Origin of the sequence: Oryzibacillus soli (genome assembly GCF_051594765.1) — a bacterium.
GTDB lineage: Bacteria > Bacillota > Bacilli > Paenibacillales > NBRC-103111 > Paenibacillus_AR.
This window is the reverse complement of sequence record NZ_JBPPGJ010000011.1, coordinates 171,529-222,426: the sequence shown is the minus strand read 5'-3', so window position 1 is coordinate 222,426 and position 50,898 is coordinate 171,529. Positions and strand designations below refer to the sequence as shown.

Annotated in this window: 43 protein-coding genes and 1 riboswitch (1 of these 44 only partly in view); of the genes, 25 read left to right on the top strand and 18 right to left on the bottom strand. The window is 60.9% G+C overall.

Annotation, left to right across the window (positions count from 1 at the left end):
* Positions 1–372 precede the first annotated feature (372 nt).
* The 7 genes from ACSEXW_RS16840 to ACSEXW_RS16810 all read left to right on the top strand — a co-directional run bounded on the left by ACSEXW_RS16840 (position 373) and on the right by ACSEXW_RS16810 (position 8,272).
* Positions 373–1,269, top strand: coding sequence for a pectinesterase family protein (locus ACSEXW_RS16840; RefSeq protein WP_438447333.1), 897 nt, complete (start codon positions 373–375; stop codon positions 1,267–1,269).
* Positions 1,270–1,317: 48 nt separating this feature from the next.
* Positions 1,318–2,364, top strand: coding sequence for an alpha/beta hydrolase family protein (locus ACSEXW_RS16835; protein ID WP_438447332.1), 1,047 nt, complete (start codon positions 1,318–1,320; stop codon positions 2,362–2,364).
* 244 nt (positions 2,365–2,608) lie between these two features.
* The gene (locus ACSEXW_RS16830) at positions 2,609–3,673 is read left to right on the top strand and encodes a LacI family DNA-binding transcriptional regulator (RefSeq protein WP_438447331.1); all 1,065 of its coding nucleotides are present in this window, start codon (positions 2,609–2,611) and stop codon (positions 3,671–3,673) included.
* A gap of 40 nt (positions 3,674–3,713) precedes the next feature.
* Complete coding sequence (locus ACSEXW_RS16825) at positions 3,714–5,171, top strand: extracellular solute-binding protein (RefSeq protein ID WP_438447330.1); 1,458 nt, start codon at positions 3,714–3,716, stop codon at positions 5,169–5,171.
* A 52-nt stretch (positions 5,172–5,223) separates the two neighbouring features.
* Entirely contained in the window at positions 5,224–6,096 is an 873-nt protein-coding gene (locus ACSEXW_RS16820) for an ABC transporter permease subunit (RefSeq protein WP_438447329.1), read from the top strand.
* 4 nt (positions 6,097–6,100) lie between these two features.
* Complete coding sequence (locus tag ACSEXW_RS16815; RefSeq protein ID WP_438447328.1) at positions 6,101–6,997, top strand: carbohydrate ABC transporter permease; 897 nt, start codon at positions 6,101–6,103, stop codon at positions 6,995–6,997.
* A gap of 12 nt (positions 6,998–7,009) precedes the next feature.
* Positions 7,010–8,272: a CehA/McbA family metallohydrolase gene (locus ACSEXW_RS16810; RefSeq protein ID WP_438447327.1), complete on the top strand. Its 1,263-nt coding sequence runs from the start codon at positions 7,010–7,012 to the stop codon at positions 8,270–8,272.
* A 73-nt stretch (positions 8,273–8,345) separates the two neighbouring features.
* Here the strand turns inward: ACSEXW_RS16810 and ACSEXW_RS16805 are convergent, their stop codons facing one another.
* Positions 8,346–10,757: a helix-turn-helix domain-containing protein gene (locus tag ACSEXW_RS16805; protein ID WP_438447326.1), complete on the bottom strand. Its 2,412-nt coding sequence runs from the start codon at positions 10,755–10,757 to the stop codon at positions 8,346–8,348.
* Between the two features lie 91 nt (positions 10,758–10,848).
* Between ACSEXW_RS16805 and ACSEXW_RS16800 the strand changes: the two genes are divergently transcribed.
* Positions 10,849–11,007 (top strand): hypothetical protein, encoded by a 159-nt coding sequence (locus ACSEXW_RS16800; RefSeq protein WP_438447325.1) that lies wholly within the window; start codon positions 10,849–10,851, stop codon positions 11,005–11,007.
* Between the two features lie 58 nt (positions 11,008–11,065).
* Here the strand turns inward: ACSEXW_RS16800 and ACSEXW_RS16795 are convergent, their stop codons facing one another.
* Complete coding sequence (locus ACSEXW_RS16795; protein ID WP_438447324.1) at positions 11,066–11,812, bottom strand: CGNR zinc finger domain-containing protein; 747 nt, start codon at positions 11,810–11,812, stop codon at positions 11,066–11,068.
* 82 nt (positions 11,813–11,894) lie between these two features.
* Between ACSEXW_RS16795 and ACSEXW_RS16790 the strand changes: the two genes are divergently transcribed.
* Together ACSEXW_RS16790 and ACSEXW_RS16785 are read left to right on the top strand one after the other, a co-directional pair.
* Entirely contained in the window at positions 11,895–12,368 is a 474-nt protein-coding gene (locus tag ACSEXW_RS16790; protein WP_438447323.1) for a DinB family protein, read from the top strand.
* Between the two features lie 131 nt (positions 12,369–12,499).
* Positions 12,500–12,628, top strand: coding sequence for a DUF6254 family protein (locus ACSEXW_RS16785; protein WP_438447322.1), 129 nt, complete (start codon positions 12,500–12,502; stop codon positions 12,626–12,628).
* Between the two features lie 193 nt (positions 12,629–12,821).
* Here the strand turns inward: ACSEXW_RS16785 and ACSEXW_RS16780 are convergent, their stop codons facing one another.
* Positions 12,822–13,322: a DinB family protein gene (locus tag ACSEXW_RS16780; protein WP_438447321.1), complete on the bottom strand. Its 501-nt coding sequence runs from the start codon at positions 13,320–13,322 to the stop codon at positions 12,822–12,824.
* A 161-nt stretch (positions 13,323–13,483) separates the two neighbouring features.
* Positions 13,484–13,948 (bottom strand): CcdC protein domain-containing protein, encoded by a 465-nt coding sequence (locus ACSEXW_RS16775; RefSeq protein ID WP_438447320.1) that lies wholly within the window; start codon positions 13,946–13,948, stop codon positions 13,484–13,486.
* 220 nt (positions 13,949–14,168) lie between these two features.
* On the opposite strand from ACSEXW_RS16775, the gene ACSEXW_RS16770 reads away from it, so the two are divergent.
* Together ACSEXW_RS16770 and ACSEXW_RS16765 are read left to right on the top strand one after the other, a co-directional pair.
* Positions 14,169–14,333: an aspartyl-phosphate phosphatase Spo0E family protein gene (locus ACSEXW_RS16770; protein WP_438447319.1), complete on the top strand. Its 165-nt coding sequence runs from the start codon at positions 14,169–14,171 to the stop codon at positions 14,331–14,333.
* 231 nt (positions 14,334–14,564) lie between these two features.
* A complete protein-coding gene (locus ACSEXW_RS16765) occupies positions 14,565–15,512 on the top strand; it encodes a radical SAM protein (RefSeq protein WP_438447318.1) in 948 nt (315 codons plus the stop codon).
* A gap of 23 nt (positions 15,513–15,535) precedes the next feature.
* Here ACSEXW_RS16765 and ACSEXW_RS16760 read toward each other — a convergent pair whose 3' ends face one another.
* Together ACSEXW_RS16760 and ACSEXW_RS16755 are read right to left on the bottom strand one after the other, a co-directional pair.
* On the bottom strand, positions 15,536–16,384 hold the full coding sequence (locus ACSEXW_RS16760) for a coiled-coil domain-containing protein (RefSeq protein ID WP_438447317.1): 849 nt from the start codon (positions 16,382–16,384) through the stop codon (positions 15,536–15,538).
* Positions 16,385–16,537: 153 nt separating this feature from the next.
* Complete coding sequence (locus ACSEXW_RS16755; RefSeq protein WP_438447316.1) at positions 16,538–20,239, bottom strand: glycoside hydrolase family 44 protein; 3,702 nt, start codon at positions 20,237–20,239, stop codon at positions 16,538–16,540.
* Positions 20,240–20,530: 291 nt separating this feature from the next.
* Between ACSEXW_RS16755 and ACSEXW_RS16750 the strand changes: the two genes are divergently transcribed.
* The 3 genes from ACSEXW_RS16750 (at position 20,531) to ACSEXW_RS16740 (ending at position 24,531) form a co-directional block, all read left to right on the top strand.
* Positions 20,531–21,115: a hypothetical protein gene (locus ACSEXW_RS16750; protein WP_438447315.1), complete on the top strand. Its 585-nt coding sequence runs from the start codon at positions 20,531–20,533 to the stop codon at positions 21,113–21,115.
* A 74-nt stretch (positions 21,116–21,189) separates the two neighbouring features.
* Entirely contained in the window at positions 21,190–23,181 is a 1,992-nt protein-coding gene (locus ACSEXW_RS16745; protein ID WP_438447314.1) for an MASE4 domain-containing protein, read from the top strand.
* 141 nt (positions 23,182–23,322) lie between these two features.
* Complete coding sequence (locus ACSEXW_RS16740; RefSeq protein ID WP_438447313.1) at positions 23,323–24,531, top strand: MFS transporter; 1,209 nt, start codon at positions 23,323–23,325, stop codon at positions 24,529–24,531.
* Positions 24,532–24,544: 13 nt separating this feature from the next.
* On the opposite strand, the gene ACSEXW_RS16735 is transcribed toward ACSEXW_RS16740, so the two are convergent.
* The 3 genes from ACSEXW_RS16735 to ACSEXW_RS16725 form a co-directional block, all read right to left on the bottom strand.
* Positions 24,545–25,300, bottom strand: coding sequence for a hypothetical protein (locus ACSEXW_RS16735; RefSeq protein WP_438447312.1), 756 nt, complete (start codon positions 25,298–25,300; stop codon positions 24,545–24,547).
* A gap of 14 nt (positions 25,301–25,314) precedes the next feature.
* Positions 25,315–25,767: a DUF2269 family protein gene (locus tag ACSEXW_RS16730; RefSeq protein ID WP_438447311.1), complete on the bottom strand. Its 453-nt coding sequence runs from the start codon at positions 25,765–25,767 to the stop codon at positions 25,315–25,317.
* 182 nt (positions 25,768–25,949) lie between these two features.
* Positions 25,950–28,019 carry a helix-turn-helix domain-containing protein gene (locus tag ACSEXW_RS16725; RefSeq protein ID WP_438447310.1) on the bottom strand — a complete coding sequence of 690 codons (2,070 nt, stop codon included), beginning with the start codon at positions 28,017–28,019 and terminating at the stop codon, positions 25,950–25,952.
* A gap of 225 nt (positions 28,020–28,244) precedes the next feature.
* Here ACSEXW_RS16725 and ACSEXW_RS16720 point away from each other — a divergent pair, with 225 nt between their 5' ends.
* A complete protein-coding gene (locus ACSEXW_RS16720; protein WP_438447309.1) occupies positions 28,245–28,685 on the top strand; it encodes an NUDIX hydrolase in 441 nt (146 codons plus the stop codon).
* A gap of 3 nt (positions 28,686–28,688) precedes the next feature.
* Here ACSEXW_RS16720 and ACSEXW_RS16715 read toward each other — a convergent pair whose 3' ends face one another.
* Positions 28,689–29,948: an MDR family MFS transporter gene (locus ACSEXW_RS16715; RefSeq protein WP_438447308.1), complete on the bottom strand. Its 1,260-nt coding sequence runs from the start codon at positions 29,946–29,948 to the stop codon at positions 28,689–28,691.
* Between the two features lie 156 nt (positions 29,949–30,104).
* On the opposite strand from ACSEXW_RS16715, the gene ACSEXW_RS16710 reads away from it, so the two are divergent.
* From ACSEXW_RS16710 to ACSEXW_RS16700, 3 genes are all read left to right on the top strand, one after another.
* Positions 30,105–30,692 (top strand): GNAT family N-acetyltransferase, encoded by a 588-nt coding sequence (locus tag ACSEXW_RS16710; RefSeq protein WP_438447307.1) that lies wholly within the window; start codon positions 30,105–30,107, stop codon positions 30,690–30,692.
* A gap of 90 nt (positions 30,693–30,782) precedes the next feature.
* A complete protein-coding gene (locus tag ACSEXW_RS16705) occupies positions 30,783–31,334 on the top strand; it encodes a GNAT family N-acetyltransferase (protein WP_438447306.1) in 552 nt (183 codons plus the stop codon).
* A 332-nt stretch (positions 31,335–31,666) separates the two neighbouring features.
* On the top strand, positions 31,667–32,194 hold the full coding sequence (locus ACSEXW_RS16700; protein ID WP_438447305.1) for a YfiT family bacillithiol transferase: 528 nt from the start codon (positions 31,667–31,669) through the stop codon (positions 32,192–32,194).
* An 81-nt stretch (positions 32,195–32,275) separates the two neighbouring features.
* On the opposite strand, the gene ACSEXW_RS16695 is transcribed toward ACSEXW_RS16700, so the two are convergent.
* The 5 genes from ACSEXW_RS16695 to ACSEXW_RS16675 all read right to left on the bottom strand — a co-directional run bounded on the left by ACSEXW_RS16695 (position 32,276) and on the right by ACSEXW_RS16675 (position 39,767).
* The gene (locus ACSEXW_RS16695) at positions 32,276–33,637 is read right to left on the bottom strand and encodes a hypothetical protein (RefSeq protein WP_438447304.1); all 1,362 of its coding nucleotides are present in this window, start codon (positions 33,635–33,637) and stop codon (positions 32,276–32,278) included.
* Between the two features lie 21 nt (positions 33,638–33,658).
* Entirely contained in the window at positions 33,659–34,537 is an 879-nt protein-coding gene (locus tag ACSEXW_RS16690; protein ID WP_438447303.1) for a carbohydrate ABC transporter permease, read from the bottom strand.
* A gap of 16 nt (positions 34,538–34,553) precedes the next feature.
* Positions 34,554–35,483 carry an ABC transporter permease gene (locus ACSEXW_RS16685; protein ID WP_438447302.1) on the bottom strand — a complete coding sequence of 310 codons (930 nt, stop codon included), beginning with the start codon at positions 35,481–35,483 and terminating at the stop codon, positions 34,554–34,556.
* A gap of 97 nt (positions 35,484–35,580) precedes the next feature.
* A complete protein-coding gene (locus tag ACSEXW_RS16680; RefSeq protein WP_438447301.1) occupies positions 35,581–37,221 on the bottom strand; it encodes a type 2 periplasmic-binding domain-containing protein in 1,641 nt (546 codons plus the stop codon).
* Positions 37,222–37,400: 179 nt separating this feature from the next.
* Positions 37,401–39,767, bottom strand: a complete 2,367-nt coding sequence (locus ACSEXW_RS16675) for an AraC family transcriptional regulator (protein WP_438447300.1) — start codon at positions 39,765–39,767, stop codon at positions 37,401–37,403.
* 246 nt (positions 39,768–40,013) lie between these two features.
* Between ACSEXW_RS16675 and ACSEXW_RS16670 the strand changes: the two genes are divergently transcribed.
* The gene (locus ACSEXW_RS16670; protein ID WP_438447299.1) at positions 40,014–40,463 is read left to right on the top strand and encodes an SRPBCC family protein; all 450 of its coding nucleotides are present in this window, start codon (positions 40,014–40,016) and stop codon (positions 40,461–40,463) included.
* 629 nt (positions 40,464–41,092) lie between these two features.
* On the opposite strand, the gene ACSEXW_RS16665 is transcribed toward ACSEXW_RS16670, so the two are convergent.
* On the bottom strand, positions 41,093–41,770 hold the full coding sequence (locus ACSEXW_RS16665; protein WP_438447298.1) for a hypothetical protein: 678 nt from the start codon (positions 41,768–41,770) through the stop codon (positions 41,093–41,095).
* Positions 41,771–42,070: 300 nt separating this feature from the next.
* Positions 42,071–42,154: riboswitch (cyclic di-GMP riboswitch) on the top strand.
* A 24-nt stretch (positions 42,155–42,178) separates the two neighbouring features.
* Between ACSEXW_RS16665 and ACSEXW_RS16660 the strand changes: the two genes are divergently transcribed.
* On the top strand, positions 42,179–43,645 hold the full coding sequence (locus ACSEXW_RS16660) for a hypothetical protein (RefSeq protein ID WP_438447297.1): 1,467 nt from the start codon (positions 42,179–42,181) through the stop codon (positions 43,643–43,645).
* Between the two features lie 80 nt (positions 43,646–43,725).
* Here the strand turns inward: ACSEXW_RS16660 and ACSEXW_RS16655 are convergent, their stop codons facing one another.
* Positions 43,726–45,078, bottom strand: coding sequence for a DUF4179 domain-containing protein (locus ACSEXW_RS16655; protein ID WP_438447296.1), 1,353 nt, complete (start codon positions 45,076–45,078; stop codon positions 43,726–43,728).
* Positions 45,071–45,589 carry a sigma-70 family RNA polymerase sigma factor gene (locus ACSEXW_RS16650; protein ID WP_438447295.1) on the bottom strand — a complete coding sequence of 173 codons (519 nt, stop codon included), beginning with the start codon at positions 45,587–45,589 and terminating at the stop codon, positions 45,071–45,073. The genes ACSEXW_RS16655 and ACSEXW_RS16650 overlap by 8 nt, the downstream gene beginning before the upstream one ends.
* A gap of 190 nt (positions 45,590–45,779) precedes the next feature.
* Between ACSEXW_RS16650 and ACSEXW_RS16645 the strand changes: the two genes are divergently transcribed.
* The 4 genes from ACSEXW_RS16645 to ACSEXW_RS16630 form a co-directional block, all read left to right on the top strand.
* Positions 45,780–48,122: a helix-turn-helix domain-containing protein gene (locus ACSEXW_RS16645; RefSeq protein WP_438447294.1), complete on the top strand. Its 2,343-nt coding sequence runs from the start codon at positions 45,780–45,782 to the stop codon at positions 48,120–48,122.
* A gap of 133 nt (positions 48,123–48,255) precedes the next feature.
* The gene (locus ACSEXW_RS16640) at positions 48,256–49,272 is read left to right on the top strand and encodes a tripartite tricarboxylate transporter substrate binding protein (protein ID WP_438447293.1); all 1,017 of its coding nucleotides are present in this window, start codon (positions 48,256–48,258) and stop codon (positions 49,270–49,272) included.
* 166 nt (positions 49,273–49,438) lie between these two features.
* Complete coding sequence (gene kdgT, locus ACSEXW_RS16635) at positions 49,439–50,437, top strand: 2-keto-3-deoxygluconate transporter (RefSeq protein ID WP_438447292.1); 999 nt, start codon at positions 49,439–49,441, stop codon at positions 50,435–50,437.
* A 69-nt stretch (positions 50,438–50,506) separates the two neighbouring features.
* Positions 50,507–50,898: the 5' portion of a sugar kinase gene (locus ACSEXW_RS16630; RefSeq protein WP_438447291.1), read on the top strand. Its footprint extends 547 nt past the window's final position; only the first 392 of its 939 coding nucleotides appear in the window; the start codon lies at positions 50,507–50,509; its stop codon lies off the right edge, out of view.

The following is a 50,898-nucleotide window of genomic DNA, read 5'->3' as shown; positions in this document are numbered from 1 at the left end:
CTGGTGGAGGGAAGGCCGAGTGGGCGGGCGCGCGTGGGGGCAATCGGCGGCAGAATTGCCGCTGGCTGTTCCGGCGCCCAGTCGTGGGCGCGAACGAGCGGCAAAGATGCCGCTGGGGGACGGCGAGGCCGAGTGGTCGGCCGCTGGTAGGGCAATCTGCTGCATAATTGCCGCTTGCTGTCCTTGCGCTTGGCCGGAGGCGCGAACGAGCGGCAAATATGCCGCTGGTGGACGGCGAGGCCGAGTGGGCGGGCGCGAGGAGGGCAATCGGCGGCAGAATTGCCGCTGGCTGTCCCGGCGCCCAGCCGTAGGCGCAAACGAGCGGCAAATATGCCGCTGGAGTTACAAAAGAGAGCAGGAGGAGCATTCAATATGAAACAATGGATTATTGCCGTGGACGGCAGCGGGGATTATAGTTCCGTCCAAGCGGCTATAGATGCGCTGCCCGAGGGGCGGACGGAGCGAGTGGAGCTTCTAGTGCGCAAGGGCGTGTATCGGGAGAAGATCATCATCCCGAAGGGTAAGCCCCCGATCCGGATGATCGGCGAGGGTGCAGAGGAGACGGTGCTCTCCTGGGGCGACTATGCCCGGATGCCGGGGCCGGACGGTCGGGAGCTGGGAACGGGCCGGACGGCCACGTTACAGATTTTGTCCGATGACTTCACGATGGAGCATATGACGGTGGAGAATACGGCAGGTCATGGCCGGCCGGTCGGGCAGGCGGTGGCTCTGTATGTGCTGGGAGACCGGCAGGTGTTCCGGCACGTCCGGCTGTTGGCCAACCAAGACACTCTCTACACCGGCAGCGGCCGACACCTGTACGAGGAGTGCTACATCGAAGGGCACGTGGACTACATCTTCGGAGCGGCGACGTGTGTGTTCGACCGATGTGAGATATGCTCCCTGCGGGGCGGCTATATTACGGCGGCCTCCACCCCGGAGGGCCAGGAATACGGATACGTCTTCCTGGATTGCCGCCTGACGGCCAAGGAGGACGAGGAGATCGTCTATCTGGGCCGGCCTTGGCGACCCTTCGCCCGCACCTTGTTCATCCGGTGCTGGATGGGGCTCCATATCAAGCGCGAGGGCTGGGACAACTGGGGCAAGAAGGACGCCGAACAAACGACCCGTTACGGCGAATACGGCAGCTACGGCCCGGGCATGCAGCATGCGGACCGCGTCGGCTGGGCCGTCTCCGTGACGGAGGAGGAGGCGCAGAGCCTGACGGTGGAGCGCATCCTAAGCGGTACGGACGGCTGGAGGCCGTAACATCTGTACGGGAAAGCAACATAACACGAAATGAAGGAGCCGAATCTGATGAGCATGTGGAGCCCGGATGTATTTATGAACAAGCTGTACCGTGATACGGTGGAGAAGAGCTATGACCGTACGGCGGGCGGAGGCACGGCCCTGGTGGCCAAGCAGGAGGAGCTTCGCCGGAGGCTGTCTGCCGCACTGGGCACGTTCCCGGAGCAGCCGGCCCCGTTGGAGCCGGAGCTGCTGGAGACGTTCCGGCATGAGGGGCTGATCGTGGAGAAGCTGGCCTACTCCACCTTCGAGGGACTTCGGGTGCCGGTCTATGCCCTCTACCCGGAGGTCCGATCCGGCCGTCTCCCGGCTGTATTGGCCTGCCATGGCCACGGTATCGGACAGCGGGCCGCCCTCGGGATGAATCCGGACGGCACCTTCGCCCAGGATCCGGGCATCCACAACCGGTTCGCCGTGCAGCTGGCCCAGCGGGGTATGTTCGTCCTCGTGCCGGAGATCCTCGGCTTTGGAGACCGGCGCCTGCGGGAGGCCGTGGAAGCCGATCCGGAGGCCAAGACCTCCAGCTGCGCGCCCATCTCCAACCTGCTGATGCTGTGCGGGATGACCATCGCCGGCTTCCGGGTCTATGAGGCCAGGCGCGCCTTGGACTATTTGGCCTCCCGGCAGGAGGCGGACCCGCAGCGGATCGGGGCGCTAGGCTTCTCCGGCGGCGGGTTGGTGGCCTCCATGGCGGCAGCGCTGGACCCGAGGATCCGGGCGACCATCATCTGCGGCTACACCAATACCTTCGAGGGCAGCATTCTGGACCGCCCCCACTGCATCGACAATTATGTGCCCGGCATTCTGCACCTGGCCGAGCAGCCGGAGCTGATGGGGCTGATGGCGCCCCGTCCGCTGTTCGTCGAATCGGGCTTGGACGACAAGGTATTCCCGGTGGAGTCCACCCGGGAAGCCATCGGCCGGCTCCAGGCCCTATACCGGAGCTTCGGCGCGGAGGAGCGGTTGCAGTCGGACCTGTTCCCGGGCAAGCACGAGATCTCGGGACGCCATTCCTTCGACTGGCTGCGGGAGCAGCTTGAGGAGACAATCGCATAGAGGATTAACGGGGAGCCACGCGGCGAGTGGGCTCCCTTTTTTTTGTGGCATAGCGGCCTTCATTCACGAGGACCCGCGTGTTGGGCAGCCTTCATCCCTACCCTGATATCATCGAACCGGTTTGATTCTAAAGAACGTGTAAATGGGCCGCGGTTTACAATTTCTTTAGCCCCAGTTGAAGCTTGGATAATAAAACCGGTTTACCATTAGGGACGTAGCATACACGGCAGGGGGCAGAGACGCATTGGCAACGATTCAGGATGTCGCGAAGGCTGCAGGAGTGTCGAAGAGCACCGTATCCAACGTGTTCTCGAAGAAAAGGCCGATCAGCAAGGAGGTGGCCGACCGCGTGCTGGATGCGGCGAGGGAGCTGAACTACAAGCCCAACTACTGGGCGCGTACCCTGGCCAGCAAGGAAACCCGCATCGTGGGGCTCAGCATGGAGGGAGAACGGGTCCGGTTCAGCGCCTTCCACATGACGCTGTTGAACGGAGTCCTGAAGGAGTGCTGCAGCCGGGGTTACCGCCTGCTGGTAAATACGCTGCCCAAGGACTTCTCCAGCCAGCCCGAAAATTGGTCCTCCGATCCCATCGACGGAGAAATTCTGCTGGACCCGGTAGTGAAGGATCCCCGGCTCCGGGAGAGGCTCGCAGGCCCCATTCCGGTGGTCGTCGTCGGAAGGCCGCCCGGAGAGTATGAAGCCAAGGTGTCCTACGTGGATAACGATAACGTAGGAGCCGGCTTCTGCGCAACGGAGTATCTGCTGCAGCTGGGACACCGGCACATTCTGTTCCTGAATGCGCCCAGGAACCGGACGGTCTCCCAGGACCGGGAGGCCGGGTGCCGCATGGCGATGGAGGCCGTGAGCCTCCAGACGGACCCGCGGCGGATGGTCTATAAGCCGAGCCGGGGGAACTCCGTGGAGTACGGCTATCGTATGGCGCTTCAGCATCTCACGGCACAGCCCCGGGTCACGGCCATCCTGACGGATACGGACAAAGTGGCGCTGGGCGTCTACCAGGCTGCAGCGGAGCTCCGGCTGTGCATCCCCGGCGATCTGTCCGTGCTCTCCTTCAGCGTGGAGCCCGATCACGGAGCCGAATTCACGCCGACGCTCAGCTGCGTTCGCTTGAACGGCGAGCTCCTGGGCAGCGAAGCAGCCAAGCTCCTGATCGACGGCTGCACCGCACCATCCCGCGTCATCAAGCGGGTGACGATTCCATCGGAGCTTCTGCTTCGGGAGTCCTGCAGCCCGCCCCCCGGCCTGGTTCCCATCATGAACTCCGCTTCCCGACTCGAAATAACCTAACATTCGAACCCTAACGAAACCCTATCAAAGGAGCGAAATCATGCTGAAAAAAGGCTTGAAGTCCAGTTTGGCCGTTGCATTGTCCTCCATCCTCCTGCTTACGGCCGCCGCTTGCGGCAGCACGAGTGAAGAGAAGGCGGAGGGCTCCGCCCCCGCCTCCGGAAGTCCCTCCACCGCCGGCGGTTCCACGGCGGAGACCAAGGCCGCGAAGCCGAAGGAGCTTCGCATGATGGTGGGCGTCATCGGCGGGAAGACGCCGGAGGAGCATACGCTGTTCGAGAAGGAAGTGGAACGGCTGACAGGCATTAAGGTGAAGATGGAGAAGCCGGGCGGGAACATGAACGACAAGCTTTTGCCTGCCATCTCATCCGGTGAGAAGTATGACCTGATCCAGGTGGACAAGCCGCTGATGGAGATCCTGTTCGACCAAGGGGTGCTGATGCCGCTGGATGACAAGATCCGGGCGTCCTCGGTCCTCTCCGATCCCGCAGTGTTCCCGGCCAACGAATGGAAGCAGGTCAAGCTGAAGGACGGGAAGCGCTACGGCATCTTCACCAAGTTCCAGGGAGGAACCATGCCGACGGTCCGCCAGGACTGGATGGAGAAGCTCAGCCTGAAGGAGCCGAAGACGCTGGATGACTACTATCAGGTGCTGAAAGCCTTCAAGGAGAAGGATCCGGACGGCAACGGCAAGGACGATACCTATGGTCTGACCACGGCGGGACTGTACGAAATTCAGGGCTTCATGAGTGGCGCAGGAGTCAAGGCCGGCTATGTCATGAAGGAGGGGAAACGGACTGTTCCTTACGCGACGGAAGCGGCGGTTCCGGTATTTGAATGGTTCGCCAAGCTGTACAAGGAAGGCATCCTGGATCCGAACTTCGCCACCAATGATTCCGGCAAGATGAGGGACCTGTTCCTGACGGACCGGGTCGGAATGGTTACCTACTGGGACGCATGGGTGGGAATGTTCAACAATACCCGGCTGCAGAAGGATCCGGCGACCACCTTCAAGGCCAAGGGCCTGACTCCTGCCGAGGGCCCGGACGGGAAGATCATCATGCGCCGCGGGGACCCCAACGTATGGGTCATTCCGGTGAACGCTCCCGATCCGAAGACCGCCATGGAATTCATCGAGTTCTGGAGCACGGAGAAGGGGAATGTGCTGGGAACCTTGGGAATCGAGGGCCAAGATTACACCGTCAAGGACGGTAAAGTGGAGCTGACCCAGACGGGCAAGGAACACAGTATGGACCACGGCTCCCCGTTCGTCTACAACACCAAGTGGAAAAATCCCTTCGGCCTGCTGCCCGGGGTGAAGGAAGCCCAAGAGCTCGTACTGAAGCATGGGACGCTGGAGACCACGGGCAGCAGCTGGAAGGAAGTGGAGAAGATCTTGAACAATTACGCCCTCCAGGCCATGCAGGGCAAGCTGCCTGCCGCCGAGGCTGTGAAGAAGATGGATCAGGAGCTAAGAGCGGCCAAGCTGATCGATTGATCGGATGCGTGCATCGGCGGAGGATTAGGACGGCCGCAAGTGGAGGAGAGCGATGAGAGCGCTAAGACGCAACGCCGTATTTTACCTGATGATGGTTCCGGTCTTCATCTACTTTGTGACGTTCTGTTACTATCCGCTGGCCCGGGGGCTTCTGATCAGCTTCCAGAAGTTTCGCGTCATCGGGGACCGGCCTTTTGTCGGATGGGCGAATTATGAGCACGTGCTGCACGACCCGAATTTCTGGAGAATGCTCGGGAATACCTTCGTCATCGGCGGGGGCATCCTGCTGCTGGGGTTCGCGGCGCCCTTGGCCGTGGCCTTGTCCTTAAGCGAGATCTCGAGGACCTGGTTCAAGAAGCTGACGCAGATGGTGCTCTACATCCCGCATCTGTTCTCGTGGGTTGTCGTAGCCGGGCTGTGGATCTTCATGCTGACTCCGGACGGCGGGCTGGTGAACGAGATCCGCGCCTGGTTCGGCGGCAGGCCGATCCACTTTCTCGCAGAGAAGGATTACGGTCGTTGGATGATGGTGCTGTCCGCCGTATGGAAGGATGCGGGCTACGTCTGCATCATCTATCTGGCCTCCATCGTGAGCTTGAATCCGTCGCTCTTCGAGGCGGCGCGGATCGACGGAGCCAACCGCTGGAAGCTGGTCCGCTACCTGACCCTCCCCCAGCTGGTGCCGACCATGAAGATCGTCATGATGCTGAATACGATGGGCATCCTGCGTATCTTCGATCAGATCCTGGTGATGAAAAATCCCGCCATCGAACGTTCCGTCGATGTAATCATGATCTACACGTACGAATCGGGGATTCTCAAATTCGACATGGGAGTGGCCAATGCGGCCAGCTTCCTGGTCATTATGTTGACACTTATGCTGACGCTGGTTGTCCGCCGGGCAACCCGCTACGACGAGGGGTGAGACCATGCCGAATTCAAGATCGTCTCTCCTACAGAGCCTCCGGACCGCCAAGCCCGCTGTCCCCGGAATGCTGTTCGACATGGCCAATGTGCTGTTCCTGCTGCTGCTCTTATCGACGATGGTCATCCCGTTATGGAATACGGTGGCGGTGTCCTTTTCCACGAGCTTCGATTCGATGGAGCCCCGGATCATTCTATGGCCCAAGGAGTTCAGCGTGGAGGGATATGTGACGGTGTGGAACCGGATCAAGCTGTGGCAGCCGTTCTGGAACAATACCATCGTGACGGTAGCGGGGACCGCGGGGCATGTCCTCCTGTGCGCCATGGCCGGTTACGTCCTGATCCAAAAGGAGCTTCCGGGCCGGAGCTTCATGGTAACGTTCCTCTTGGTCACCATGATGGTACCCTTCGAAACCATCATGATCCCGGTGTATGTGGTGAACAAGGAACTGGGCCTCTTGAACAGCCTCTGGGCCATTATCATCAACGGGATGGTATCGGGGTTCAGCGTGCTCCTGATGAGGAACTACTTCTTGTCGGTGCCGATAGAGATGGCCGAATCGTCCCGTCTGGACGGAGCGGGAGAGCTTCGGATTTTCCTGACCCTCTATCTGCCCTTGGCGTCTGCGGGGCTTGCTACGGTGACGCTGTTCGAATTTGTGGGCAAGTGGAATCACTTTAACTCTGCCGTGCTGTTCTTGAGCGATTCCTCCAAATTCACCCTGCAGATCGCGTTGAAGTCGCTGATCATCGAGACCTCTTCCACCTCCAGCAACTATCTCATTACGAACAATGTCCGGATGGCCGGCATTGTCCTTGCGCTATTACCGCTTCTGGCCGTGTATCCGTTCATGCAGCGCTTTTTCGTTCAGGGCATCATGGTGGGAGCCACCAAGGAGTAGGAGGGAGACATCGTGCTGCTAAGGATGACCCGGGACATCCGTCCCGATGAGCAAGGCTTCTATCTGGAGGTTCCGTTCCAGGTGCCGGAGGGCGTAGCGTCCATCGCGGTCCGTTACGAGGTGGAGGGGGAGAACAGCGTCATGGACCTGGGGATCCGGGACATGGACAAGGTGCGGGGCTGGAGCGGAGGGGCTCGGAAGAGCTTCGAGCTGGGACGGGAGCAGGCGACGCCGGGCTACCGTGCCGGTTTCATCCCGGCGGGAGAGTGGGCGGTTCTGCTGGGGGCCTACAAGGTCGGGGTGGAAGGCTGCAGGGTGCAGCTGTCGGTGGAGCTTCGGATGGAGGAAGCGCGGTGGCTCTGCGGGGAGCTTCATGCCCATACGGACCACAGCGACGGGGCCTTCAGCCTGGAGGAGGCCATTCGGCTGGCGAAGTCGGCGGGATTGGATTTCCTGGCCTTAACCGACCACAATACCGTGAGTCAAAATCTGTCGCGTCCCCGCTCGGACGCCGGATTGGTACTGATCCCCGCCATGGAGCTGACGACGAACGCGGGACACTGCAACCTCTACGGGGTGGAGGAGCCGGTTGATGATTTCCGTGCCGTTACCCCGGAGCAGCTGGCAGAGCGGATCCGGTCGGCCAAGGAGCGCGGGGCTTACGTATCCTTGAACCATCCGCATTGCGGCAGCTGCGGCTGGCATTGGGGCTTTGGCGTGAGCCACGACTGGGTGGAGATCTGGAACGGCCCATGGCGGGAGGATAACAGGCGAACCTTGGAGTGGTGGCAACGGGAGCTGGCAGGAGGCCGCAAGCTCCCCGCTGTGGGCGGCAGCGACTTTCACCGGGAGCATCCCCATATCCGGCACGGCATGCCCTGCAGCTGGGTGCGGGCCATGAGCCGCTCCGCCGCAGGGATTCTGGAGGCGGTGAACCGGGGGCATGTCACGGTCAGCTATGCCCCGGACGGTCCTAGGCTGGAGCTTACGGCCGGGGAGTATCTCCTGGGGGACACGGTTCCCGCCGAACAAGCCGACGGTCTGACCCTGATGCTCCAGGCGGACAAGGGGCTGAAGCCGGGGGACCGGATCCGGCTCCTGAGCGACCGGGGGACGGAGGCGGAGTGGGAGGCGGACGGCGGTCCGGGTGGATTCCGGGCCGCGATACCTATGGAGTCCCGCCTGTTCTACCGGGCGGAGCTGTGGAGACGCTGGGAAGGGATGGGGGAAGAGGAGCTTTTGGCTGCGGTCACCAACCCGATCTATATCCGATAACGAACGAACCCGCCTCTCCTTCCGGATGGGCGGGTTCGTTCCGTATAGGGGCCTTACGCATGTGGCCGAAGGATCAATCGGGGGTCGGCTTCCCGTTCTGCTTCTTGTATTCACCCGGGGTGATCCCCTCGGTCTTGCGGAAGGAGCGGATGAAGTTCTGCGAGTTGTTGTAGCGCAGCCGTTCGGAGATCTCCTTCACCGACAGCTCCGTCTCCGTCAGCCAGTGTTTGGCCATCTGATGCCGGTATTGGGCGAGATAAGCCCCGAAGGGCATATTCATCTCCTTGCGGAACAGCGTGTTCAGGTAGTTGGCATTGTAATGGAGCTGTTCGGCGCAGGAGTCGATGGACAGGTCCGTCTCGAACTGCTCCTCGATCATCTGCACCATATGCTGGGCCAGCTGCTGGTGCCGGGATTCCGTCCGGTCCCGGATATGGGCGACCAGGGGCTGCACCATGGTGGAATCGAACCAGAACCGGGCCTCCTCCGGGGACTTCAGCCGGAACAGCTGGTCGAACCAGGACTGCTCCAGGTCGCCGGTCTGCTCCGACTTGATGCCGAAGCTCTGCATCAGGCCCAGCAGGTCGATCAGGAGACGGATCAGCACGAAGGGCTGAACGGCGCCCTGGTTCTGGTTCTGTCCAGCTGCCTGACCGTGCCCCTGGCTCCATCCGTCGAAGGCACTGCCTACGATGGCGTCCAACTGCCGGCTCACCGTTTCGCGGTCCCCCTGCTTGATGGCCTCGAAGAGCCGGGTCTCCAGCTCTTGCGGGAACGCCACGTGCAGGCCGTGGTCCTCGCCCAGATCGCTGAAGTAATGGACCTCCTCGTCCTGGTCGCGGATACCGTAGTGGAGCGCCTCCATACCTTCCTCAAAAGCGCGGGGGGCCAGACTCCACTCCCGGAACGGGTTGCTGACGCCGATGCGGACCGGCAGGTTCAAGTAATCGTTGGCCGCTGCGACGATCTGCCGGGCGATGCCGTTCATCTCGTTCGTGAAGGTCTCCGTCTCTTCGCTGTCCGCGAAGATCAGAGTGACCTGGGCTTGTCCGATCAGGATCGGATAGAGCCGTTTGTGCGGTGGGATCAGCTCCCCGACGATATTATTGACGGCGAACATGAGGAGATCGCGGTCTTTTTCCTCGTAGCGGGTATGGTCGAGGCTCTTGATCTGCAGCGCCAGCACGGCAAAAGGTCCTCCTGCCGGCAGCTGCGGCAGCCCGAAGGCCTCCAGGTGCCGCAGAATCTCGGCCTCCTTCAGATGCCCCTGGAACAGGCGCACCATGAAGAGGATGCGGGATTGCTCCACATGTCCGTGAAGTTTGCTCTCCAGCTCCGACTTGGTGTAGATCAGGCGGCTCAGCTGCTCGCCGATGTACCGGAGCTCGCCGACGCGTTGCTGGCCGGGCTTGTCGTTGGTTTCCTTGGCCACCAGCTGGTACAGGTTCAGGATGGGCAGGAACAGGCGCTTGGAGCCGCTCCAGGAGATGAAGAGGAACAGCGCCAGGAGAATCAGGCAGATATAGATCGTGAACCAGCCGATCTCCCTGGAGGGGCGGGTCAGCTCGCCCAGGGTGACGACCGACAGGTAGACCCAGTTGTTATACTCGGATCTGCTGTAGGTGATGCTGTAGTCGGTCCGGTCCAGCGACCATTGCAGCTGTCCGGAGGGAGAGCGCTCGATCTCACGGGTTACCGCTTCCCGGATGCCGCTCATCTGCCCGGCGGTCAGATTCCCCTCCGAGGCGATGATCTGCTGCTTCTCATCCAGAACAGCCACGAATTCCGACTGACGGTCCAGGGCGAACAGCTTCTCCAGGTTGCAGGACGGTATGGTGACATCATACAGGCCCGTCTGCTCGTAAGCGGAAACCGGCAGCTTGCGGATATAGTGGACGGTGGATTCACAGCCGTTCGGATTCACGGCGGTAGAGGAGCCGGAAGCGGCACCGGTCCCGGTTCCGCCGGATGGGGCGGGGACCACTCTCCACTCGCTGGTCCGGGCGTTCTCGGCCAGTTGGATGAAGGGGGCGGCACCGGCCCAATCGCTCAACCGGTTCATGCCGGTGTTATTGATGATCCAGTTGCCCTCTTTGCTGAACAGGGTAATGTCCGTGATGCCGCTGTCCAGGGTCTGCAGGTGGTTCAGCTCTTCCTTCATCATGTTATAGAGGTCGAATTGGAAGGGGGAGAGCGGCTCGTAGTACCCGGCCTTCAAGGTATTGGAGCGGAGAAAGTGGGTCGAAGAGCGTTCGACGGTCACGAGCAGCTGCTCGATGCTGGACTGAAGCTGCTTGACGTTCAAAACCTTCTCCCGGCTGACACTCTCCAGCACGATGCCGGAGGACTTGAAGTACGAGAAGCTGCCCAGGATCAGGACGGGCACGGCGGCTATGGCGAAGCAGAAGAGAGCAAATTTGGGATGGTCGTTGAACAGAAACTTGCTCTTCAGACGGGACAAGATGCTGGCGCGGGGAACTGCCATGGGACCTGCGGCCTCCCAACCTAAGATTGTTCCCCCATCATATCATAAGTAGGAAGGGCATAGTATGTCCGGAGGTAAAAGAAGTGCAAGATTGAACAGCCCTCAACCTAACTTCTGGAAAAAGGGGAATATTCATGCGCTGGACGGTATGATCAACCCGGTCCCGAAGTCGCGGATGCTGGTTCCGGAAGCTGCGGCTATTGGAGGGCTCGGGAGCAAGCCCCTGGAGGAAGGGCTCCGGATGGAGTGACTGAAGAGGGGACTCTGGATGGAGTCCCCGGGGAAGACTCTGCATCAAGTCCTTCGACTCAGGAGGATTCCCCTGCCTCATGGGCTTTCTTGGCATAGTGACGGCGCTGCTTGGCCCGGTTGCCGCAGTCAGACATGCTGCACCAGCGGCGCTTGCGGTTGCGGGTCTCGTCGAGGAAGAGCCAGCCGCAGCCTTCACCGCCGCACATCCGGACCGGCGGCGGCTCCGGGGCGGTCAGGAGCTCAGCGGCGGACACAGCGACGGCGGCCAGGATACGTTGCGCCCAAGCGGCGAGGCGCAACGCCGGACCGGCTGCAGCGGCTGCTCCCGCTGGTCCTGGGCGGCGCGACTCCTGGCCGGCAGCGTCCGCCAGAGGCGCCCACGCCCAGCGGTAAGCGGGGCCGGCTGTCGCGTCAGCATCCGCCGCCGCCGAAGCCGGCACCAGCCGCCGCAGGGCTGCGGCCTCGGCCAGCCGGCGATTCAACGCCGCGGTGTCGGCGGGCGCCGCAGGCCGGCCCTCGGAGCGGGCCAGCAGGATGCGGAACAGCGTCTCGCGGAACGCTGCAGCCTCTGTGCAGGCCATCTCGGCCGCCTCCGATCGCTGCGCCGCTTCCGCCAGAGCGGCTTCCGCCTCTTCATCGCTTAACACCCCTGTCTGCCAGGCCCAGCCGATAAGGCGGACAGGGGTGCCCATCAGCTCGTAGGTGACGTCCCGCAGACGCCAGCCTACCGTATTGCAGAAGTCTAGGCATAAAGCGCCGCCGACCCGAATGTAAATTTTATCCTGAAGTGCGTCCAGACTCATTGCGTGCAGGCTCCTTAGTATGCTAATCTATAACCATCATAACACCACAAAGATGGTTATAACAAGAGGGGGCCGATTCCGAATGAGCGGAGCACCGTTAGCAGATCAGATGAGCATGATTTATGAGGGCAATGATTGGCATGCCTCCCTTCGGGACCTTCTCAGGAGCGTCACCGAGGAGCAGGCGGCGTGGAAGCCGGCCCAAGGTGGTCACACCATCTATGAGGTGCTGGCCCACCTGGCATACAGCGCAACGGAGGTGGCCTCGCGACTGCGCGGCGGTCAGCCGGCCTGGAATGAGGCGGCCAGTTGGGTACAGACTCCGGCCGGGCTTACAGCCGGGGACTGGGAGGCCGCCATTACCCGCTACGAGGAGGCGCGTCAAGCGTTGGCTTCGGCCATTGCAGCCATGACCCCGGAGCAGTTGTCGGCCAGCCGGGGGGAGGGCCGGGGTACCTTCGGCGCCATGGCCCAGCAGGTGGTTCATCATGAGGCGTTCCATGCCGGACAGATTGCCCTCCTGCGCAGATTGCAGCAGCAGCCGCCTCTGATGTGATCGCCCGGAACCGGATTGTTCGGGCTGTCTCGGAAGAGACAGGAACCTTCTCCTGCCGTGTATGAATCCATGGAATAATCAGCAAGCTAAGCGAGTAGTATCCATGACGCAATCCAGAGGAGTCCATCCGAATGAGCCAGCAGAAGCGCAGAAGAGAAGCTGCGTGGAAGTCACGCAAACAGGAACAGCATCCCCATGGTGAAATCAAGTCGTTGAAGGAACTCTCCAACGAATATGATGCGGAGCATACTACCAAGTAATGTTGCGGGTAGACTGCCGGATGCGGCAGTCTATTCGTAACTCCAACTCCCGACTTCCACTCCAAGCCAGACCAGAAGCCTTCAACCCGTGCCAGGCGGTGTTGGAGTCATCCGGTCTGGCTGTGCTGCCTCATTTTGCTGTCCGGTTGATCAGATCATATGCCTCGCCTCGTCTTGCTTGCTGGATGCTGTATCAGGTGAAGAGTCCGCCTAAACGATCATCGGCAGGAGGCGGATAGCCCAGATGTTTCGCCATGGATACGATTTGACCTTTGTGGTGAAATTCGTGCGTCTCAACATGAGTTAAGAGCAGCAAGGGAGTAGGGGCTTTGGGGTAGCCCTGCCATTCTTCACCTTGTTCGATCGGTTCAAACCAGCGATCACAATAGTGGTTCAAGAACCGTTGCACGATTTCGTCGACTTCCCTAAATCTGTCTTGGACATTCTTCACATCTGCGCATTCCACCTCGTATATCGAAGGTTCCCTATGTTCGTTTACCGTGTGGAAGGCGAAAGATTCCAGCCAGAACCGATAAGAATCGGTAACGTGAATATGGGTCCTGATGATGGTTCCGTTCCCAAAATGGGGGACGGGTTGATGTAATTTGGGAGAGGGGATCTCCTCCAAAAACGCAAACAAGCTGTTTCTTGCAGATCTGATCCAATCGTATTGCTGCTGCAAGATATCTAGCATCTCACATCTCTCCCTTGACCTCGGATTACATGCACACTCTTATCCTAACACGAGGCAAATGGCCCTGTTTCTTATCGATTGCCATCTCGGACCGCAAGACAAAAGAAGCCGGACACGGAACCCCGAGTCCGGCTTCTTGCCGTGAAGCTCTATAAGCCCCATTACGCGCGGGCCGCTGCAACTTTACGGAATTTCACGTAGGAGGCAATCCGCCAGGGCAGGATGTAGCCGAAGGCGACGGTCATGAACAATGCGGCTTTCGTCTGGGGGTCCAATCCATCCAGCTCGCTGCGGAGGATAAAGCGGATAACCAGCACGGCGGCGAAGGCGACCAGGAACCAGACGCTGGGCTTGGCGTATACGTGGCCGTTCGCGCGGATTTCGTAGCCGGTGGTGAAGATCAGAGGCAGAGAGAGGAGGCCGCCGAGCGCCAGGGCCGCCGTCCACATCCAAGCCGGGGAATGGACCTCGGGGTTGCCGATCAGCATCAAGCCCGGCGTCATAAAGATGATCGGCAGCAGGATCCGCAAGCCGCTGCCCCGGATCGGGCGGTATGTGGTTCGAACATAACGAAGGAGCACCAAGGCTGCCACTGCAATCACAATCGAGTACAAGTTTCCGTTCATCGTTTCATTCCTCCTGAAGGATGGTCCGTTTTCTTGTCTCTATCTTACGAAAGCAGCGGGTCACCCTGGTAGTGACCTTCGTCATTGGGGCGGTATTCTTAAGTCACCAGAGCGGATTGGCTCCATCTCCTGCAACTTCATAGGAATCTTTCAAATTCCTAATACTTCCCAAACATGTTTTGGATATAGTAGGACTATAAGGTCGCGAGGGGGGATCCGCATGAACCGGAATCATGAGAATATTGAATTCTTGAAGCGCCAGCTGATCCAGGTGGCCGAGAAACACTTCATGAACCTCCTTCACCCGGAGGTTGTGGCTTGCAGCCAACTGCTGGACCTGTACATCGTGAACGCCATGAAGGCCCAATACCGGGAAGTATCCTAGAGCCGACACCGGAAATTAGACTCCTTACCGCTCCATAACCACTACGATCCTAACCTTGGTCCGGCCCTGAGCCGGGCGAAGGTTTTTTATTTGTGCGCCCCCAGCTCGGGATTCTCCTGCCGACAATAAGATTGCTTGTGCCAAATCTCATACCGCGGAACGGGCGGAATCGGTATAATCTCAGGGTCTTGCACCTTCGTACAATCACGTCAATTCGGGAGGAACCTGTCCATGTCCTACAAAGCTTTGGAGCGGAGCAAGCCGGAGATCTACGAGCTGGAAGGGCTCGAGGTCGGCGTGACCTCCAATTGCAATTTCAAGTGTGAATACTGCTGCGCGTACCGGCGCAACGACGGGCAATCCCTGTCCGGCGCGGAGATCATCCGGGTGCTGGAGGAGCTGCCCTCGCTGAAGCGGGTCCGGCTGTCCGGCGGCGAGGTGACCCTGAAGTTCGAGGACTGCCTCCAGGTGGTGGACTACTGCTCGAAGCGCGGGCTCTCCACCCAGCTGAATACCAACGCCACCCTGCTGAATGCGGACCGGATCCGCCACCTGCGGGATGCCGGAGTATCGAACATCCACATCTCCTACAACTTTACCAAGGCGGAGGAGTTCGCCGCCTACTACGGTCTGCCTGCCGCTCTCTACGGAACCATTCTGGAGAATATCCGCCTGTGCGTGGAAGCCGGGATCGATACGGTCCTCGAGACGCTGCTCTTCCGGGAGACCCAGTACCGCATGAAGGAGATCAGCGAGAGCGTCTACGCCCTCGGCGTGAGGACACACGAGATACAGAACAGCATCGTGATGGATCACACCGGCTGGAACGCCATCTCCGCCCGGGAGGATCTGAAGAAGGCCATGACTGAGCTCTTGGCCGCCAAGCGGGAGGACACGACCCTGTTCCTGACCTGCATGGACCGCTTTGCGGAGCAGCTGGGGCTGCCGGAGCTGCCCGGCGTCTTCTTCTCCCACTGTGTAGACGGCAAGAAGCAGCTTCACCTCCACGGCAACGGAGATATCCTGATCTGTGAACTGTGCCACCCGGTGGTCATCGGCAACATCTACCAAGGGACCTCCTTGAAGGACATCTATACCCATAAGCCGGCTGCGTTGGCGGATTTCCTGGAGAAGCTGCCCTGCCCCGCGCTGGATGCACTGTTCCCGGAAGGCGTGTAGCGGCGGCATAGAACGGGAAGCAATTAGTCGGCGGTCACCCAGGATTCGATCTGCTTCAGCATGGCTTGCAGCTTCTGCTCATGGTCGTAGACGGCCGTCTTCTGGTCCACCAGCTTGGCGGAATAGGTGGCCAAGGAGGATGCAGCGGCGAGGGTCCGGCCGGCGTCGCCCTTCTTGGCGGCAGACGAGAGGACGGAGAGCCCGGAGGTGATCTGCTTGCCGGTCTGAACCGAAGCGCTCTTGGCAGACTGGATGCGGACCTTGAGCTTGTCCGCTTCCACCAGCTTCGCGCGCAGCTCCTTGCTCTTCTTGGTCCGGTCCGCTTTGGCGTCGGAGAGCTGCTCCTTCTTCCCGTCCCGGGACTGCCGGGCGATCACAACGGCGGCCTTGACCGTATCCAGCTGGAACGAAAGGGCGCTGTTCAGCTCCTTGTTCTTCAGCTTCTTGGCGGCAGCCGCCTGCTTGCTCAAGGAGCCCTGCAGGTTATAGAGCTGCTTGTAGCGGGCTTCGACCTCCTCCGCCTCCTTCTGAAGGCCGGCCAGCTTGGCGGCGTGGATCACCTTGCCCTTCTCTTGGATGGAGAGCAGAAGCTCCGCATTGGCGGTATGAATGGCGGCAATGTCACCGTCCAGCTGCCGGTCCTGCTCCCGCAGGCTCTGCAGGCGCTCATCCTGAGCGCGAAGCTCTCCCGCCACCGAGGCGGAAGCGCCGGTTACGGCCTTATCGTAGGCCGTCCGCAGAGCGGGGCTGAATTCCGCCGCGGACGCGGCCCACGCCGAAGCCGGAAGCATCAGTACGGGCAGTAGGATGGCTGCGGCCATCCAGCATACAAGCACCTTGCTCGGCAAACGGTTCCAGATCAAGCTCATCATATGGATCCTCTCCCTTAACGTAAATGTGGATCGGCGAACGAAAAAAAGCACCCGTAAGAAAAGGCCGTGAGGCCTTTCTTACGGGTGCTTCCCGTTGCGATCATATGTTCGTGAACTCATCATACATCGGGAATGGGATCCCGTCAAGAGGATTTAGGGGAGAACCACAAGCGTGGCGGAGCGGGGGGGAAGCTTCAGGCTCAGCTGTCCGTTGGCATCGCTCCGAGCGGCGCCGGCTGCGGACAGGCGGGAGTTGGCATTAAACCGGTAGAGAGCGGCTTCAGAGCCGTTCTCACCCGTGGCCACATGAGCCTCGCGGGACACGGTGTCCTTATTGAACAGCAGCACGTAGAGCTTGCCGTCGGTGCCGTCGATGGCGTAGGCGCCTACCGCGTCCCTGTTGGAGGTGGATGCTTTGACGCTGGTGCCCTCGATCTTGGAGCCTTGGCCGTCATAGTTCAAGTACAGCTTGAAGGCATCCTCCAGTGGAGAATTGGCGGGCAGCGTGCCGAAGCGGGTGGCCAGGTCCACGCCCTCCCGGCCGAAGATGGCCAGCGCCTCCGCCTGGGCCAGGCCGGCGGTGATGCCGTCGCCGTTGCCGAAGTTGTATTCGGAGATGGCCAGCTTCATGTCGGGCAGGGTGTCCGCGATCATCTCCTTCATGCGGGGAATGAGACGGATCGGCTCCTGGATCCAGGAGTCATCCACGAAGTTCGGATCATACAGCGCCTTCAGCGCCTGGAACCGGCGTTTGGCGGCGTACGGACCTTCCTCGAAGGACGGAACGGACTGCTCCTGGGAATAGTAGTGAACGTCCAGGTAGTCGACCAGGCGGACGCCGGTCTCCTGCTGATGGGCCTTGACCTGCTCCAGGTACCACTGCAGGAACGGGGTGTTGCCGTGGGCGGAGCGGTCCGGCCCTTCGGCGCAGTTGTCGGCGGACGAATAGAAGTAGGCGCACCATCCCCAGGAGGTGGGGCCGAAGATCTGGGCGTCCGGATCCTTTTGCTTGATGGCGGAGCCGTACTTCTCGGTAAAGCCCCAGATCTCGTCGTAGGTCGGAGCCTGCGGATGGACGTCGCGGTGGGTCACATGCCAGATCTCGGGTTCATTGTCCAGCGCGTAATAGTTCACCTTGTCGCCCGTGCGTCCGGCGATATGGTCCATCCACCGGGTGACGAAATCGGGGCCGATAGGCTTGGAGGTATCCCTAGGATCATTGCCCGTCATCCATTCGCCGTTCGGCAGCACGCCGTTGCCGGCATCGGGAAGCTCATAGGCGTATTCCTGCTGCGCTCCGTACTTGGCCCGGGAGAAGCCGTAGGAGAGGGTCCGGTCCTTCGGCGTCCAGCCGATGGTGGGAACGGTCAGCAGCACCTTGCCGTTGCGGGCGATGGTGTCGTCGATGAAACGGTCGGAGGTGGAGCCGTTCGGCAGCTGCTCCGGGTGCTCGTTGTCATAAGGATAATTGATGAAGTACCAATCGGAGGCACGGTTGGCCACGTCCAGCTCCCAGTTGTACCGGGTGGTGTTGTTGCCGCCCCAGCGCTGAACCGGGAATTCCAGGGTGGATTCGGTCGGGTGGTTGTCGTCGAAATTGATGCCGTAAATATCGGGATTGATGGCTCGGCGGTTGGCGCCGGTGTCGACGTTCACCTCCACGCCCGGAAGCTCGGGCTCCGGCAGCTGTCCCGGGTTGTTGTTGCGGAGGAACGAGATCTCGTCGATGTACACCGCTCCCTGGTCTCGGTCCGTGCCGGCCTGGAAGATCATCCCGTCAAAATCCCCCTCCGACAGCTCCATGTCGGCCATATTGACCCGCACGCGGGTCCATTGCCCTGCGGGGAGCCCGCTCTCGGGCAGATAGCGCTGCAGATCCACATTGCCGATATTCGTGTCGCCGTCATAGAGATGGACGAGCAGCTGCTGGGCGCCGGCGGAGCCGCCGTGGATCCAGAACTCCAGCCCGTAATACTCTTCGATCTTGCGGACGGTATCGGAATCCAGCCATACGCCGTCCCAGCCGTCCGGCTCGAACTTGATGGAGAGGCTTCCTTCATGGGCCTGCTCACGGTTGGCCAGATCCTTGTCATGCCAGCTCAGATCCCGGAAGCCGCCGGCCAGCCCATCCCGGTAGACCGGCTCCGCCGTAACGGAGGCCACCTGTACGAAAGCCGTCGCCGTCAGACCCTTGTACCCGGCGTCGATGCGGGCGATGCCTTCGGCCAAAGCCGTCAGGCCGCCGTCCGGGGAGAGCCTGATCAGATCCGGCCGGTCCGTGGTCCATGCCGCCTTGCCGGAAACGTCCGCCGTGTCGCCGGTGCTCAGGAATGCCTCGGCCTTCAGCTGCTGCGCTTCGCCCGGCAGTAGAAGGAGCCCGTGCTTATCCATGCGAAGCTCCAGAATGCGTGCGGACTCGACCGATTTCTTGATCATGGCCAAGTCGTCGAGGTAGACCGGAGGCTGCATCCCGTCGACGGCTCCTGCGATCATCAAACCGTCGAACAGGCCGCCCGGCAGCTCCAGCTCCGCCAGCGCCAGCTCCACGGCGCTCCACTCGCCGGCCTTCAGGCCGCCGTCGCCGCCTGCTGCGAGAGCATCCAGATCCAGCGTCTTCACCGGCTGTCCGCCGGCCGTGAAGACCAGCTTCAGCTGCTGTCCGCCTGCTTCGCCGCCGTTCACCCACAGGCGCAGCTTCTCGTACTCCCGCGCGGTCAGCGGGCTCCCGCTGTACAGATACAGCGCCTTATCCCCGTCGGGGGTCAGGCGGATGGAGGCTGCGCCCGTATGGACGGTGCCGACCTCGGAGAGGGTGTGGTCCGCCCAGCTGTAATCGGCGATATGGGAGCCCAGAGCCTCGTCATACAGGTAGAAGCCGTTCACCGGCTCGATCGGCAGACCCGGAGCCGGAGCCGTGACGGTCACCGGCAGGGAGGCGCTGAAGCCGCCGTAGACTGCGCGGATGACGGTGCTGCCTGCGGCCATGCCCTGCACCAGCCCGCCCTGTACCCGGGCCACCGTCTCGTCATCGGAGCTCCAGGCTGCCAGGTCCGCCGGTATCGGCGCGCTCGTGCCGTTGGAGGTGACGGTGTGCAGGCTCACGCCTTTGTTGGTGCCGGTCTTCAGAGCCAAGCTCCTCTCTGCAAAAGCGATCCCCGTCACCGGATTTTGTCCGGGAGAAGGCGTGCCGCCTCCCGGGGAGGAGGTGGGGGTGGGTGAAGGCGTCTGGGAGGAGGTCGGTGTAGGTGTAGGTGTGGGCGACTGCGTAGGTGTAGGGGTGGGGGTAGGGGAACCGCCGGATCCGGGGACGAACACCATATCATCGAGGTAGACATCGGCCTGATCGCCTTCTCCCCAGATCCAGATGCCGTCGATAATCCCGTTCACGCCCAGCTGGCGGAGCGGGACCGAGCGGTGGGACCAGGAGCCTCCTAGGATCCGGTCAGATGGGCCGGCGCCGATCATGGTTTCTCCCACAGGCTCGCCGCCCAGGGAGAACACCAGCTTCAGCTTCTGTCCGCCGGAAGCACCGCCGTGCACCCAGAAGTCCAGGCTTTGATAGTCGTCGGCATTCATGATGCGGTCCTTGTAGAAGTACAAGGCGGTGTCTCCGTCGGGATTCAGACGGACGGCGGAGGTGCCGCTGTGCACCGTCCCGCTCTGGGCCAGGTCCATGTCGGCCCAGCCGTAGTTGACGAATTCGGGTGACAGTCCGTCCGCATAGACTGCGAGCGGCTGCACCGTTTCCCCGTAAGCTTCCTTAGGCGGTACGGCCCAGAGGCCGGCGGCCAGGACGAACGACATGGACAGAGCCCATGTTGAACGGAAGGAAGGGCGCACGGATGACGATCTCATGTTTCATCTCTCCTTTTGGTCCAGGTCTATTGGGATAAGGCGCCATTTTGACGTCTTTCCCCCATGATAAGATCCGTGAACCGGGTCGGCTAGTGACGGGCTGTCATGATTCGAGTCATATTTGGTCATGTGGATATGACTGGGAATACCGGCAGGTCATGTCTGGCAAAATCTTGAAAGTGTGGTGCACCACACTGAAATGATTCTAAATAATCAGCTAGAATGACCATCATATGAACGGTTCGGCATAACCGGAAATGACGAATGCAAGATGGGGAGATGATTCAGGTGATGAAGCAAGCGAAAGAAATGGTGCTGCAGTTCCCGGTTCAGGCGCTGCGGCAGATGATGGGAGCCGGAGTGAAGCTCAGGCTGGATGCAGGTTCTATACGGCTGGTGCTGGATCCCATTGGAATGGAGGGGACGGCCATATGGCCGGAGGATACGGAGATCCGGCTGGCGGTGTCTAGGCCGGAGGGGGGTCCTGCCGTCGAGGCTTGGACAGCCGTCCGGCAGGGCGGAGGCGTAACCCTCGGGTCGGAAGCCATACGGGTGGATATGGAAGCCATTGTCTGCGGCAGGACCTTCCCACTCGGGCTGTCGGACGGCCAGGCGCTGACCGTAGAATTCGGAGGTCCGGACGGGGAACCGGAGGGTTGGGAGCTGTACCGCTACGAGGCCGAGCAGGACGTCTGGGGCCGCATGGAGGGCCGGGTGAGCAGTGGCGGCGTGCGGGCTTATGGCATCCCCGGCAGCGGCATTTATGCGGCGATGGGCCGCGCCGATGACATCGGAGACCCGTTGGTCTCTGCTGCGGACGATCGGATCGGCTGGCTCACGGAGGAACCTGCGGATACCCGTTGCGTGATCCGCTAAGAACGGCTATCCTTGATGGTATAATGCCGGAATTCCCTTCCGCAGGACGGGTACCGCCAAGGAGAATCCACCCTATGACACCACAGATAACCGTTCCGTCTGCAGAAGAGATGCGGATGCCGGTCCATATCCATAACCGAACTCCTTCCAAGCGGGAGCGACTGGCGGCGTGGGGCATTGCGGCGGCCGTCTTGGCTGCCGCAGCGGCGACCCTCCCTGCCGGGAAGCATCTCCTGCCGACGGTCCCGGCCTTCCTGCCCATGTTCATCGCCGTAATCATGGTCCTGGATCTGTGCACCGTCTTCCTGCTGCTGAGCGAGTTTCAGGTCAGCCGGCGGTTTCCGCAGGTGATTCTGGCCGGAGCTTATCTGTACGCCGCTTTGATCACGGTTCCGCATATCCTGACGTTTCCCGGAGTGTTCTCCGACACCGGACTGCTGGGAGCCGGAAGCCAGTCGGCGGTCTGGCTGTGGGTATTCTGGCACGGGGGCTTTCCGCTCCTCCTGCTGGGCTACGTCCTGGCGGAGCGTTATGCGGGGAGAAGCGTTTCGCCCCGGAGCGCGGCCAGGCTCATGTGGCTCGTTCCCCTGGGCGCAGTCGCTTGCGTTGCCGCAGCGGCGCTGGCCGCGATCTGGGGCAATGACGTTCTCCCGACCATCATTCAGAAGGGCAATTACCGGATCCTGATCACCTCCGGCGTCGGACCCGTCGTATGGGCCATCAATTTGGCCGCCTGTCTGGCCCTTCTGCTGCAGCTGAAGGGAAGATCCGTCCTGACGCTGTGGCTGACCGCAGCGTCGTTTGCCTTTTTCATGGACGTAACCTTGACGCTGTTCTCGGGTACCCGGTACAGTGCGGGCTGGTATATGGCGAGGCTGCTCAGCGTGGTCTCCGCCGGGCTGGTGATGAGCAAGATGCTGCTGGAATTAAAGGCGCTGTATTACCGGAGCCAACAGCTCTACGAAGACCACAGGCGGAAGTCCGACCGGCTGGCCGCCCTGAATCATAAGATGAGGCAGGACCAGGAGCATATCCACAGCTTGCTGGAATCCACGCGCGAAGGCATGATGATGTGCGATGCCGAAGGCACCATCCTGTTCGTCAATTCCCGCTGCGAGGCCATCGTCGGGGAGAGTGCCCGGGTCGGGCAGCACTTCCGGGAATGGTTCCGGAAGCTGGAGCCCCGGCTGGTACAGGCGGAGCGGCTTCTGGCGTCGCTGGACCGTCTCTGGAGCGGCGAGGCACAGGAGATTCACGAGCGGGCGGCGCTAGCGGCCGGTGGCGAGAACCGCCATCTGGAATTTTATGCCGTACAGGTGGGGGAGCTGAACGAGGTCGCCTGGGGGGACCGGCTCATTGTCATCACCGACCGGACCCAAGAGGAGGAGATGAACGAGCGCAAGATCGAGTTCGTCAGCATCGTCTCCCATGAGCTGCGGACGCCGCTTACCAGCATCCGGGGGTTCGTGGAGCTGCTGCTGAGCCGTGAGGTGGCCCCCGACAAGGGGAGGAAGTACCTGGGGACCGTATTGAAGGAGGCCTCCAGGCTGTCCGATCTGCTGGACGACTTCCTGGATCTTCAGCGGATGGAGGCGGGCAAGCAGGAGTACCGGTTTGAGGAGCTGGAGCTGAAGGAGCACGTGGCGGAGACTCTCCAGCAGTGGAGCGGCCGGCAGCCGCAGGAGCTTCGGCTCTCCCTGCCGGCGGAGAGCTGCCCGGTGCGGGCCGATGCGGACCGTCTCCGCCAGGTGCTGCACAACCTCATCAGCAATGCGGTGAAGTACTCGCCCGGAGCAGACCGCATCGACCTGCGGGTCCGGCTGTCCTCCGGCGAGGCGGTGGTGGAGGTTCAGGACTACGGACTGGGCATACCGGACGAGGCCAAGCCCTATATGTTCACTAAGTTCTACCGCGTGGATAACACCGACCGACGCAAAATCGGCGGCACCGGCCTGGGTCTGGCCATCATCAAGGATATCGTCGAAGCGCACGGCGGCCGGGTCGGCTTCGAGTCGGTGTACGGGCGGGGCACCACCTTCTCGTTCACCCTGCCGCTGCAGGCGTAGGCTAAGGCCGCATCCCTAACCGGATGCGGCCTTTATGCATGCGCGGTCCGGTCCCTTGCCGTGGGTCCGCCCCCCAATTAACCGCCGTACAATTCCGGCGTCCCCCATGGTATAATGGGACGGTTGAAGGAGAGATTCTACATGTCCCAAGATCCGTTGGAAACCATGGACCGCCGGCTGCTGTCGGTGATTCTTTTTGTGTGCATCATAGCGGGGACGGCCCAAGGGCTGCTGCTGCCGCTCTTATCGTATCTGCAGGAGCTCCGGGGCGTATCCCCTTCCATGAACGGGCTGAATTCCGCCGCTCTGTACGTGGGGATGATGGGGACGTCTCTGTTCGTGGGAAGGCCCATCCGGCGGTTCGGCTACAAGCCGGTCATTCTGGCCGGCGGGTGGACCGTCACCGTCATGCTGGCGCTGTACCCGCTGGGCAGCTCCATGATCTACTGGCTGCTGCTGCGCCTGCTGACGGGAGTCGGGATCACGTCCCTGCACTTCGCCTCGCAGCTGTGGATCATGTCGGCGACGCCTGCACGGCTGCGGGGCCGCTACATCTCCATGTACGGCATGGCATACGGCGTGGGCTTCGGCATCGGTCCGCTGGGCGTCAGCCTGCTGCGGTTCGACACGGCGCTGCCCTTCGCCGCCGCCTCGCTTCTGTTCGCCGCCGCCATGGCGGTGATCGCCCGGGCCGGCAACGACCGGCCGGCTCCGCCGGAGCAGGAGGCGAAGCAGGGAGGGCGGTTCCTCCGCACCCTCCGGCTGGCTCTCTTGGCCCTGGTCCCGAACGCGCTCTACGCCTTCATGGAATCCATGCTGACGGCGAGCTTCCCCATTTTCGGGCAGCGGACCGGGCTGGAGGCCGATTGGGTGGGAATCATCCTGTTCGCCTTCGTCTTCGGCAGTCTGGTCCTGCAGATTCCGCTGGGCGTCTGGGGCGACCGCATCGGCCGCAAAAAGGTGCTCATGGCCGTCATGTCCTTGGGCGCTCTGTTATTCGCGCTGATGCCGGCGGCGGCCGGGCATCCCGTCCTGCTGCTCAGCCTCTTCGCCGCCGCCGGAGCGGTGGTCGGCTCCATCTCCTCCCTCGGCATGAGCTACGGAGTGGATCTCCTGCCCAAGTCCCTTCTGCCGACGCTGAGCGTCCTGTCCTCGCTGACCTTCGGCATGGCCTCCATCGCCGGCCCCAATATCGGGGGCTCGGTCATCCAATACGTCTCGCCGTCCGGCATGTTCTACGTGCTGGCCGCCGCCCTGCTTGGATATGTCCTGCTGGCTGCGGTCTACCGCCCGGCGGATGCCCTGCAAGCTGCGAACCCCCGCCAAGCACCCGGAATTCCGGGGCCCTGACGGGGGCTCTTTTTTAATGGATGGCCTGCTGCTCCTCATCGGAGATGAAATACAGGTGGATGTCGTAATGGGGAATCTCCATGCCGGGGTGGCCCTTGGGCTGGAACTCGATATCGGTCTGGACGACGGAGGGCATAGGCACCTGCTTCATGCCCGCCAGATTCACGTGATTCTTGCCGTCGATGAAGTCCTTCTGGTCGATCATGTACTCGAGGAAGACGAGCTTGCCCTTGTAGACGCCGTAGATGGGGCCGGTCGGCATGTCGCCGGCTTGGGGGTTGGCCCAGTGCTCGCCCATCTTCGGGACCGGAATCTGATCCAACTGGATGGAGCCCTTGGGCAGGTAGAGAACGTACGCCTCCGATGCCGCTTCGTCCCAGGTGACGCTCTGGGCGCCGATGGCCTTGGCCAAGTCGCGGACCCAGGCTGTTAGGACGCCGCCGGTACGCTCCAAGTCTGCAAGCAGCACGCCTCCGACGGCCGCCGTCCGGCCGCCGTCTCCGAACTCGGCTTCGACTCCAGCGATGGCCGCGAAGGCTTGCACGGACACGTAGGTTTTCCCATCCGTGTTCACGTGATTGGCCGGGGATTGGACGGGCACCCCGTTGATCAGGACAGTCAGCGGCCCGTCCGCGTTCTTAACAGGGGCCGGTACGGCGGCAGAAGGGGCTGCCGGTTGGGCTTGCGCGCCCTCCGTGCCGTGGGCCAGGGCGGTCCCGCCTCCCAGGAGGGAGAGGGCTAATGCAAGGGTGGTGATTGATCTGCGCATGGTATCGGTCTCCTCTACATCGGTTTATAGAACATCAGCATAAAAAGGGTGGCTCCCATCACGGTGGTCAGCCAATATAGCGAGTTGGTCCGCGCCACCAGAGCGGATTGCTCGGAGGGCAGCGCCTGGCTGTCCGCCAGCTTCGTCTCGCGGACCCAGCCGATCAGCTGCTTCACCTTGGGAGCGGCGAGGCCGACGGCCACGATCTGAATCAGGACATAGAGCGCCAGGCTTGCGGTGATCCACAGCTGCTTGAAGGACCAGTCGGAGACGATGACCAGCACGATGCCCGTCAGGACGGCCAGGCTGCCTCCGATTTTGGGGAACAGCTCCAGCTTTTGGGCGAAGCCGAGAGAATGCCGAAGCTGGCCGACATTTTGCTGCCTCCGGAAGATGGTATGGATGAAGAAGGTCGGCCCGACCCCCAGGACGGCGGCCATGGCATGAAGAAGAACCAGGAAAGACATAGCGTTTCACCTCGATACGGGATTAATAACATTTCTTATGTTAGCACGAGTACAATGAACGCTATATTATCCGAAGGTAGAAGAAAAGGCGAAAAGCGCCGGTATACTCCCGCTAAAAATCAAACACGCGCAGCCCGGATATTCCCGCAGCGGCGCGTGTCTTCGTGCTCCAGTACGGTTCGTCAGATCCGCTTCTGGAGCTTATGGATCAGCTGGGTCCGGCTCTTCACCTCCAGCTTGCGAAAGATGGCCGTCAGATGCTTCTTAACCGTCACCTCTTCAATATACAGCTCGTTCGCAATCTCCTGGTTGGTCTTGCCCTCGGCCGTCAGCCGGACCACGCATCGCTCCCGTTCGGTTAAGAGCGGCTGCTCCGGCTCGGGCGCAGTCTCCCGGGCTGCCATCCCCCCCGGCTGGAGGCCGAAGGAAGCCAGCATCCGGTTCAGATACTGGTGCAGCTTGGCGCCCCGGGTGTCGAGCACGAACAGAGGCGTGGGCGTGACGCCGTCGTAGTCGGTATGGAGGATGTCCTTCGTCTCCTCGCAGCCCAACCGGACATGGATCGATTGGAAAAAAGGATTCGCCGGCGGGGCCGCCACGATGAAGCCGGCGGACAGCATTAGGGACATGAAGGTGAGACCGGCGGCCGTCCGCATGGAATGGTCCGCGAAATTCGGGATGTCGATGGTCTTGACGAAGTATCCGAAGCGGGAGTCCGGAGCGACCCGCATCTCCTTCAGCTGGGACTCGTTCAACCGGCCAAAATAGCAGGCGGACAGAGGCTCGGTCCGCAGGTAGTCCAAGGTCCGGCCGTTGATGGGGATGATGGCCGACAAGCCGATGACCGATCCCTGGGGGCCGCGGATCAGACGGACAATGCCGGGGTCCAGGGCGTAGAGCTCCTCCAAGTGGACGTGGCGGAGCGTCAGCAGGCTCTCCCTGCGCTTGATGTAATATTCCGTCCGTTCTCCGGTATCCGGATGGTAGAAGACCAGGTGGGCGTCCTGTGCCGTTTCGTGGCGCATCCGGATGTACGCCTCCGCCTCGGACCAGTTGGCTGGCGAGAGAGGCTCGGAATGGATGGGGGAGAACCGCTGGTAGAAGAACTCCCGGATCAGATGGTCGCCCACGTAGTAGAACCACTCGCTGCACTCCCAAGAGATGGGGCGCTTCCGGGCGGATAGCTCCATGATCCGGTTGTAGGTAAAGAGCACGCACCGGCTCCACAGCTCTCCGAAGCGGGATGGCGCACGAGCCCGGAGCTCGCTGCAGACGGCGTCCCGCATCAGGTCATGGAGGAGCCAGCCCCGATCCACCCGGCGGATGAAGGACAGCCCCGTCAGCCGGCGGAACAGATCCGTAGGCACCTCCCGGTCCAGCACGAAGGCAAGCAGCTCCTGGTTGAAGTGCCCCAGCACGGCGGTGGCCTCCACCAGCTCCCGCAGACCTGCGTCGGGAACCTCCTTCAGCCAGGTGCGGACCACGTGATCGAACACCTCGTCGCGGTCGGAACAGCTATAGGAGCCGTAGCCGGGCAGGCTGCACCAGGATTCGGTCAGGGTGGTGGCGGCGAAGAGGGAGAGAGTTAGGGGATGGCCCTTGGTCTTGAGCCAGATCTGGTGGACAGCCTCATCACTCTGGATGCCGGCATGCAGGAGGTAATCGCGGACACTGAAGTAGTCCAGGTCCGACAGGGGAAGCCTTATGATGGCTCTTCTCCAGCCGGGGGAGGACAGCCATGCGGATTGAAGAGGATAGCGACCGGAGACGATGAGGAAGATGTCCGGATGGAGTCCAGGCAGGAATTCGTCACGGAGCCAGCCCTCCAGCTCGCCCATCTCCTCGAAGGTGTCCAGGGCGAGGATGGTTTTGCCGCGGGCCGCAGCCTCCGAGAAGAGACGCTGGCAGCGGATGGCCAGCCGGGGAAGCGGCTCGGCCGGATCATCGGCTTCCGGCTGGGCGAGCCGGAGCAGGTGCAGGCAGAATTCCTGGGGCTTCGGCGGGAAGTCCCGGCTGTTCAGCAGATAGAAGGCGCCGCCGGCTAGACGGGTAAGCCGGCGGAATTCGTCCAGCAGATGGCTCTTGCCGACGCCGCCGGTGCCGTATACGTTCAAGAGGCGGCGGCCGGCTCCCGGACCCGACTGAAGCTGCTCCCGGAATAGTGCCAGCTCCCGGTCCCGGCCAACGGTGCGCTCCCGTCCCTTGTGGTCCTCGCCGCCCTCCGGCGGCATGATTTCCGTCATTCCGTCCATTCATGTCCTCCTATGCCCAGGTTAATCCGGTAGGTTCTCTCTCTTATGTCAAGTCTTTGTTGATAACGATTATAAGGATGGATGGAGAAAACTGTCAATGACCCCTGCTGCAACAATTTTGGGGAGGTTATGGCACTGGGAGGGAATGGTCCGGAGTGGAACGAATTCTACAATAGATTCGGCTTGTTTTGGGTTTGTATCCGCGTGGCAAGGAGGACGGGAAGGATGAAGGTGAGGTTTTACGACATCGGTTCGGTGGAGGATGCGAAGCTGTTCTATGCCGTTACGGCTGCTCGATACCGGGGAGGCTGGATCTGGGTCCGGCACAAGGAGCGGGTAACCTGGGAGATGCCCGGCGGGCGGAGGGAGCCGGGTGAGGCCATCCTGGAGACGGCCCGGCGGGAGCTCTATGAGGAGACGGGAGCCGTCCGGTACCGGCAGGTTCCCGTCTGTCTCTACTCGGTAACGCCCGAAGGCGGCGCCGAGAGCTTCGGCGGCTTGTTCTATGCCGAGGTGGACGAGCTGGGTGACCTGCCGGATTCGGAGATCGGGGAGGTGGCGTTCTTCGACGGAGAGCCGGAGGCGTTGACCTACCCGCAGATTCAGCCGTTCCTGCTGGAGAAGATCCGGCAGGCCGCTCGGCCGGAGCCGGGGGAGTCCCGTTAGGAATTATTCCGCCGTGGCCCGGCGTTGGCGCAGCTCCCTCATGATGGCCACCATCATCAGAATGCCGCCGGCTCCGCAGGAAAGCACCAGCAGCCCGATGACCCCGGCCTGCAGCAGGCCGCCGATCATAACCATGAGCGAGGAGATCATCCAAGCGCCCTGGAAGCTCAGTCCGTAGAAGGCCATATAGGTGCTGCGGGACTCCTTGGGCGGAATATCGCCCAGGAATGCCTGCTGGACCGGCACGTAGACCACCTCGCCCAGGGTGGCGATCAGCATGGCGATGAGGAGGGGCCACGCCCGGTCGGAATAGGAGATGAACGCATAGCCGCAGACATACAGGGCCAGTCCCCCGTACAGCATATGGGAATCGCGGATGCGGCCCAGGAGCTGTCTGGCTAGCAGGGAGAGCAGGACGACGAGCAGCGTATTCTCCGTCCGAAGCGCTCCGATCATGGCGAAGCCGTCCATGGATATGGAGCGGCCGAACCAATCGGCCACGTGCTGGACGGGCATGCTATCCGCCAGCCGTACGCTCACGTAGTTGCCGAGGTGGAATTCCACGGAGATGAACAGCATGCTGGCCGTAACGAAGAACACGAAGGTGCGGTCCGCGAGGACCATGCGGTAGCTCCGAAGCAGGTCTCTCCAGCCCGCTGCCTGCTCCTGCTTCCGTGCGGCCAGCTCGGGAGAGAAGGTCTCCCGGATCAGGAACAGGGTCGCTGCCGTAGACAGAATGCCCATCGCCGTCAAGGCAAGGAGCAGCTCGAACAGGTAATCCTGGAACAAAAGAGCACCGATCATGCCTCCAATGGCGCTGGAGAGATTGTGGCTCCAATATTGGATGGTGTAGATGTACTTGCGTTCCTCGGGGCGGCTCACATCCAGGATCATGGCGTCGGAGCTCGGGCCGAAGATGCCCCAGCACACATTCACGCCCAGAATGGACACGTAGGTGAGCCAGACGGATTCGAACCAGGGGGAGTTGCTGGCTGCCGCAAGGGCATAGCTGGCCAGGATGCCCGCTTCGGCGATGACCATGAGCCGCTTCCGGCCGATCCGGTCCGAGATGTAGCCGCCGCAGAACCCGCTGACCAGCCCGGCGACCACGTTCAGGAAGAGCAGGAAGCCGGTCATTCCGGCACCAAGCCGCTGGGAGAAGTAGACGGACATGAGCGGTATGACCATGACGCTCATCAATCCGCCGAAGAAGGAAATGATAATTCGAATTTGAATATTCGGGTGAAAATCGCGGAATTTCATGAAGGCCCCTTTCCGGTTGCCTGCTGATAGGCACGGTGACGTTTTTGCATTGCTTTATTTTACCTGCGGTCAATGAGAATTGCACCGGTTTGGGGCGGTAGAGTTTGGTTATAGTTGTTTTTTAAAGCCTGATCCTGCATAAAAACGGAGCCGATCATGATCATTCGGGAGCAAGTGTTTGAGAGCGAGGAAGGAAGCTATACGGTCCGGTCTGCGGTGGAGACGGATGCCGAGGCATTGTCGGAGCTGAGACTTGTGATCGACGGGGAGACCGAGAATATGGACCGGGAGCCGGGCGAGGCCTATATCGATGCCGCCGGATTCAGGCAGCTGATCCGCCGGGATTCGGAGCTGCCGAGGAACTTGTTCCTGGTGGCCGAGACGGGTCGGGGGCTCGCCGGATTTTGCAGGTGCGAGGGGGTGTATCTGCGGAGATTCTCCCATAAGGTGGAGTTCGGCGTGGGCGTGGCGAAGGCGCATTGGGGCCATGGCATCGGCAAAAATCTTCTCCAGGCCTCCATCGCCTGGGCGGACCGCAGCGGCATCCGCAAGATGTCCCTGAGCGTATTGGAGACCAATGACAAGGCCATCCGGCTGTACCGGAGCCTGGGGTTTGAAACCGAGGGGCTCCTCCGGGACGACCGGCTCTTGTCCGACGGCAAATTCTACAGCACCCTCCTGATGAGCCGGCTTCACGTGCCCGCCGGAGACGGCAGCGGAAGCGGAGGTGTGCGATGCGACTGAATGCGGAGCGGGTCTATAGAGACGGAAGCGGAGGTGCACGATGCGACTGAATGCGGAGCGGGTCTATAGAGACGGAAGTGGAGGTGCACGATGCGACTGAATGCGGAGCGGGTCTATATCCGGGGGCTGGAGCTGGGGGATGTGGACGCCCTTCTGAACCTGCGGCTGAGCAACCGGGAATTCCTGCAGCCCTTCGAGCCGGCGGCCTCGGACTCGCACTTTACCACGGAAGGGCAGCTGGAGGTTCTGGAGAAGGTCCGGGTCAGCTGGAGGCAGGATGCCGCCTACGGCTTCGGGATCTTCCTGCAGGAGGACGACCGGCTGATCGGCCGGGTCAATCTGAGCAACGTGGTGCGCGGGGCTTGGGAGAGCTGCACCATGGGGTATTTTCTGGATCAGCGGCATAACGGTAGGGGTCTGATGACGGAGGCGGTGCGGCTGGCGGTGGGGTTCGCTTTCGGGCATGCGGGGCTTCACCGGGTCCAGGCCGCCGTCATGCCCCGGAATGAGGGCTCCAAGCGGGTGCTGGAGAAGGCCGGCTTCCGCTATGAAGGCTTCGCGGAGTATTACTTGAAGATCAACGGCGTGTGGGAGCATCACCATCTGTATAGCATCACGCAAGAGTACTGGAAGATGGAGTAGGGGGACGAGCGGGGGAATAAGGCGTCCAGCCGCCTTAAATGGCGAAGGTCGCGGGCACCGGGCCGAAGGCCGCCAAGATAAGGCGCCACACCGCCTTAACTCCCCCGCCGCTGCACCAAGCGGGGAAATAGGGCGGCGAGCCGCCTTAATCGGCGGAGGGGCCGGGCACCGGGCTGAAGGCCGCCAAGATAAGGCGCCACACCGCCTTAACTCCGCCGCCGCTGCACCAAGCGGGGAAATAAGGCGCCCAGCCGCCTTAATCGGCGAAGGCCACAGGCCCCGGGCCGCACCGACCGCCCCCCCAACCCAATGTAGTTCAAGGAGGTCACCTTATGAACGACGCTCTTCGTTATCCCATCGGCCGGTTCGAGGCGGATCCGTCACCGACTGCTGAGCTTCGCAAGCGCACCATCGAGGAGATCCGCCGCTTGCCGGACGAACTGCGGGCTGCGGTTCTGCCGCTGACGCCGGAGCAGCGCCACACCCCGTACCGGCCCGGAGGCTGGACGGTCCAGCAGGTGGTGCACCACCTGGCGGACAATGACATGAACGCCTGCCTTCGGTTCAAGCGGGCGCTGACGGAGGAGAATCCGACCGCCGGCACGTACCGGGAGGAGGCATGGGCGGCAATGGAGGATTACCGCCTGGCTCCGGCGGAGATCTCCATCGCCTTGCTGGAGGCCTTGTACAGCCGGTTCGTGATACTCCTGGCCGCCCTGGACCCTGCCGACTACAGCCGGACCTTCATCAGCCCCACCCACGGGCTCATGACCCTGGACACGGCGCTGCAGCGGTTCGCCTGGCATGGCAGGCATCACCTGGCCCAGATCGTGTCCCTGAAGGAACGGTCCGGCTGGTGAATAAACGAACGGCATGCCGAGACTCCATCCGTCTTCAGCATGCCGTTCGTTTATTTCCCTCATCGGGACTCTGAAACCGCCTTACTCCGCGGACTGCGTCCCCCGCAGGGTCAGCGTCACCTTCGTCCTCCCGCCAGTCAGATCGAAGCGCATGAACATCAGCCGGTCCCCGATCCGCTTGACTTCCCCTGCGCCCTCGCAGGACTCCAGCTCATAGCCCGACAGATCGTCCCAGTAGGCCAGGCCGAAGGGGCCGGGCGTCCAGTGGCCGATCTCATAGACCACCTGGATCCGTTCCGGCGATTTCTCGTACCGGGTGACGTAAACGGCGGGAACGGGCTCCAGGAACTCCTCGTTCATGTCCCCCTTGCCCACGTAGCTGCGCAGCTGGCGGGGCTTGTTCTCCCCGTCGACGAAGACCATCTGGCAATCCCGGTCGTAGTAAAAGAACGTATCCGGCCATGGTCCGGCTCCCGTGCCGCCCAAGGTCATGGTGTACGCGTTGATCTCCGGCCGGATGCCGGTATCCCGCGTCAGCATATAAGCCGGAGCCGTCACGGCAGGATAGGCCTCGTGGTACAGCTCCACTGCCTGGGGCAGCGTGGTGAGCATCGCCCCGCTGCCGCTGACATATTCGAAGAACCGGTCCAGCATCCCCTCGCATTCGTCCACGTGGGACGCCGGGAACACCCGGAACCGGTCCGTGTATTCCATCTCATGGGCCTCCTGCTGCTGGAGGAAGAACACCTGGCCGTTATGCGCCGTATTCTCCAGATAAACGTCGAACATCCGTTTCCAATACTCGATGTTCTCCCCCGTGCATAAGCCGGCGCGCAGGACGTCGTTGGGGTCGGTAGAGTAGAGCACGGGGCTGCCGGCATGGAAGCTCAGGTTCAGATCCCGGGCCGTCCACTCGCAGGCGACCACCTGGCCCTTGCCGGGATGGGGAGCCTTGTAGCGGCTGCCGTCCACGTACCAGGACCCCCAGGGGATACCCCGGTGGGAGATGCCGTCCCACCAGACCTGCTCCCAGCAGTAGCCCCACATGCCCTGGAAGTCCAGCTCCTCGAGCGCCTCGATGACTTCATTGTAAATTTTGCCCCGCGCGGCGATCTTGGTCCGGGCCCAGGGGAAGGCCTCCCGAATGCTCTGCCAATCCCGTTCCAGCGCTTCCTTGAACTTGATCTTCGACGCCCCGCAGTCCTCGATGAAGAAGGGGGTCTGCAGGATCACGTCGTCGCCGTAAGCGTCATGCCACTCCCGAATCCGATCCGCCAGAACCGGCACGGAGCCTCCGTTGACGATCCAGGTGACCGGGATGCCGTGCTTGTGGGCGATGCGGGCCGTCCGGTCCACGCCTTCCATCGGCGTGCCCTTGGCCCAATCCGTATCATAATGCGATGCATAGCTGACAAAGGTGTAAATCAGTCTCTCCGGGTTCAATCCGAACGCCTCCTTCTCTATCTAGCCCTTCAACGCGCCGACCATGACCCCTTTGACAAAATACTTCTGCACAAAAGGATAGATGCACAGGATCGGAAGCGTGGCCACCACGATGGTGGAGTATTGGATGGTTTCACTGACTTGCATGGCCTGGTCCACCTGGGTGGAGCCCAGCATCAGATCGGTGGAATTGGAGATGAGAATCTCCCGCAGGATCAGCTGGAGCGGGAACAGGTCCCGGTCCTTCAGGAACAGGGAGGCGTAGAACCAGCCGTTCCACTTTTCGACGGCGTAGTAGAGGCACATAACCGCGATGACCGGCAGGGACAGGGGCAGGACGATTCTCGTGAAGATGGTGAGATGGTTGGCTCCGTCGATCTTAGCGGATTCCTCCAGGCTGTCGGGCACCGCCATGAAGGACGTGCGCATGATGATCAGGTTGAAGGTGTTGATAGTGAAGGGCAGGATGACCGCCCAGAGGGAATTCATCAGTCCGGTGCCCTTCACGATCAGGTAGAAAGGGATAAGGCCTCCGCCGAAGAACATGGTGAATACGATCAGGAACATGAAGACGTTGTTCCACATCACCTGCTTGCGCGAGAGGACGTAGGCGGTCATCGACGTAACGCTCATATTGACCAAGAGGCTCAACGCCACGATGAGGATGGTATTGCCGTAGCCCTTCAGAATGTTCGGATTATGGAACACCTTCACGTAAGCATCCAGATGGAAGCCGTACGACCGGAGCAAAAGCCCGCTGTGCGCCATCAGATCCGCCCCGTTGCTGACGGAGGCCAGCGCCACATAGAGCAGCGGGTAGGCCGTGATAAGAATGAGGAATCCCATGAACACGTTGATCAGAACGCCTGTGATCCGGTCTCCCAGGGATGTGTGGCTCATGATAGGGGAACCTCCTTTACCATAGACTGTTCTCACTGACCCTGCGGCTGATGTAGTTGGCGGAGATCAGGAGAATCAGGTTGATGACGGAATTGAACAGTCCGACGGCGGAGCTGAAGCTCCAGTTGAACTCCATCAGACCGATCCGGTACACATAGGACGAGATGACGTCCGCCGTCTCATAGATGGAAGAGTTATAGAGCAGGATGATCTTCTCGAAGCCGACGTTCAAGAGGTTGCCCAGCCGCAGGATCAGCATGATGGTGACGGTGGGCATAATCCCGGGCAGCGTGATGCTCGCCATCTGCCGCCAGCGTCCGGCGCCGTCCATGCGGGCCGCTTCGTACTGCTCCTGGTCGATTCCGGCCAGAGCCGCCATGTAGATGATGGATTCCCAGCCGAAGCGCTGCCAGATCTCGGAGACGATGTAGATGGGGCGGAAGTAGTCCGGGTTCTGCAGCATGGTTTTGCCGTCCCCGCCGAAGTGGGTCAGGAGGCTGGCGATAATGCCGCCGCTGCTGGTGAAATCCTTCACGATCCCGCAGATGACGATCAGCGAGATGAAGTAAGGCATATAGGTCACGGACTGCACGATCCGCTTGAAGGTGTGGTTGCGCAGCTCGTTCATGAGAAGCGCCAGCAGAATCGGCGCAGGGAATTCGAATAGAATGGTCATGGCGCTGATCAAGAGCGTATTCTTCAGGATGCGGCCAAAATAGAGCCCTTCAAAGAAATCCCTGAAGTTGGCCAAACCGACCCATTCGCTGCCCCAGATGCCTTGGGCCGGCGAATATTCCTTAAAGGCGATGATGGCTCCGTACATCGGAGCGTAATGGAAGACGGCGTAGTAGACCACCGCGGGAATCATCATGGCGTAGAGCAGCTTGTTGCGGTGCCAGTCCTTGCGAAGCAGCTGCAGCTTCATGGACCGGAGCACAGTATTCATCCGGGTTCTCTCCTTTCACCCTCCGTTTTTGGGCATGACAAGAAGAGGGGAGACCGTATCTTCCTCGAATCTCCCCTTATTCTTCTCGTATGCGGGATTACCGCTTATTGTAACGGTCCAAGGCCGCCTGCTGAATCTCGACGGCACGGTCGATCTTCAGGGACTTCAGCTTCTCGCGGAACTTGTCGTAGGAATCGACGGACTCGGTGCCGAGCAGGACCTTGACCGTGAATTCATCCACCAGGGTATTGGCTTCGTTGATGATCTTGGCGAATTCGGTGGATTCCTCCGGAGTCGGAGAGATCGGAGGCAGCTGGTATTTATCCACGTCGGTCTTCATCCAGGTCTTGACGGCCTCCTGCTGCTGCGGCAAGGCGGCGTACTGCTCATAGTAGCGCTTGTCCTGGATGGTCGGACCGCCGGTGGCGCGGGTATACAGGGTCAGGTTGGTGGCATAATCCTTCTTGATCATATCGGAATAGGTCGGGTAGCCGTTCACCATGGTGTAGCTGACGCCCTCGATGCCGAAATTGTAGAAGAGGCGGCCTTCCTCGCTGTAGCCGTAGTCCAGCGCCTTGACGAGGAGCTCCGGATTTTTGGCCTTCGGCGAGATGGCGAAGTTGCCGCCTTGGGGAGCGGAATAGTCCTTCTGGCCGAACTTCGGCGTATCGCCCTTCTTCAGCACCGGGTAGGGAGCGCCGACCACGTTGTACTTGGGATCCTTCTCCTTCATGGCGGTGAGCCACTTGCCGATGCCGCCGCCGGCCAGCGCATAGGTGGCGCCGGACTTGCCGGAGGTCATGTTGGCATCGCGGATCTTGGCGTCGACGGTGGCGATGTCCGGATCGATGATCCCTTCGGCATACCACTTGCGCATGGTGGACAGGAAGTCCTTGAAGCCGGGCTCCATCGGTCCGAACTTCACCTTATTGTTCTCCATGTAGAAGTCGCGCTTGACGCCGAAGGCGCCGTAGAAGGCTCCGAACTGCAGGTCGCTGAACAGGCGCGGGGTGCTGACGAAGGTCAAGGGAGCGGTGGCGCCCTTCTTCTCCTTGAAGGCCTTCAGCATGGTATACCATTCGTCCATGGTGGTCGGAACCGGCAAGCCCAGCTCATCCAGCCAGTCCTTGCGCACGATGGGGCCGCCGTAGGTCTTCAGGAAGTCGTCGCCGCGGATGAAGGGGAAGCCGTAATAGGTGCCGTTGTCGGTCTTGATCTGCTTGTCGACGTCCGGGTGCTCCTTCAGGTATTTCTTCAGGTTGGGGGCATACTTGTCGATCAGGTCGTTCAGCTTCAGAATGTTGCCGTCCTTGATGGCCTTCTCCGGTCCGCCGGGGTAGCCGAGGAAGTTCCATTCGATGATGTCCGTGTATTCGCCGGAGGCGAACATGATGTTCAGCTGCTCCTTCGCTTGGTTGACGGCCGGCAGTACATATTTCTCTTTGACGCCGGTGCGCTTCTCCAGCTCCTGGACGAAGGGGAATTCCTCCATCTTGGGCTTGACGGCCAATTGGGTGGAGAATTGGGCCGAGTCCAGCCAGCGGGTGACGACGGCGTCCGACTTCAGCGGATAGGTGCTGCCACCCGGGGATGCCGCTGCGCCGGCGGATGCAGCCGGAGCGGAAGCGGCGGGAGAGGCGGACGGCTCGTTCTTGTCCGAGCAGCCTGCCAGCGCCATGCCGCCCGTTACGCATACCGATAAGACGAGGGCCGGGTACCGGTTTGCCGATTTCTTCATACTGATACGACCTCCTACTGTGATGTGGGATGATGACTCCCTTTGTAGCTCCCTGCTTGGGGGGTACGTCCCCAGTATGGCGGCGCCGGTTCCGCCGTTCCAGCCTCAAAACCTCCAAAACACCCCTCACTTCAAGGCCCCCGACCCGTCAAAATCGCCAATACGGGCTTCATTTTTTCTCAAGGCTGCGAGATATTCTTATATTGCCCGGGCGTGACGCCCTCCCATTTCTTGAAGGAGCGGGAGAAGGTGTTCAGGTCGTTGAAGCCGCAGAGGCCCATCACCTCGGCTACCGTAAGCTTTTCCTCCTTCAGGAGCTGCTTGGCCTTATGGATGCGCATCTTGTTGATGGTATCAAGCAGCCCTTCCCCGGTATGGTCCTTGAACAGCTTGGACAGGTAGGTGGGCTTCATGCCGAAGGCTTCGCCGATCATGGTGATGTTCAGGTTCACGTCCCGGTAATGGTCTTCGATATAGTGGGCGACGGACCGGATGAAGCCGTCCTGCTCCTCGCTCTTCCACTTGCGCTTCATGGATTCCTGGCGGGCGGCGGTGTAAGCGCACACCTCCTCCAGCATGGACAGCATCTCGTGGTGCATTTCCTTGACGGTCTTCATGCCGGTCAAGCGCTCGAAGGCCCGGTGCACCTGCTGCAGGAATTCGGCGTTGGTCTCGCCCAGCTCCTGGACGGTCTTCATCAGCGTGCTGATCAGGTCGAACATGAGGCATTTCATCTGCTCGACGGTCAGCGCGGCCTCGTTCATGTTCCGACTCAAGATGTCGTTCAGAATGCCCTGGGCGGCAACCAGATCTCCCGCCTTCACGACGTTCATCAGATGCTGCTCCACCTGCAGCGGGTAATAGTAGCCGCTCTGCACCGGGTCCGCCTGCTCCTTCTGCATCTCCCCATAGGCCATGATGTCGCGCCGGCCCATGACCAGCTTGTATTCCATCACGTCCAGCGATTCCTTGTAAGCCTCGGGGATGCCGGACGTTGCCGTGTGCACGCCGCTTAAGGCTACGGTGACGCCGATGGCGTATTGGCGCTTAAGGAATTGAACGGCTTCCTCCGCCGCGGCCCGGATGTCCGCCAGCGCCCGGTCCTTCGGGCCGGGAGCCAGATTGATGAGGCAGGCCATCATATCGTCGACCTCCGCCATATAGCCGTGATGGGAGCGGTTCAACACTTCCTCCACCACGTTGGTCACGATGAATTCGAGCAGCTTCAGCCGATCGGGAACGGGCAGGCCGCCGATCCGCTCGAAGAAGGCTTCATTCTCCTCGAGATAGAGCAGGAGGACGCAGAATTCCTCCGATTCAAAATGCAGCTGAAACGCAGCCCGCGCCTCCTCCTGCGGAATGGAGGCTTCGATGCGGCCCTTCAGCAGGCGGGAGATAAAGTTCCCCCGCAGCTGGTTCGTCTGCTGCTTCATGCGCAGGCTGGCCTGGTCCTTCTCGTCGAGCGTCTTGGCCAGCACCTCTTCGATGTAGGCGAATTCGTTCGCCTCCTTATAAGCAACGCCGTTGACCTTCTGGGAGAAGGTCTGGATCAGGCGGCCCAAGGGCTGGTAGTTGCGGCGGAGGAACACATAGGTCAGCAGGATGCCGCCCGTCAGACTGAAGGCGATGCTGGAATAGGTCAGCTTCCGGACGTATTGGGATTCCTTCCATACCACCCGGTCGGGCACGATGGTGGCGTAGGTCAGCTCGGAATTGGTGGATTTGACGTAATAGATGTGGGACGGCTCTCCCCGGTAGACCACGGCTTTGTTGCCCTGACTATCGGGAAGCGGCCCCAAGGGAGACAGGTCCTTCTCGTCCTTCAGCGTGGAGGTCAGGACCTCGTTGCGCTCGTTGATGATGAAGACGCTGCCGCTGTTGAAGAGGCGGACGTTGCCGATGATCTTCAAGAGCTGCTCGGCGTTCAGCATGATGACGATGGAGCCGGCCGGCTGGTCGTTGCTGTCCGCCGGGAAGGAGCTGATGTAGGTGGCGTACTCCCGGAGGGCACCTTCCTCCGTCCGGCGGCTGGTCAGGATGAACTCGCGGCGGTTGATGCTGTTCACCTTGCCCAGCCACTGGGTGAAGGACAGATTGCCTCCCTGGTACAGGTCCGCATAAGCCTCATCGGCGGGCTTGTACACGGTGGGCATGATGACCCGCCCTCCGTCCGACCAGTAGATGTAGAACTCCTCGTACATGGAATACGCGGATCGGATGCCCTTCAGATCCTGGAGGATCTCGTACAGGTCGAACCGGTAGTCGCCCCGGTTGGCTTTGTTGGAATAGAAGAGATTCTGCACCTTCTCGTTGGCGTAGATCTGGGAGACGAGCCTGCGGATGCCGGACACCTCGTTGTCGACAGCTTCCTGCATCTGCAGGAGCAGGGTGTCGTTGCCCCGCTTGATCTGGTTCTCCACCGTCTTCTCCGTCTGCCAGTAGACGGCCAGATTGATGGCGATGGGCACGAACAGCACGAGGATATAGGAGAGCAGCCACGTCATGGCGACGCTGCGTCTGCGGAACCGGATCTTGTCTCTTTTCATAGGTCTACCCCCCGGGTGGCGTCGATCAGGAGGGAAGCGTTAGAGATACTCCCCCAATCTTCACTATACCGGACCGGATGGGGCGGAACAATCGGCGGAGCACCGTCAAAACCTCCAAAAGGACCCTCAGAATGTTCGTTTCGGGGGTCGGTCGCATTTTTACAATACGAATTCGAAGATAAGAGTTATAGTGATTAAGAAGACCGGAATAGGGTCTTCCAACGTTCGATAGACGGAGGGAATAAGATGGATTTGGTGTATACGTTATATATCGGCGCAACGCCGGAGCAGGTGTGGGACGTGCTGGTGTCGGACGAGGGAGTACGGGCCGTGTTCTTCGGCTGCACCATTCGATCCGGGATGAAGGCCGGGGATGATCTGGCCTATGTGGGTCCGGGCAACGACGGGGACGAGACGGTGCATGTGTACGGCAAGCTGCTGGAGGTGGAGCCGGGGCGCGTGTTCAGCTACTTGGAGCATCCGGGGCCATCGTATTACAGCAACCACGAGGAGCTGGAGACCCGGGTGACCTTCACCCTGGACCCCGTCGGCGGCTGCACCAAGCTGGTCCTGGTGAACGACAAGTGGGCAGAGGGGCATCCGTCCTACGCCAACACGCAAGAGCATTGGCCGATGATCCTGAGCAACATCAAGACCTACGCCGAGACGGGCAAGACCCTCGATTTCGGCTGGTGAAAAAAACGAGAGCGCAGTTGCGGAAGGTTGCTTCCGCGCTGCGCTTTTTGCGCTGGCCTCCGCCGGAAGGGGGGCGGCCGGATGGCGGAACGACGGCGAAAAGTGGAACGGTGGCCGGAAGGCGGAACGACGGCTGGAAGTGGAACGGTGGCCGGAAGGCCGAGTGTCTGCTGAAGGGCGAGTACCCGCTGAAGTCCCCCGAAAAGGTGAGAGCTCCCCATTGGCCGACGTCTCACGTGGCAGGTAATTCGACTAAGTGCATTTATAGTAGTTAGTTTGGGCGATTTGCCCAATATCGCATGAACTAAGTACAAAAACTGCATCTAGTTAGGGTAAATCCAGTCGATACCGCCCATTTAGAGTGAACTAAATACATAAAATCCACTTCGTTCATGCGAGCTGCTCAGCGTTGGTGATCTAAGTACAAGAAATCCATTTAGTTGTAAATGACGTAGCGCCTCCCCCAGCAACCAACCAAGTACCCGACGTATCGCCCCATCCAGCACCGTCCAGCAACTAACCAATCGAGTACCCGACGTGACGACTCCCCGGCAACCAACTGACTAGCCCCCCGACGTAACGATTTCCCACAGCTGCCAACCCGCCTCTCCTGCCGACCGTCGTCTGCATCACCAGAGCCCGCTGTCCAGCCCCTGCTTGGTAATTTCGTAGTAGAGGGTCCGCTGTCCCGTGCCGCGATGAACCGGCTGCAGCCATCCTTTGGCGCAAAGTCTTCGCAGGTGAGCGACGGCCGTCCGAGGGTCGATGGAGAAGCGGGCGGATACGTCCACCGGACGGATGGGCCGGGCCAGGAAGACGGCGTAGCGGAAGATCTCCTGATCGGCGAAAAAGACCCGTTCCACCCTGGAGCCGGTGGACTCGTAGCGGTTCAAGATGACGCGAAGCAAGTACAACACCACTTCCGGCCGGTGGGCTACGTCATCGTAGGCGAACGAGACTACATGAAAGCCTGCACCCTGCAGGAAGCACTCCCGGTTCAACTCGTTGGAGTATTTGGTCCGGTCCATGTGGGTGACGTGTTCCGCGTAGCCCTTGATCTCAATGAGCAGGCTCCATTGCCCCGGAGAATATACATAATCCGCATAATAGGGCCGCCCGCGCCAATCCAGCACCTCATACTCGGGATGCAGACCATCAAAGTGGCCCTTCAGCGGCCACCAGACCTTCTGCGCGAACAGCTTCTCCGCATGGCTGTGCCCTCGTTCCAGCCGATCCCGCCGTTCTCCCGATCGCCGCTCCAGATGATGCTGCACGAACGCCGCATGCGCTTCTTCAAAAGCCTTCATCTTCTCGCCTCCCTTTTAAGAGCAAATAAAAACGCCCTTATTCACCGGTGGATGAATAAGGGCGTCCTTCGCCGCATGGATCCATTATATTACGGTTTCCCGGAGGGGAAAAGGGTTGGCTACTGCCCGGTTGTGCCGATTCCGGAGTTGAGTCCGCCGGAGAATCCATAGTCATATGGACGCCACGGACCATTCCGTCACGATATATAAGTTTAAAGTCCTAAACTTCTATTAAATTCGACATCAAATCGGTCTAAAGCACTATTCAGATCGACCTATCTGAATTATAATCATTATAACGAACATAAGGGATGCGATGAAGTATAACCTCTAACTGGACACTTGGGTTATATGGAGCCACTAGTGTAACCGGCCCTCTTAGGCACCATAACTAGGAGGAATAGCAGCATGAAGAAGAGTGTCAAATGGGTCAGCGCAAGTGTATTGTCCGCCGTATTGTTGGCAGGATCGGCAACCTCTGCCTTGGCGGCTGGAGCGGTTGTCAGTGCAACGGCCGTGGAACCGGCCCGTACCGTGAAGCAGACGGGCTACGGCACAGGGGTGTTAACGTCCGAGACCCGGGCTGAGCTGACCTACAACAAGGAGAGCTCCGTCAGCCTGTCCGGCACTGTTGTCATTGACGGTCCGGTCCTGGTGATGAAGCTGGTGAACTACCCGCAGGTCGCCTTCACGATCAAAAAGGTGGCGGACAAGCTGTTCACCTACTCGGCCGTCCTGCCGCTTGGTTCCGGAGACAAGGGGAACCTGGACCTGTCCGTGGAAGCCTACACCGTCTACCAGAACGGCAAGACCGCTGGACAGATCCATAGCACGGTAGCCGGTCCGGTATCCGCAGGCAAGGTGCATGTCGCTTACATCGACCGATACCATGTGACGGACACATCCTTCGGGACTTATAACCGCGCGGCGAACACCTTCCCGTATTCCTACACCTTGAACAAGGTTTGGGACGACGGCAAGGTCACTTCGTCCGCCATCACGGTACATGTCGAAGGCACGAAGGACGTCTATGCCGTTCAAGCCAGCGACCCGGCCTACAAGGACGGTGCGGCAGCGGTAACCGTGAGCACGGCGCCGGTGCCGGTTGTCTTGAAGGAGACGGTCATCTCCGGTGTGCAAGAGCCGGGCTATGATCCTGCCAGCAACCTGTTCACCTATGCCTATACCCGGACGGACATCAACAGCAGGCTGAAGGCGACCGTTACCGCGCAGACCGCCCAGGTGCTGGGCACCGAGACCCAGGCACTGAACGCAACCTATGGTGATAACAGCGTCCACACCGTCTATACCTTCGTCCCCCCGGTGAAGCCCCGCTTCCTGAGAGTGGATGCGGCTTCGGCCTCCTACACCTTCGATTGGGCATCCGGCACGTATACCGTAACCTACCAGGTGGAGGAAGAGTACAGCAACGGGAAGACAGCGACCAGCGTCCGCACCCTCACCGGCTTGACTCCGGGCCAATCGGCTTCCTTCACCATTGGGCAGGATGGTCTGACGGCACAAGGTGCCTTCAACGTGCCGGCCGCACCGAAGGCAGTTGTCAGTGACGTGGAGGTTCGAGACGTGACCGGCTTGTGGGCGGGCAACCATGACGTGAGCGGCGTCATCAAGGTAGACTTCGTCCTGACCTTCAAGGTGAACGGCGAGCTGCAGACCCAGGCGGTGTCCACGAACATCAACACCAAGACCGATGGCTATACGGCTTCCGGCACGTTCGTGACCACGTACCACTCTCAACCGGTCAGCGTTCCGTATTCGGTGACCGTGACCCCTCCCGCACCGGAGACGGATACCTCCCATTCCGACAACGGCTACCCGGGCAGCAACGGAAACGGCAACGGGCACAAGGAATAAGCCATAGGGTAAAAAAGATAGCCTCCCATCCACATCTGTGGTCGGGAGGCTTCGTTTGTTGGAGAACTCCGTTACCCGGTCTACTTAAGCTTCACCGAGAACGGCTCCTCGATCCATGCGGGGTAATTCATCAGGTCGAAGGTGACCGGGTTGACGACCGGCCCGTCGGCCTCCACCTCGAAGGTAGTCTCGTATTCGACGGAGCCGGAGGAATTGCTGGAACGATGGTCTCCAATGCGCAGCGGCTTCCCATCGGCGTCCTGGCCGGGGCCTCCTACGAGGCTGTAGAAATAATGGTCCTCCGGATTGCCGGTGACGGAGAGGCGGATGGAGCCTTTGCCGTTCACGGACGGCGAAGCATCGAGCAGCTTCACGCGGCTGTCGGGGGCATCGACGATACGCTTGTTCTCCAGATCCAGCTTCAATTGAAGCTTCGACTTATCGAGCGCCATGATGCGGCTGCCGGCAAGCGTAAGATGCTTGGGCTTGCGGAAGAAGCTGCTCTCGAAGTAGATGATCTGCCTGGACTCCGAGGTCAAGGAGGCTCCTTGGCTCTTCAGGACCGTTCCCCGTTCGTCCGTCAGGGTCAGCTCGCTGAAGTGGAACAGACGCTTGGTGTTCGACGGGTCCATCTCCAGCTCCAGCCCGATCCGGGTCGGATGGATGACGGCACGGACCACCGTGAAGCGCTGGCCCTCCACGGTCACGACCTGATGGATGGGGAGCTCCTCCTTCAGGTCGCGGAACCGATCCTTGTCGATGCCGAAGGATGCGGACCAGGAGGCCCCGGACGGAGCTTCCGGCAGGTTAGGCTCGATCGTAATGCGCATCCGCTCGGGAACGGGCACGCCGTCCGACATGCCGATATCGATCCGGCCGCGGACCTCCCGGTCCACCGCCGTCTCTGAAGGCCAGCTGTACATGTAGCTGGCTAGAACGGCCTTCCCGGTATCGGCATCCTGTATCTCCAGCTTACGGAAGAGCAGGTGCTCGAACGGTTGGGAGGCGCGAAGGGTGTAGAACACATTGACCCTGGTTTCATCGGCAATGATGCCGTCCACCGTGAAGGTGATGCCGTCATGGGAATCCTCGGTCCCGACGGGCTGGATGAAGTCGCGGCGTACGGCATCCGTTAAGCCCGAATCACCGGCCACCAGCTTGACCAGGGTGCCCATCCCGGGCAGACCGCCAAGGTAGGTGGCGAAGGCGGGGGAGACGCGCACCAGGCCGAAGAAGAGCACCAGCGCGGCTGCGGCGGTGCCCAGCGACCAACTCCTTCGCCGGGAGGTCTGCCGCCGCCTCCGGCCCTCCGCCATGCCGGCGGCGATGGCTGCATCCAGTGCCGCCGCCGGCACCTCGGGGAGAGCCTCCGTCTCTGCGGAGGCCGATAGCTTTTCCAATTCGAGGTCCAACCGATCCAGCCGCTCAGTCATGGCACCAATCCTCCCTTCGTGAGATATCCCGCAGCGTGCAAAGCGCCTTATGCAGACGCGTTTTCACCGTCCCCTCGGGACATTCGAGCAGCCCCGCGATTTCGGACAGCGTGAATTGCTGATAATATTTAAGCACGACAATTTCCTTCTGCTCCCGGGGAAGGCTATCCACGGCCACCGCAAGGTCCAGCCTGGAGTTGCTCCGGTCATCGAATGCGGCAGCGGGCTCCGCCTGGTGCGGGGCAGTGCGCTTCCGTCTCCGGTGTTCATCCGCGCAGGCGTTCAGCAGAATCCGGACCACCCAGGTATTCCAGTAATCCGGCTGCTTCAGCTTCCGGATGTTCTGGTAAGCGCGGCAGGTGGTTTCCTGTACCGCCTCCAGTGCCTCCGCTTCGCTGCGCAGGTAAGCCAGGGCGATCCGGTAGAGACGCTCCTTGCAGCTGTCCATCAGTTGAAGAAAAGCCCGGTCATCCCCTTGCTGGGCCGCACGGACCCAGGCCGCAGCATCCATATGGAGCCCCCCTTTTCCAAGATTGAACACTCATTAGACGCGGGGAGGGGGCAAACTGTTTTTTGGAAGGCCCCTATTTTTTTCGGAGCCGCAAGAACCGAAACCTCCTCTGCCTTGACGAACGGGAGAAACCATTGTATCGTCAAAGTTTGGATTCCAATAGGCTTTTCCCGGAAGGAAGTGAGCTCTGATGCGCCGGATGAGCATGATATTCCGATTTCTGATCACGAACAAGAAGACGAGACTGATCCTCTTGATGACCCTGCTGGTGTCGTCGAGCATTCTTTCGGTCGGGCTCTTTTCTTACTCTCAATATAAGAAAGCGCTGGATACGGACCTGAACACCCCCAATGTGGAGCTCCTGCAGATCAATCTGGACGTGACCAACCGGGCCATCCGGGAGGCGGACGCCAAAGGGGTGGACGCGGCCTTCCGCGAGTCCGTGCAGAGCTTCCTTCGCCCGGACGGGTTGGACGCAGGCGGACGCACCGAGCTGCAGGCGTACCTGAAGACCATGGCCACTAAGCCGGACCTGCATTCCATCGCCGTCGTGCGCCTGTCAGACCAGGCGATTCTGTCCAGCGAGTTCGGCTACGTCCCTAAGGGCGGACAAGCCCCGGACACGTCATGGACGGCTTGGCTGGACGAGGTCAAGAGCAAGCCCCTGCTCGTGAAGCGCCGGATGTACGGCGCCGCGGGAGCGCCGGGGCAGACGGAGCTTCTGACGCTGGTCCGGCCGGTGGTCCGTAATGGCCAGGTGGCCGGAGCGGTCATGGTGAATATGGATTATGACCGGCTCTTCTCCAAGATCTATACTCATCTGTCCAGTTATCAATATCAATATGTCTACAACCTGGAGGGGGAGCTCATCTATCCGAAGCTTCGCGGTCCCATCCCCCTCGATGAAATGCAGAATGTCATCCGGATGCTGGATGTGCGGCCCTTCGACTATGTGAAGGTGGCCGGCCAGGAATACATGGCGAACCAGACCTTCTCCAACGTGACGGGCTGGCGGATGATCTCGCTGGTGCCTATGGAGCAGCTCTTGAAGAATGTCCGGGTGGCCCGGGACACCATGCTGCTGTTCGCTCTGGTCTCCGTGCTGGTGGGCTGCTCGGCCATCTACTTCTACAATTATGCGGCCTTCCGGCCTCTGAAGCGGATCAATCGGCTGCTGGCCTCGGGACAGAAGCACGCCAAGTCCGGAGACCTCTACGATCTGGAGCCGGCCATCGGCAAGCTGGTGGGGGACTTCCAGAACAAGTCCCTGCTGGCGGAGCGGACCCTCCCCGAGCTTCGGGCCAAGTATCTGCAGGACGTGCTGTCCCGCAGCATCGGCTCCCAGGAGATCCGGATCAAGTGGGAGCAGTACTTCCGCGAGTGGAGCGAGGGGCCGCTGGCCATGCTGGCGGTCTCCGTCGACCGGTACGGCCATTGGGCGGCGGACCTTCCCGAGGAGGACCGGATGCTTCTGAAGTATGCACTGAACAACGTGCTGCTGGAGACGCTGGAGCATTCGTGGCGGGTGGCCAGCCTGCATATGGAAAAAGACTCCTGGGCCGTCCTGGTCCAGCCCAAGGAAGAGCTCTCCGAAGCTTGGGGAACCCGGCTTCGGGAAGATGCGCGCCTGGTGGTGGAGCGGCTGCGGGAATATTTGTCCGTGTCTGTGTCCGTGGGGATCGGGACCGAGCGTCCCGATATCCTGCAGGCGGCCGGCTCCTATTCGGAGGCGACGGAGGCCTTGTCCTATCGCCTCTACGAGGGTTACGGCCAAGTCCGTGACTTCGGCTCCATCGAGCAGGACCACGAGGAGGGCTATACCTTCGGCGGAGAGGCTTGGATCGCCGGGATTCTGAACGGTCTGCCGACGGCCGGAAGAGAGACGGCGGAGGCATGGATCGGCCGGTGGGCGCAGGAGACGCGCGAGAACCCCCTCTCCCCCCACCGGGTGTACCGGACCGTGGACGATCTTCTGGAGGAGCTTCTCCGGTTCATGCGCAGACACAACCTGACGCCTCCCCCGGAGCTGGCGGATTACACGCGGCACCGGGTGACCACCATGGAGCTGGGAGAGGTCGAAGAGCTCCTCGCCCGTCTCGTGGGCTACATTACCGAGGAGCTGGGCAAGCGGAAGCTGACCAAGGAGTACCAGCTGGTTCAGACGATGATCCGCTATATGCAGGAGCACCTGTCGGAGAACATCGGCCTCCAGGATGTGGCCGACCAGGTCAACCTGGGCATCTCCTCCGTCAGCAACATCTTCAAGGAGGAGACCGGCAGCACGGTGTATGACTACCTCACGGGGCTTCGGATCGACCGGGCCTGCGAGCTGCTGATGAACACGCCTCTCAAATTAGCCGAGATTGCCCAGCAGGTGGGCTATACGAATGAGAACAGCTTCATCCGGGCGTTCCGGAAGATCAAGTCGGTGACGCCGGGCAAGTTCAGGGAGTTCAACAAATCCTCCAACGGGTATGCAGATCCGCCAAAACCGCGCCAATCCAGCGTTTCGGACGATTCCGCGGAAGATTAAACGATTGTGGGAGCGCCCCCGTATGGCATACACTCAGGGTGTGAAACGGCAAGCCGGAATGCTTGAAACGAACACAACCGGCCATGACGGGGAGGGCTGCGGAGGATCAATCCTATAGAAAAGAGGGATGGCCATGAAGGGAAAAACGTGGCGTACGGTTTGCAGTCTGTCCATTGCTTCCAGCCTGGCGGCCGCACTGACGGCTTGCCAGGGAGAGGTTCTAAAGCAAGACGGGAGCCGCGGCGGCGATACGGCCGATTTTCCCGCAAGGGCCATTACCTTGATCGTTCCTTATTCTGTAGGCGGCGGAACCGACATTACGGCCAGAGCGCTGGCCAAGGCGGCGGAGAAGGAGCTGCACCAGCCCGTAACGGTGGTGAACCGGACGGGCGGCGGCGGCTCCATCGGACTGATGGAGGGCGCCGGGGCCAAGGGTGACGGATATACGGTCACCTATTTGCCGGCGGAATTGACGATTCTCCCGCATCTGGGACTTCTGCCGATTACCTATGAGAAGTTCACGCCAATCGCCCAGACCAACTACGACCCCTCGGCTATCACCGTGCGGGCCGAAGCTCCCTGGAAGACCGCCTCCGAATTCCTCGCTTATGCGAAGGATCATCCCGGAGAACTGAAGATGGGGAATGCGGGAACGGGGAGCATCTGGCATCTGGCGGCCGTCACATTGGAGAAAGGAACGGGGGTTACCTTCAGCCACATTCCGTTCGAAGGAGCGGGGCCGGCGGTATCGGCTCTCCTGAGCGGCTTCGTGGACGCGGTGCCGGTCAGTCCGGCCGAGGTGAAGACCTTCGTGGAGCAGGGCAAGCTCCGGACGCTGGCGATTAACGACGACAAGCCGTCCGAGGCGCTGCCGGGTGTGCCTACCTTGAAGGAGGCGGCCGGCATCCAAGCCCGGTTCATCGGAACCTGGCGGGGCTTGGCGGTCCCGAAGGATACGCCGGATGACATTGCCGAGTATCTGTCGAAGACCTTCATGAAGGCGGCGGAGGACCGGGAGTTCAAGGACACCATGAAGGCCAACGGCTTGGGTCTTCTGGTCAAGGACGCCAAGGGCTTCCACCAGCAGCTGAAGGAAAGCCACGACCAGTTCTCGAAGCTGATCCCCGAGCTGGGATTGAGCCGGAAGTAAGAAAGAAGGACCACTGTAAGATTTGGGGAGACCCCGCGCTGCAAGAGAGCCTGACCGATGCGCCAAGTAAGGCGGTGTGGTCCCGGGCTGCGGCTCTCTACGCCTAGGCGCTGTAAATTTTGGGCAGATATGTGAAAAATTACACAATGAAAGAGGGAGTAAGTTCATGTTCAAGATCAAAAAAACAATGGAACGCATCCCCGGCGGGATGATGCTGATTCCCCTGTTCCTGGGCGCCATCGTCCATACCTTCGCACCGGGTTCGGGCAAATACTTCGGTTCCTTCACCAACGGTCTCATGACCGGTACCGTGCCGATCCTGGCCGTCTGGTTCTTCTGCATGGGCGCCGCCATCAACATCAAGGCGACCGGCACCGTGCTCCGCAAGTCCGGCACCCTGGTTCTGACCAAGATCGCCGTCGCATGGGTTGTGGCCACCATCGCCACCATGTTCCTGCCGGCGGGCGGGGTCCAGACCGGCTTCTTCGCCGGCCTGTCCGTCCTGGCTCTGATCGCCGCGATGGATATGACCAACGGCGGTCTCTATGCCTCCATCATGCAGCAGTACGGCTCCAAGGAAGAAGCCGGCGCATTCGTTCTGATGTCCCTGGAATCCGGCCCGCTGGTTACCATGCTGATCCTGGGCACCACCGGATTGGCCGCCTTCGAGCCCCACACCTTCGTCGGCGCCGTGCTTCCGTTCCTGGTCGGCTTCGTCCTGGGCAACCTGGACCATGATTTCCGCGAGTTCTTCGGGAAAGCGACTCACACCATGATCCCGTTCTTCGGCTTCGCGCTGGGTAACTCCATCGACTTGAAGGTCATCACCAAGACCGGCATGCTGGGTATCGTTCTGGGTATCGCCGTTATCGTCATCACCGGCATTCCGCTTATTCTGGCCGACAAGTTCATCGGCGGCGGCAACGGCACCGCAGGTCTGGCCGCATCCAGCACCGCCGGCGCTGCAGTAGCCAACCCCATGATTATCGCCAACATGAAGCCCGAATTCATGCAAGCCGCCCAATCTGCAACTGCACTTGTTGCCGCTTGCGTTATCGTCACCTCGGTTCTCGTACCGATCCTGACCGCTTATTACTCGAATTACATGAAGAAGAGAAGGCCGTCCGCGAATGCCGCTGCCGAAGCGGCGGCCATAAACGCCTAAAAACCATACAAGAGGGGCATACCAATCCGGTATGCTCCTTCTTACACCACGTGGAATCCGGGAGGATCTATGAAGAGAATATTGACGATTGGCGAGCCGATGGCTCTGTTTGTGGCTGAGCAGGAGGGACCGCTGGAGGATGCGGACCGCTTCTTCCGGAATGTGGCGGGAGCGGAAGTGAACTTCTCCATCGGCATGGTACGTCTGGGGCACGAGGTGACGTACATCAGCCGGCTGGGGGACGATCCCTTCGGCAAGCGGATTGAGCGCTTTCTTCGGGAGAACGGCATCGATACCTCCTACATCGCGTATGATTCCGAATATGTGACGGGCATGCAGTTCAAGCAGAAGGTGACCAGCGGGGACCCTCTGGTCGTCTCGCGCCGCAAGAATTCCGCCGCCTCCCATATGAATCTGGAGACCATCGCGGAGCTCCGGTGGGAAGGCTTCGACCATATCCA

Bases quoted from the DNA above. Each gene is read 5' to 3' on its own strand.
- ACSEXW_RS16755 (WP_438447316.1), bottom strand. From the start codon at position 20,239: ATGAGATCGTCATCCGTGCGCCCTTCCTTCCGTTCAACATGGGCTCTG.
- ACSEXW_RS16790 (WP_438447323.1), top strand. From the start codon at position 11,895: ATGAGCGGAGCACCGTTAGCAGATCAGATGAGCATGATTTATGAGGGC.
- ACSEXW_RS16660 (WP_438447297.1), top strand. From the start codon at position 42,179: ATGAAGAAGAGTGTCAAATGGGTCAGCGCAAGTGTATTGTCCGCCGTA.
- ACSEXW_RS16680 (WP_438447301.1), bottom strand. From the start codon at position 37,221: ATGAAGAAATCGGCAAACCGGTACCCGGCCCTCGTCTTATCGGTATGC.
- ACSEXW_RS16715 (WP_438447308.1), bottom strand. From the start codon at position 29,948: ATGAAATTCCGCGATTTTCACCCGAATATTCAAATTCGAATTATCATT.
- ACSEXW_RS16720 (WP_438447309.1), top strand. From the start codon at position 28,245: ATGAAGGTGAGGTTTTACGACATCGGTTCGGTGGAGGATGCGAAGCTG.
- ACSEXW_RS16675 (WP_438447300.1), bottom strand. From the start codon at position 39,767: ATGAAAAGAGACAAGATCCGGTTCCGCAGACGCAGCGTCGCCATGACG.
- ACSEXW_RS16650 (WP_438447295.1), bottom strand. From the start codon at position 45,589: ATGGATGCTGCGGCCTGGGTCCGTGCGGCCCAGCAAGGGGATGACCGG.
- ACSEXW_RS16665 (WP_438447298.1), bottom strand. From the start codon at position 41,770: ATGAAGGCTTTTGAAGAAGCGCATGCGGCGTTCGTGCAGCATCATCTG.
- ACSEXW_RS16735 (WP_438447312.1), bottom strand. From the start codon at position 25,300: ATGCGCAGATCAATCACCACCCTTGCATTAGCCCTCTCCCTCCTGGGA.
- ACSEXW_RS16750 (WP_438447315.1), top strand. From the start codon at position 20,531: ATGAAGCAAGCGAAAGAAATGGTGCTGCAGTTCCCGGTTCAGGCGCTG.
- ACSEXW_RS16645 (WP_438447294.1), top strand. From the start codon at position 45,780: ATGCGCCGGATGAGCATGATATTCCGATTTCTGATCACGAACAAGAAG.
- ACSEXW_RS16815 (WP_438447328.1), top strand. From the start codon at position 6,101: ATGCCGAATTCAAGATCGTCTCTCCTACAGAGCCTCCGGACCGCCAAG.
- ACSEXW_RS16765 (WP_438447318.1), top strand. From the start codon at position 14,565: ATGTCCTACAAAGCTTTGGAGCGGAGCAAGCCGGAGATCTACGAGCTG.
- ACSEXW_RS16685 (WP_438447302.1), bottom strand. From the start codon at position 35,483: ATGAATACTGTGCTCCGGTCCATGAAGCTGCAGCTGCTTCGCAAGGAC.
- ACSEXW_RS16835 (WP_438447332.1), top strand. From the start codon at position 1,318: ATGAGCATGTGGAGCCCGGATGTATTTATGAACAAGCTGTACCGTGAT.
- ACSEXW_RS16725 (WP_438447310.1), bottom strand. From the start codon at position 28,019: ATGGACGGAATGACGGAAATCATGCCGCCGGAGGGCGGCGAGGACCAC.
- ACSEXW_RS16745 (WP_438447314.1), top strand. From the start codon at position 21,190: ATGACACCACAGATAACCGTTCCGTCTGCAGAAGAGATGCGGATGCCG.
- ACSEXW_RS16655 (WP_438447296.1), bottom strand. From the start codon at position 45,078: ATGACTGAGCGGCTGGATCGGTTGGACCTCGAATTGGAAAAGCTATCG.
- ACSEXW_RS16705 (WP_438447306.1), top strand. From the start codon at position 30,783: ATGCGACTGAATGCGGAGCGGGTCTATATCCGGGGGCTGGAGCTGGGG.
- ACSEXW_RS16700 (WP_438447305.1), top strand. From the start codon at position 31,667: ATGAACGACGCTCTTCGTTATCCCATCGGCCGGTTCGAGGCGGATCCG.
- ACSEXW_RS16730 (WP_438447311.1), bottom strand. From the start codon at position 25,767: ATGTCTTTCCTGGTTCTTCTTCATGCCATGGCCGCCGTCCTGGGGGTC.
- ACSEXW_RS16670 (WP_438447299.1), top strand. From the start codon at position 40,014: ATGGATTTGGTGTATACGTTATATATCGGCGCAACGCCGGAGCAGGTG.
- ACSEXW_RS16780 (WP_438447321.1), bottom strand. From the start codon at position 13,322: ATGCTAGATATCTTGCAGCAGCAATACGATTGGATCAGATCTGCAAGA.
- ACSEXW_RS16760 (WP_438447317.1), bottom strand. From the start codon at position 16,384: ATGATGAGCTTGATCTGGAACCGTTTGCCGAGCAAGGTGCTTGTATGC.
- ACSEXW_RS16740 (WP_438447313.1), top strand. From the start codon at position 23,323: ATGTCCCAAGATCCGTTGGAAACCATGGACCGCCGGCTGCTGTCGGTG.
- ACSEXW_RS16710 (WP_438447307.1), top strand. From the start codon at position 30,105: ATGATCATTCGGGAGCAAGTGTTTGAGAGCGAGGAAGGAAGCTATACG.
- kdgT (WP_438447292.1), top strand. From the start codon at position 49,439: ATGTTCAAGATCAAAAAAACAATGGAACGCATCCCCGGCGGGATGATG.
- ACSEXW_RS16770 (WP_438447319.1), top strand. From the start codon at position 14,169: ATGAACCGGAATCATGAGAATATTGAATTCTTGAAGCGCCAGCTGATC.
- ACSEXW_RS16775 (WP_438447320.1), bottom strand. From the start codon at position 13,948: ATGAACGGAAACTTGTACTCGATTGTGATTGCAGTGGCAGCCTTGGTG.
- ACSEXW_RS16785 (WP_438447322.1), top strand. From the start codon at position 12,500: ATGAGCCAGCAGAAGCGCAGAAGAGAAGCTGCGTGGAAGTCACGCAAA.
- ACSEXW_RS16825 (WP_438447330.1), top strand. From the start codon at position 3,714: ATGCTGAAAAAAGGCTTGAAGTCCAGTTTGGCCGTTGCATTGTCCTCC.
- ACSEXW_RS16795 (WP_438447324.1), bottom strand. From the start codon at position 11,812: ATGAGTCTGGACGCACTTCAGGATAAAATTTACATTCGGGTCGGCGGC.
- ACSEXW_RS16820 (WP_438447329.1), top strand. From the start codon at position 5,224: ATGAGAGCGCTAAGACGCAACGCCGTATTTTACCTGATGATGGTTCCG.
- ACSEXW_RS16690 (WP_438447303.1), bottom strand. From the start codon at position 34,537: ATGAGCCACACATCCCTGGGAGACCGGATCACAGGCGTTCTGATCAAC.
- ACSEXW_RS16805 (WP_438447326.1), bottom strand. From the start codon at position 10,757: ATGGCAGTTCCCCGCGCCAGCATCTTGTCCCGTCTGAAGAGCAAGTTT.
- ACSEXW_RS16840 (WP_438447333.1), top strand. From the start codon at position 373: ATGAAACAATGGATTATTGCCGTGGACGGCAGCGGGGATTATAGTTCC.
- ACSEXW_RS16640 (WP_438447293.1), top strand. From the start codon at position 48,256: ATGAAGGGAAAAACGTGGCGTACGGTTTGCAGTCTGTCCATTGCTTCC.